The organism is Pseudofrankia coriaricola, from assembly GCF_032027725.1.
GTDB lineage: Bacteria > Actinomycetota > Actinomycetes > Frankiales > Frankiaceae > Pseudofrankia.
In genome coordinates, this window is the sequence record NZ_JASNFO010000005.1 from 57,672 (window position 1) to 115,342 (window position 57,671).

43 protein-coding genes (2 of these 43 cut by a window edge) are annotated in these 57,671 nt (G+C 70.9%); 17 read left to right on the plus strand and 26 right to left on the minus strand.

Annotated features, from left to right (window positions below):
* Together QOZ89_RS05610 and QOZ89_RS05615 are read right to left on the minus strand one after the other, a co-directional pair.
* A protein-coding gene (locus tag QOZ89_RS05610; RefSeq protein ID WP_071052433.1) for an acyl-CoA dehydrogenase family protein crosses the window boundary here: on the minus strand, positions 1–940 show its 5' portion. It extends 266 nt beyond the left edge of the window; 940 of the gene's 1,206 nt are visible here — the first part of the coding sequence; the start codon lies at positions 938–940; its stop codon lies off the left edge, out of view.
* Positions 941–1,137: 197 nt separating this feature from the next.
* On the minus strand, positions 1,138–2,169 hold the full coding sequence (locus QOZ89_RS05615; RefSeq protein ID WP_071052432.1) for a phosphotransferase family protein: 1,032 nt from the start codon (positions 2,167–2,169) through the stop codon (positions 1,138–1,140).
* Between the two features lie 358 nt (positions 2,170–2,527).
* Here QOZ89_RS05615 and QOZ89_RS05620 point away from each other — a divergent pair, with 358 nt between their 5' ends.
* On the plus strand, positions 2,528–3,781 hold the full coding sequence (locus QOZ89_RS05620; protein WP_241842201.1) for an NAD(P)H-dependent oxidoreductase: 1,254 nt from the start codon (positions 2,528–2,530) through the stop codon (positions 3,779–3,781).
* Between the two features lie 43 nt (positions 3,782–3,824).
* On the opposite strand, the gene QOZ89_RS05625 is transcribed toward QOZ89_RS05620, so the two are convergent.
* The gene (locus tag QOZ89_RS05625) at positions 3,825–6,404 is read right to left on the minus strand and encodes a hypothetical protein (protein WP_312623164.1); all 2,580 of its coding nucleotides are present in this window, start codon (positions 6,402–6,404) and stop codon (positions 3,825–3,827) included.
* A gap of 522 nt (positions 6,405–6,926) precedes the next feature.
* A complete protein-coding gene (locus QOZ89_RS05630; RefSeq protein ID WP_071052430.1) occupies positions 6,927–7,691 on the minus strand; it encodes a class I SAM-dependent methyltransferase in 765 nt (254 codons plus the stop codon).
* An 855-nt stretch (positions 7,692–8,546) separates the two neighbouring features.
* On the opposite strand from QOZ89_RS05630, the gene QOZ89_RS05635 reads away from it, so the two are divergent.
* Both QOZ89_RS05635 and QOZ89_RS05640 read left to right on the plus strand, forming a co-directional pair.
* Positions 8,547–9,350 carry a Clp protease N-terminal domain-containing protein gene (locus QOZ89_RS05635; protein WP_083419594.1) on the plus strand — a complete coding sequence of 268 codons (804 nt, stop codon included), beginning with the start codon at positions 8,547–8,549 and terminating at the stop codon, positions 9,348–9,350.
* 400 nt (positions 9,351–9,750) lie between these two features.
* Entirely contained in the window at positions 9,751–10,590 is an 840-nt protein-coding gene (locus QOZ89_RS05640; RefSeq protein WP_071052429.1) for an NUDIX hydrolase, read from the plus strand.
* A 182-nt stretch (positions 10,591–10,772) separates the two neighbouring features.
* On the opposite strand, the gene QOZ89_RS05645 is transcribed toward QOZ89_RS05640, so the two are convergent.
* The 5 genes from QOZ89_RS05645 to QOZ89_RS05665 all read right to left on the minus strand — a co-directional run bounded on the left by QOZ89_RS05645 (position 10,773) and on the right by QOZ89_RS05665 (position 14,097).
* Positions 10,773–11,306 (minus strand): flavoprotein, encoded by a 534-nt coding sequence (locus QOZ89_RS05645; RefSeq protein WP_071052428.1) that lies wholly within the window; start codon positions 11,304–11,306, stop codon positions 10,773–10,775.
* Positions 11,307–11,548: 242 nt separating this feature from the next.
* Positions 11,549–11,713: a hypothetical protein gene (locus QOZ89_RS05650; RefSeq protein WP_157910598.1), complete on the minus strand. Its 165-nt coding sequence runs from the start codon at positions 11,711–11,713 to the stop codon at positions 11,549–11,551.
* Positions 11,694–11,903: a hypothetical protein gene (locus QOZ89_RS05655; RefSeq protein WP_071052427.1), complete on the minus strand. Its 210-nt coding sequence runs from the start codon at positions 11,901–11,903 to the stop codon at positions 11,694–11,696. Before QOZ89_RS05655 ends, QOZ89_RS05650 begins: the two co-directional genes overlap by 20 nt.
* Positions 11,904–11,929: 26 nt before the next feature.
* Entirely contained in the window at positions 11,930–12,241 is a 312-nt protein-coding gene (locus QOZ89_RS05660; RefSeq protein ID WP_071052426.1) for a hypothetical protein, read from the minus strand.
* 272 nt (positions 12,242–12,513) lie between these two features.
* Positions 12,514–14,097: a DHA2 family efflux MFS transporter permease subunit gene (locus QOZ89_RS05665; protein WP_071052474.1), complete on the minus strand. Its 1,584-nt coding sequence runs from the start codon at positions 14,095–14,097 to the stop codon at positions 12,514–12,516.
* A 225-nt stretch (positions 14,098–14,322) separates the two neighbouring features.
* Between QOZ89_RS05665 and QOZ89_RS05670 the strand changes: the two genes are divergently transcribed.
* Positions 14,323–14,847 carry a MarR family winged helix-turn-helix transcriptional regulator gene (locus QOZ89_RS05670; protein ID WP_071052425.1) on the plus strand — a complete coding sequence of 175 codons (525 nt, stop codon included), beginning with the start codon at positions 14,323–14,325 and terminating at the stop codon, positions 14,845–14,847.
* Positions 14,848–15,180: 333 nt separating this feature from the next.
* Positions 15,181–16,248, plus strand: a complete 1,068-nt coding sequence (locus QOZ89_RS05675) for a type IV toxin-antitoxin system AbiEi family antitoxin (protein WP_241842200.1) — start codon at positions 15,181–15,183, stop codon at positions 16,246–16,248.
* Positions 16,249–16,734: 486 nt separating this feature from the next.
* Here the strand turns inward: QOZ89_RS05675 and QOZ89_RS05680 are convergent, their stop codons facing one another.
* The 11 genes from QOZ89_RS05680 to QOZ89_RS05730 form a co-directional block, all read right to left on the minus strand.
* Positions 16,735–17,622: an SDR family NAD(P)-dependent oxidoreductase gene (locus QOZ89_RS05680; RefSeq protein WP_071052423.1), complete on the minus strand. Its 888-nt coding sequence runs from the start codon at positions 17,620–17,622 to the stop codon at positions 16,735–16,737.
* Positions 17,623–17,627: 5 nt separating this feature from the next.
* A complete protein-coding gene (locus QOZ89_RS05685) occupies positions 17,628–18,692 on the minus strand; it encodes a phosphotransferase (protein WP_071052422.1) in 1,065 nt (354 codons plus the stop codon).
* A gap of 340 nt (positions 18,693–19,032) precedes the next feature.
* The gene (locus QOZ89_RS05690; protein ID WP_071052421.1) at positions 19,033–19,467 is read right to left on the minus strand and encodes a nitroreductase family deazaflavin-dependent oxidoreductase; all 435 of its coding nucleotides are present in this window, start codon (positions 19,465–19,467) and stop codon (positions 19,033–19,035) included.
* Positions 19,468–19,540: 73 nt separating this feature from the next.
* Positions 19,541–20,788, minus strand: coding sequence for a cytochrome P450 (locus tag QOZ89_RS05695; protein WP_071052420.1), 1,248 nt, complete (start codon positions 20,786–20,788; stop codon positions 19,541–19,543).
* 35 nt (positions 20,789–20,823) lie between these two features.
* A complete protein-coding gene (locus QOZ89_RS05700; protein ID WP_071052419.1) occupies positions 20,824–21,612 on the minus strand; it encodes an SDR family NAD(P)-dependent oxidoreductase in 789 nt (262 codons plus the stop codon).
* Positions 21,613–21,616: 4 nt separating this feature from the next.
* A complete protein-coding gene (locus QOZ89_RS05705) occupies positions 21,617–21,847 on the minus strand; it encodes a ferredoxin (RefSeq protein WP_071052418.1) in 231 nt (76 codons plus the stop codon).
* 3 nt (positions 21,848–21,850) lie between these two features.
* Positions 21,851–23,059 carry an amidohydrolase family protein gene (locus QOZ89_RS05710; protein WP_071052417.1) on the minus strand — a complete coding sequence of 403 codons (1,209 nt, stop codon included), beginning with the start codon at positions 23,057–23,059 and terminating at the stop codon, positions 21,851–21,853.
* Positions 23,060–23,182: 123 nt separating this feature from the next.
* Entirely contained in the window at positions 23,183–24,652 is a 1,470-nt protein-coding gene (locus QOZ89_RS05715; protein WP_071052416.1) for an aldehyde dehydrogenase family protein, read from the minus strand.
* A gap of 177 nt (positions 24,653–24,829) precedes the next feature.
* Complete coding sequence (locus QOZ89_RS05720; RefSeq protein WP_312623165.1) at positions 24,830–26,164, minus strand: thiolase family protein; 1,335 nt, start codon at positions 26,162–26,164, stop codon at positions 24,830–24,832.
* Positions 26,161–26,679: a Zn-ribbon domain-containing OB-fold protein gene (locus QOZ89_RS05725; protein ID WP_491723641.1), complete on the minus strand. Its 519-nt coding sequence runs from the start codon at positions 26,677–26,679 to the stop codon at positions 26,161–26,163. Before QOZ89_RS05725 ends, QOZ89_RS05720 begins: the two co-directional genes overlap by 4 nt.
* Positions 26,676–27,899 carry a CaiB/BaiF CoA transferase family protein gene (locus tag QOZ89_RS05730; RefSeq protein WP_071052471.1) on the minus strand — a complete coding sequence of 408 codons (1,224 nt, stop codon included), beginning with the start codon at positions 27,897–27,899 and terminating at the stop codon, positions 26,676–26,678. Before QOZ89_RS05730 ends, QOZ89_RS05725 begins: the two co-directional genes overlap by 4 nt.
* A gap of 490 nt (positions 27,900–28,389) precedes the next feature.
* On the opposite strand from QOZ89_RS05730, the gene QOZ89_RS05735 reads away from it, so the two are divergent.
* The 4 genes from QOZ89_RS05735 to QOZ89_RS05750 all read left to right on the plus strand — a co-directional run bounded on the left by QOZ89_RS05735 (position 28,390) and on the right by QOZ89_RS05750 (position 34,520).
* Positions 28,390–29,667, plus strand: coding sequence for an ABC transporter substrate-binding protein (locus QOZ89_RS05735; RefSeq protein ID WP_071052415.1), 1,278 nt, complete (start codon positions 28,390–28,392; stop codon positions 29,665–29,667).
* A gap of 196 nt (positions 29,668–29,863) precedes the next feature.
* Positions 29,864–31,363, plus strand: a complete 1,500-nt coding sequence (locus tag QOZ89_RS05740) for a class I adenylate-forming enzyme family protein (RefSeq protein WP_312623166.1) — start codon at positions 29,864–29,866, stop codon at positions 31,361–31,363.
* Positions 31,364–31,445: 82 nt separating this feature from the next.
* Entirely contained in the window at positions 31,446–32,411 is a 966-nt protein-coding gene (locus QOZ89_RS05745; RefSeq protein WP_241842198.1) for a TetR/AcrR family transcriptional regulator, read from the plus strand.
* 99 nt (positions 32,412–32,510) lie between these two features.
* Positions 32,511–34,520 (plus strand): alpha/beta hydrolase domain-containing protein, encoded by a 2,010-nt coding sequence (locus QOZ89_RS05750; RefSeq protein ID WP_312623167.1) that lies wholly within the window; start codon positions 32,511–32,513, stop codon positions 34,518–34,520.
* A gap of 362 nt (positions 34,521–34,882) precedes the next feature.
* Here the strand turns inward: QOZ89_RS05750 and QOZ89_RS05755 are convergent, their stop codons facing one another.
* Positions 34,883–35,518, minus strand: coding sequence for a Clp protease N-terminal domain-containing protein (locus tag QOZ89_RS05755; RefSeq protein WP_071052413.1), 636 nt, complete (start codon positions 35,516–35,518; stop codon positions 34,883–34,885).
* Positions 35,519–35,783: 265 nt separating this feature from the next.
* On the opposite strand from QOZ89_RS05755, the gene QOZ89_RS05760 reads away from it, so the two are divergent.
* A complete protein-coding gene (locus QOZ89_RS05760) occupies positions 35,784–36,302 on the plus strand; it encodes a TrmH family RNA methyltransferase (protein ID WP_071052412.1) in 519 nt (172 codons plus the stop codon).
* A 433-nt stretch (positions 36,303–36,735) separates the two neighbouring features.
* Here QOZ89_RS05760 and QOZ89_RS05765 read toward each other — a convergent pair whose 3' ends face one another.
* Positions 36,736–38,406 carry a toll/interleukin-1 receptor domain-containing protein gene (locus QOZ89_RS05765; RefSeq protein WP_312623169.1) on the minus strand — a complete coding sequence of 557 codons (1,671 nt, stop codon included), beginning with the start codon at positions 38,404–38,406 and terminating at the stop codon, positions 36,736–36,738.
* Between the two features lie 418 nt (positions 38,407–38,824).
* Here QOZ89_RS05765 and QOZ89_RS05770 point away from each other — a divergent pair, with 418 nt between their 5' ends.
* The 3 genes from QOZ89_RS05770 (at position 38,825) to QOZ89_RS05780 (ending at position 44,685) form a co-directional block, all read left to right on the plus strand.
* The gene (locus QOZ89_RS05770) at positions 38,825–39,472 is read left to right on the plus strand and encodes a recombinase family protein (protein ID WP_312623170.1); all 648 of its coding nucleotides are present in this window, start codon (positions 38,825–38,827) and stop codon (positions 39,470–39,472) included.
* Positions 39,469–39,954, plus strand: a complete 486-nt coding sequence (locus tag QOZ89_RS05775; protein ID WP_312623171.1) for a hypothetical protein — start codon at positions 39,469–39,471, stop codon at positions 39,952–39,954. The genes QOZ89_RS05770 and QOZ89_RS05775 overlap by 4 nt, the downstream gene beginning before the upstream one ends.
* Before the next feature lie 714 nt (positions 39,955–40,668).
* On the plus strand, positions 40,669–44,685 hold the full coding sequence (locus QOZ89_RS05780) for a TIR domain-containing protein (RefSeq protein ID WP_312623172.1): 4,017 nt from the start codon (positions 40,669–40,671) through the stop codon (positions 44,683–44,685).
* 373 nt (positions 44,686–45,058) lie between these two features.
* Here the strand turns inward: QOZ89_RS05780 and QOZ89_RS05785 are convergent, their stop codons facing one another.
* A complete protein-coding gene (locus QOZ89_RS05785; RefSeq protein ID WP_312623173.1) occupies positions 45,059–46,558 on the minus strand; it encodes an NsdA family TPR-like regulatory protein in 1,500 nt (499 codons plus the stop codon).
* Positions 46,559–47,127: 569 nt separating this feature from the next.
* Between QOZ89_RS05785 and QOZ89_RS05790 the strand changes: the two genes are divergently transcribed.
* Together QOZ89_RS05790 and QOZ89_RS05795 are read left to right on the plus strand one after the other, a co-directional pair.
* The gene (locus QOZ89_RS05790) at positions 47,128–47,397 is read left to right on the plus strand and encodes a hypothetical protein (RefSeq protein WP_312623174.1); all 270 of its coding nucleotides are present in this window, start codon (positions 47,128–47,130) and stop codon (positions 47,395–47,397) included.
* 487 nt (positions 47,398–47,884) lie between these two features.
* On the plus strand, positions 47,885–49,306 hold the full coding sequence (locus QOZ89_RS05795) for a replication initiator (protein ID WP_312623175.1): 1,422 nt from the start codon (positions 47,885–47,887) through the stop codon (positions 49,304–49,306).
* A gap of 398 nt (positions 49,307–49,704) precedes the next feature.
* On the opposite strand, the gene QOZ89_RS05800 is transcribed toward QOZ89_RS05795, so the two are convergent.
* Both QOZ89_RS05800 and QOZ89_RS05805 read right to left on the minus strand, forming a co-directional pair.
* A complete protein-coding gene (locus QOZ89_RS05800; RefSeq protein ID WP_312623176.1) occupies positions 49,705–51,294 on the minus strand; it encodes a recombinase family protein in 1,590 nt (529 codons plus the stop codon).
* A 138-nt stretch (positions 51,295–51,432) separates the two neighbouring features.
* Positions 51,433–52,503: an EamA family transporter gene (locus QOZ89_RS05805; protein WP_241842197.1), complete on the minus strand. Its 1,071-nt coding sequence runs from the start codon at positions 52,501–52,503 to the stop codon at positions 51,433–51,435.
* A gap of 56 nt (positions 52,504–52,559) precedes the next feature.
* On the opposite strand from QOZ89_RS05805, the gene QOZ89_RS05810 reads away from it, so the two are divergent.
* Positions 52,560–53,465 carry a LysR family transcriptional regulator gene (locus tag QOZ89_RS05810; RefSeq protein WP_312623177.1) on the plus strand — a complete coding sequence of 302 codons (906 nt, stop codon included), beginning with the start codon at positions 52,560–52,562 and terminating at the stop codon, positions 53,463–53,465.
* Positions 53,466–53,940: 475 nt separating this feature from the next.
* Here the strand turns inward: QOZ89_RS05810 and QOZ89_RS05815 are convergent, their stop codons facing one another.
* A complete protein-coding gene (locus QOZ89_RS05815; RefSeq protein WP_312623178.1) occupies positions 53,941–54,954 on the minus strand; it encodes a helix-turn-helix transcriptional regulator in 1,014 nt (337 codons plus the stop codon).
* Between the two features lie 946 nt (positions 54,955–55,900).
* Here QOZ89_RS05815 and QOZ89_RS05820 point away from each other — a divergent pair.
* A protein-coding gene (locus tag QOZ89_RS05820) for a sensor histidine kinase (protein ID WP_071052408.1) crosses the window boundary here: on the plus strand, positions 55,901–57,671 show its 5' portion. It continues 1,208 nt past the right edge of the window; 1,771 of the gene's 2,979 nt are visible here — the first part of the coding sequence; it begins with the start codon at positions 55,901–55,903; its stop codon lies off the right edge, out of view.

A 57,671-nucleotide genomic window follows, 5' to 3' on the forward strand; every position in this document is an offset into this window, starting at 1 on the left:
TGAGCACGTACAGCCGTACCTGGTCGATCTCGATCCGTGAACGAGCGATCAGGTCTCGCACCACGCCCTGATCGGAGAGCGGCCCGCCGAACGCCGTCCTGCTCTTCGCCCGCTCGACCATCAGGGCAAGCGCCCGTTCGGCCATCCCGATCGCCCGCATCGCGTGGTGGATCCGTCCGGGGCCGAGACGCGCCTGCGAGATCGCGAACCCCTCGCCCTCGCCCGACAGCAGGTTGGACGCCGGCACCCGGACATCCTCGAACACGATCTCGGAATGGCCGTGCTGGTCCTGGAAGCCGAACACCGGCAGGTGGCGCACGACCGTGACCCCCGGCGTGGCCAGTGGCACGAGGATCATCGACTGCCGGCGGTGCGGGTCCGCGTCCGGATTGGTCTGGCCCATCACGATGAGGATTTCGCACCGCTCGTCCGCGACACCGGTAATGAACCATTTCCGGCCGTCGATGACGTACTCGTCGCCGTTGCGGACGATCGACGTCCGGATATTCGTCGCGTCCGACGAGGCGACGGCGGGCTCGGTCATCGCGAATGCCGACCGGATGTGCCCGTCCTTCAGCGGCTCCAGCCAGCGGGCCCGCTGCTCGGAGGTGCCGAACAGCTCCAGCGTCTCCATGTTGCCGGTGTCGGGCGCCTGGCAGTTGATCGCCTCCGGGGCGATTACCGGCGACCACCCGGAGATCTCCGCCACCGACGCGTAGTCCACGTTCGACAGGCCCGACCAGGCCGGCAGGAAGAGGTTCCACAGGCCGCGTTTGCGGGCGGAGGCCTTCAGCTCCTCCATTACCGGTGGGTACGCGTGCTCGCCATGCTCACGCAGCCAGTCGCGCCATACCGGCTCAGCCGGGAACACCTCCTCCCGCATGAAGTCCCACATCCGCTCGCAGGTGTCGCGCGCCTTGGCCGACAGCTCAAAGTCCATGGCCGTCTCCCGTCCTTCTCAGCAGTTCGGGCTCCCCGCCGCCCGAGGCTTTCCCACTGTCGGAGTGTCCCGGCTGACCCGGCTGTCCCGGGCCTCCAGATGACCCGGCTGTCGCGGGCCTCCAGGTGACCCGGCTGTCGCGCTTCGCCTTCGCCGCCGACCGGTCCGGGCCCTCCCAGGATGATCGGTGCCCCGGCTCATCCCTTCCAGCGATCCAGGCCGTCGAGAGCGATCCGTTCGGGCGCGCCGGACAGGTCGCCGAAGTCCTGGCCGGCCATCACGCCGGCGGCCGCCCGGGCGGCGACACCCTGCGCGATCGCGGCGAACTTGAAGTGGGCGAAGGCGAGGTAGGCGCCGAGGTCCGCGAGGTCCGCGCCACTTCGCGACGCATAGCGCTCGACGAGGTAGACCCGGCCCGGGAAGCCGGGCTTGGCCATGACCGCCGGGATCAGCAGCGGCGACCGTTCGCCTGGCTCGGTCCAGTAGAAGAGGAGCATGCCCAGGTCGGCCAGCGGGTCGCCGAGCGTCGACAGCTCCCAGTCCAGCACCGCGCCGATCCGGCTCGGGCCCTCAGGGTGCATGAGCACGTTGTCGAGGCGGTAGTCGCCATGCACGACGGACGGGCGTGCGGGCTCGGCGAACGGGTGTGCCGCCAGCCGGCGCCCCAGCTCGTCCATCGCCGGCACGTCGCGTGTCTTCGCGGCCTCCCACTGGCGCGTCCAGGTCCGCACCTGCCTGGCCATGAACCCGGAGTGCCGCCCGTAGTCGCCCAGCCCGACCGCGACCGGGTCCACCGCGTGCAGCGTCGCGAGCGTGTCGACCAGCGCGTCCGCGATCGCCGCCCGGCTGGCGCCGTCCTCGGCGTAACCGGGCGGGAGCATGTCGCGGATCGCGTGCCCCGCCACCTTCTCCATCACGTAGAACGGCACGCCCAGCGGGCCGGACTCGTCGCGGACGAGCAGGATGCGCGCGACCGGGACGCCCGTGCCGGCGAGCGCCGCCTGGACCCGCGCCTCCCGGCCCATGTCGTGCGCGCCGCGCAGGATGTGCCCCGACGGCGGCCGCCGCAGCACGACCGACCCCGCCGGGCTTAGCAGCTCGAACGTCAGGTTCGACTTCCCGCCCGCGATCAGCCGCGGCTCGATCGTGCGCCACCCGTCGTCGCCCAACGTCTCGGCCAATAACGGGCCCACCAGCTCCGGACGGGTCAAACCGTCGAGTTCACCCACGTTGCCGCCTCTCCAAGCCAGGTGCCCGGTGCCGCCCGGAACCGGTCAGTCCCACGCCGATCCACCGCATGGCTTCCGAGCCATCACATGCGACCCGAGCCGCCACAGGCGTTCCGGGCCACCACAGGCGTTCCGGGCCACCACATGCCGCCCGAGTCGTCCCGTGCCATCCACCAGGTTGCCGTCGTAAAGATCCACTCGCGTCGTCGGCTCCGCCGCCACCGGGGTGGCGCCGGCGCCGAGGTGAGCTCCGCGACAGACGCCCCCGGGCAGAACGAGGCAATGGAATCCGATTGTTGTCGACCGTTGGCGGACGTGTACTCGTCAGTGTGACAACGATCCGGCCAAGGAGGCGACTATGGCTGCCCGCGGCGACGGCAAGATCGGGCGGGTTGTGTCCGGGCTCGTCGGGCGGGCCGTCGCCGTCGGGCGGGCCGGGCGGCTGCGGGCTCTCCTCGAGGCCGGCATCGTTCCCGATCTGTCGGGCGGGTCGTCGGCTGGAGCGGCGACGCCCCGAGCATCCCGCCGCGCCGCGCCGGCTGCCCCGATGCGGCCGCAGTCCCGGCACACGCTGGAGCTTCTCGCGATATGCGCCGCCAGCCTCGTTCCGTGGACGATCCTTCTCGCCGTGACGCTGCCGGAGAACCGCGAGGTCCACCAGTGGCGCGCCGCGTGGGTGGGCTTCGACTCGATACTGATCACGGCCATGGCGGCCACCGTCGTACTCGGCTGGCGACGTCACCGCGCCGTGTTCCTGACCGGACCGGCTACCGCCGTCCTGCTCATCTGCGACGCATGGTTCGACATTTCGTTTGATGTCGGTACATCCGATGTCTGGGTGTCGGCCGCGCTCGCCGGCTTCGCCGAGCTTCCGCTCGCCGCCTTCCTCATCCAACGCTGTTACCGGCTGCTCCCGTCACCGGTGCGCTCGGGACAACGTCCGATCCGGGCCGATCCCGAGATACCCCGGCAACCGGCTCGTCCGCGAATCCTCACCACCACCGCGAACGCGGCGACGGACCCGAGCGGAACGGGAGAACCCGCGCCGATCAGGATCGGCGTCATCCTCGGTTCAGAGCGGCCCCATCGAGGGGGCGAGCAGGTGGCCACGTGGGTCCGCGACGTGGCCTCGCGCCGCGGTGACGCCGAGTTCGAACTGGTCGCCCCACACGACTATTCGCCGCCTCCGCCGGACGTGCCGCTGTCGTCCCTGGCCAGCCATGACCGGCACGACCACGCGACTGAGTGGGCAGCCAGGATCGCTTCCTTGGACGGGTTTGTCATAGTCGCCTCGGACCGCGACCACGGTATTTCCCGGATGTTCGAGGGCGCGCTCCAGCGCCTGTACGCGGAATGGAACAACAAGGCTGTCGGGTTCGTGTCGTATGGCGTTGTCGGCGGCCAGGCGGTCGAGCGCCTGCGGCTGATCGCTGGTGAGCTGATGATGGCGGATGTCCGTGAACGGTTGGTTCTGTCGCCCATGGCCGATTCCGGGCCCTCCGCCGTCTTCGAGGCCGGCGACGAGGACCTGGCCGCGCTGCACACGATGCTCGACCAGGTCGTCAGCTGGAGCGCGGCGCTCGCTCCGCTCCGCTCTGTCGCCGCTGCCTGACGACCCATCGTCCGGGGTCGACCTTCCGGCGGGTGCGGCTCGTTCAGGGGCCGCCGGCTGATTCCAGCTGGTGCCGCAGGGACCAGTAGAGATTCTCCAGATCGCGGTCAGTCTCGCCGGTCCACGAGGGGTTTGCCTGTTCGGCAAAGAGATAGGCGCCGTACTCGCTGGTCATCGAGACGTGGTCGCCGGATGCCGCGTGGGCACGCATCCGCAGCGCGAACAGACCGGGATGCGCGGGGTGGACGACGAGGCCGCCCTGCGTGGCGGCCAGGGCGGCGTCGGGACTGCCGGACCGCAGGTGTTTCTCACCGAGCAGGAGAGCGGCCCGCAGGGCCTTGAAACGGCGGGCCGCATCGGCATCCGTCCCGAGGGCGGGTGGCGGTGGGGGAGGGTCAGCAGGCCGCAGTACTTCCACCGAGATTGGCCCGCTGTCCGAGGAGTCGCCGTCCGGGCCGGCGACCGAGATCGTGTCCGACTCGGACTCCTCACGGCGGCGGCGCCGGGAGGAGGAGACGGAGGCGACGGTCGCGGCCCCGAGCAGGCCGGCGGCGGTCACCCACGTCTCGGCCTGCCATTTCGGGACGTCATGCGCACCCCGGCTCGGCCCGATGTGTTCCGCCGTCCCATCGCTTCCCGAGCGGCCATCGGCCGTTCCGCCGGTCCCGGGCGTCTGGGGTCCGGTGCCGGTGCCGGGCGAGGGCGCTCCGGGACCGGTCGGCGAACCGCTCGCCGTCGTCCGGCCGGGAGACGCCGGGCCGGCGGCGGATGACGGCCCTGCCTCGGGTGTCGTCGTCGGTGACGCGCCCGGCGTGGCCAGCGTGCTGGCCGGCGGCGTCGGCCGTGGTGTCGGCGCGGGTGGTGGCTGCGCGCCGCCCGGCGACGCCGTGGGCGGCTGCGTCGACGTCCGCGGCGTTTCCCCTGCGGGCGCGCCCCCAGGTGATGCCGGAGTATCGCCGCCGCGTGGAGCAGGAGCCCCGCCCGGAGCAGGAGCCCCGCCCGGAGCCGGAGCACCGCCGGGAGCCGGGGCACTGCCGGGAGCCGGGGCACTGCCGGGAGCCGGAGCGCCGCCTCCAGGAGCCGGGGCGGCGCGCCCGGCCGCGTCCAGGACGGGCAGCGCGAGCCGCATACCCGGATTGATCAGGTCCGGGTCGGCGAGGCGGTGGCCGGAGGGATCGGCGGCGCCGCGGTTGGCGGCGAAGACGGTGTCGACCGCGGCGGGCATCTGGGCGGGAGCCGCCTCGGGGTAGCCGTCCTCGACAATCGACCAGAGAGACTCGCCCTGCTGGACGGTGTGGTTACCGGCCGTGGGGAGCAGCGCGACCGGCTGCCCGTCACCCCCGGCCGCGCCGGAGACATCCGGTCCGGCCGGACCGTTTGGGTCCTCCGCATCGACTCGACTGGTCGGGTCCCCGGAACTAGGACCGGAGCCGTCGAAGCCGAAGCCGAAGCCGAAGCCGAAGCCGGAGTCGGAGTCGGAGTCGAAGCCGGGATCGGCGGAGGCGACTGGACTGACTGGGTCGACCGGACCGGTCGACGAGGCAGGCCCAGCCGGAGTGTCGACGCTGTGGTTCATCGGGCTGGCTGTGTCGGCCGGGCCCGGACTCGCGGTCGCGGTCGCGACGGTGGCCGGGCGCTGGTCCTGCTCCGTGGTTGCGAGCGCGGCGCGGCTGGACATCAGGGCCGCCACGACGACGCCCGCGGTGGTGACCAGGCGGGCGGCGCCCCGCCGGACGAACGGTGGTGCCGGCGCCGCGTGCCGGCGCCTGCCCCGCGCCTCGTCGGCGGCTCGCGCGGCCGGGCCGGACGGGGCCGCCTCACCGCTCGGCCTGCCGCCTCGACCGCGACGCGTGCCGCTCGGCCTGCTGCCCGGCGCGCCGGGCTCGAACCGTCCGCTGCTTCTGGCTGCCCCGCTGGTCCCTCCCGGCCGGGCGGCCCGGTCCCGGCCGGTCGCCCGTGCCCGCTGGGCGGCGATCTCGAAGCCGACGCAGACGACGAGCCATGCCCACAGCAGCCAGCTCACCGCGGCGACGACATCCCACCCGGCATACGGCTGGCCCGCCATGGGCAGCGGGTTGGCTCGCCAGGCCCACAGCACGACGGGGACGACGACCAGGAGCGCGACGAGCGACGCGAGCGCGGCCAGCCCACGGAGGATCTCGGCCACACCTGGCCAGCCGGCCAGCGCGCCGTCACCGGCCCATGCGCGGCCGCTTCGCCCACCGCCGCTCCACGTCGGGGCCGGCCGACCCCGGGAGGCCAGCGAGCCCCGGCGGGGCGGCGACGTCCAGCGGGGCGACGAGCCGACACCATGCGGCCAGCCGCCGTCGCCTGCCGGGCCGCCGTCCGTCAGGCCGTCGTCCGCCGAGCCACCGCCCGTCGGGCCACCGCCCGACAGGTCGCTGACTGCCCGGCCGGTGCCTGCCGGGCCGAGGCCGGCGGCTGCGTCCTCACCGGTGCCGGTGCCGGTGCCGCTGCCGCGGCCCGCCCGGGCGTCCCAGCGACCGCGGTCGCTCACGCCCCGCCCGGCGCGCGACGACCCGCGTGCGCCGCCCCGGCCGGTCACCAGCTCGGCGGGATCGGGCCGGCCGCGTGGCGCGGTGCGTGGCGTGGTCGCCGTCATCGGGCGGCTCACGCGGCCGGGCGACGGGGGCGGCGGTGAAAGCCGGGACGCATGGGCCCTCCCAGTAAGGCATGGCATGGGGACGCCTTCGCGCTGGGGCGCGGCATCCCACCAGAACCAGTGGCGAGCGCGATGCGCTGACAACTCAGCCCGGATGGCTCGTCTCGGCCCGGATGGCTCGTCGCGAACGGCGGAACGACGCGGCCGCGCGACCGACACAGGTGCCGATCGCCCCTTGAGTATTGGCTGTCTGGCAGAAATTGCGGCGCCGGACCGTCCGGACAGTCCGGCGTATTCGTTGACAAAGAGGTGCTACCACACAAAGCGTTGCCTGCGTAGTCACGTCCGGCAACCTGTGGATAACTGCTCGCCTCGGTTGCGTCAACGTTCGGTAGTGGAAGTCGTTCGGCTGGCCGCCCGCGAGGATCCGCCGCGGGTCGCCGGTCTTCCTGGGCTCGGTGGACCCGGTCGGGCTGGCGATCTGGCCACCAGCCGCGGCACGGCAGGACCGACGCGCGCCCGTCAGGCACGGGCCCTGCCGTAGAAGGCTTCGGTCACGTAGGGGAGGAGGACTCGGCCGTCCTTCTCGTGCTTGGCGCACAGCGCGCGGACCTGACGGAGGAACAACGGGCCGGCGGCGGCGATGGCGCGCTGGCCCTGAGTCGACGACGAGCCCATGGCGACGAACTCGTTGATCGTGAGTGGCTGCCGCCACTCCGTCGCGCGGCGTTCCACCTCGTCGAAGTGGGCCGACAACTCCGTCTCGACATCGATGGGCTGGAAGGCGCGGCTACGGCTGTGGAAGGGCGAGATCTCCTCGAGAAGGTTCTCGTACTCTGCGGCGAGGCCCCCTACCTGGAAGTCGCGGCTGTTCTGGACGACCATGCACACCCCGCCTGGCCGCAGTGCTCGGGCGGCGGCAGCCAGGAAAGCTGGCCGGTCCATCCATTGGTACGACTGGGCGGACACGACGAAGTCGATGCCTGTGAACCGCCCGAGGAACTCCTCGGCCTTGCCCTGTTCCCACGCCACCTGCGGGAACTTCTCCTTACCGAGGGTGATCATTTCCCCGGACACGTCGACCGCATGCACCTCCGCGTCGGCGGGAAGCTGCGGGAGCAGCGCCTCCAGAGCGATCCCGGTGCCCGCGCCCACGTCCACGACCGTCGGCCGGGCGTCCGCCGGCAGCAGGGTGACGGCGTGGGCGAACAGCTCGACCGGGTACCGGGGCCGGGTTCGTTCGTAGCTGTCGGCGGGCCCGTCGAGCTTCGTCGGGGGAGTAGCCATTCTCCGATGATCCCCGCGCCCGCGGCCGGTCTCCGAGGCGGGGCTGCCAGTGTCCTCCACGCGGTGACCTGTCGTAGATGCGTGGTCGCCGTCTGAGAGCGACCGCCGTATCACGCCCGCGCCCGCCCGGCCGGGCTCACCTGCCCACATGCGCTCGCGCCGTGCCGGATCGGGGCGCTTGCATCGCTGGTACCGACGATGACGGGCGAACGACCATGCCGCGGGTATCGACACTTCCCTTGTCTTGCGGCACTATCGAGTGAATGCCGGCCGGGCCGGCGCGGATCCCCCCGTACCGCGCCGACCGACCGGCATCCTCTATGCATCTCGGCTCCCGCCGAGCCGCGCGGTGCCGCTCGCGCCGCCCCGCCGGCTGTCCGCTCGCACGCGTCTCCACCGCCGGCCAGAGACTGGCGGTGCCGTGCTTGCGCGCCGGCCGCCGCGGGTCCCTCTCCCTCTTCCGGTCCCGCTCTCGGTCCCGCTCCTGCTCTCTGTCCCAGTCTCGCTCCCAGTCCGGCGTCGGCGCCTTGCTCGCAGGTCTCGCGGGGATGGGTGTCGGTGGGGCGCCGGACGCCGGTTCTCATCCACTGTCAGCGATCATCGGTGTTCGGCCGGCGGGGCTCGGTTGTGATCCCCGGGCGGGTATGCGGACTGGCGTCGCATGGCCCGATTTGTCTCGTCTGGCGCATACCCGGCTCGTGATCAGTGCGGCCCACCGCCTCCCGGGCATGCCAAAGATCGCTGGCCGGGTATGTGGACCGGCGTCCACGCCTGGTCAACGAAGATCGGCGACGGATGGCCCGGTGTCGTCAACCATAGGTTGACGACGATCTCTCGTCAACCTATGGTTGACGCATGGTGGAACCAGTGCTGATGACGGCACCCGTGCGGCTCGACGACCTGATCGACGCAATCAAGACGGTGCACTCGAACCCCCTCGACCAACTCGCCGATGCGGTCATCGCGGCCGATCACCTCGGCGACGTTGCTGACCACCTGATCGGGCACTTCGTCGACCAGGCGCGCCGTTCGGGCGCCTCGTGGACGGAGATCGGCCGGAACATGGGCGTCACCAAGCAGGCCGCGCAGAAGCGCTTCGTGCCGAAGGACCCCGGCGAGCCGTCGGACCTCGATCCGAACCAGGGCTTCGCCCGCTACACCCCGCGGGCCCGCAACGTCGTGATGTCATCCCAGAACGAGGCGATCGCGGCAGGCAACGACCAGATCACCCCCGCACACCTCGTGCTCGGCCTGCTGGCCGAACCTGAGGCCATCGCGGCGAAGGTGATCGTCGCGTCCGGCGTCTCGCTGGACGTGGTCCGCGCCGCCGCCACGGAGGCGCTGCCGCCGCGCGTCGAGACGAGCTCGGCCGGGGGAGCGGGATCCGCGGCGAAGCTCGTCCCGTTCGACGGCCGGGCCAAGAAGGCGCTGATGCTGACCTTCCGCGAGGCGCTGCGCCTCGGCCACAACTACATCGGCACCGAACACATCCTGCTCGCCCTGCTCGAGTTGGAGAACCTGGAGGAAGGCAGGCCACTGCTCGGTGACCTGGGCATCACAAAGGGCACCTCCGAGGGACACATCGCCGGTCTTATCGCCCAAGTGGTCGCCGCGGCCCAGGCCGCCGCCCGTCCGGACAGTGAGGCTGGCGGTGCCTAGTGCCGCCCCCCACCAACGTTCGCCCGCCAGCACGCGACTGGTAGATCACCACCACCGTGTCGCCGTAGTCGTGAATCGGGCCAAATCGCGACCGCGGCGACATGCCCGTGGCGATCATGAACAGTCGCGGACGGGGCGGACCTTTGCCGGCGCGGCACCAGAACGAGGTGCCATGAACGCGTCGCTCTGGGGCATCGGCGCCGCGAAGGCGCGCACCCGGCCACGGCCTCACCATGCCGGACGTGACCCGTGCGGTCACCGCGGCGCACGCCGGCGCCGGCCAGCCGATCTCATGGAATGACACGGAAGCCACCGGCCGGACCGGCCGGTGGCTTCGGTCGGAGGAACGTGGTGCCTTCCGGTGCGGAGCGCGTTGCATCGGCTGTGCGAGTCTGATCCGGTGACGGACTGGCTGGCTCCGCCGGACGAGCTCATGGTTCTGACGACCGAGCGGCTCCGGCTGGTGGAGGTCGAGGCGCCGCGGCTGTCGGCCGAGGAGCAGAACCTCACCAACCGCGCATGGGACGACGCCCTCCTGGCCCAGCCGAGCATGTTCGACGGGTCGGTGGCCGCGTCCGGCGGGCTGGCGCGGGAAGGCCCTGACGGCTTGGTGCTCGCCTGGATCCGGACGACATACCGGCGCTACGTGCTGCGTAAGGTTCCCGGTGCCACCTGCTGGCTTCCGCACCTTTTCGTCAGCATTCTGCAACCGACGGACGACGAGCGGCTGCTGGTCGGGCGGATGGCGTCGTGGACGGCCGCTCCCGGCCGCTGGCAATTGCCCAGCGGGACAGGCGAGCCACCGAAGGCCGAGGGCGAGCCCTTGGATGTTGACGGGCTTCGCGCGCTCGCGGCCCGGGAGTTGCGAGAAGAGACCGGAACCGAGGCGGCGCCCGAGGACCTCGGCCTCCAGTGCCTCGTGCTCAGCACTCAGGGCGATGTCGGTGTCCTGTTCCATGCCCCGCCCAGGCCCGTCACGTCGCTGCGCGACCAGTACGCGTCCCTGCTCGAGGCCGAGAAGGCGCGCGGCCACGACCCGGAACTCGACCAGATCGCGTTCGTCTCGGCGCCCGGCGACCTGGCGGCCCTTGACGGCCCCACTGCCGACTACCTGGCCCTCGTCCTCGATCGGCACGGCCAGCACGGCCAGCACGGCCAGCAAGGGCTTGGCCGGGCGGGCCGGGAGACGGGCCCAGGCACCCCCACTGGCCCTCGCGCCGAGACCGCGGGATCAGGGTAAGAGAGACAGGATGGGTGGGTGAGCGATCCGAGGCGTTGACGGGGCGCTGGCCCGGGCCGGGCTTCGCGAGGTCGACGCCTCGGCGCGGCGCCGGGCCGAGTACTCGTCGGATGCGTCGAACTACCGGGTCGTGCCGGCGGCGGTGGTGTTCCCGCACGATGGCGACGAGGTCGCGGCGGTGGCTAGACCTTGACGTCGAGGGCCTGAACGGCGAGATCCCAAGGAAAAGTGTCGATCGTTCCGCCGCGCGGCGGGTGCGGCTCGAAGGCGCCTGGGCCGTAGAGGACCGTCACCCCGCTGGCTCGCAGCTCGTCGACGCTGCGCGTGAAGACGCGGTTGGCGGCGAACGCCGAGTTGACATAGGGCAGAACGATGATCGGCACACCGGCACCTGTCAGCTCGGCCAGCAGGGTGAGTGGGTAGGTGTCGGCGATGCCCGCGGCCCACTTGTTGATGGTGTTGTAGGTCGCCGGCGCCACGATGACGGCGTCGGCGCCGGGCAGGCGGCCAGGCTCGCCGGTCGTCCGGAAACGCCCGCGCAGCGGGTGGCCGGTGAGCTCCTCGAGCGCTGGCACATCGAGGAAGTGCTGCCGCGCCGTGTCCGTGGGAACAAGATAGGTATCCCAGCCGGCCTGCCGGGCGCGCGTCACCAGCCGCCCGACGTCCCCGGCGGGCCCCGCTCCGCACACGATCACGTAGACGATGCGCCGGCTCACCAGGCACCCCTCCCTCGCACCGGCCTCACCAGCCAGACCAGCACCATTCGGCGCCAGTCCGACATCAACATCACGAGAATGCCACCCGCTCGCTACCCGCAGCGCGGCGGGTAGCGGCGGTAGCGGCCTGGCAGGCCGCCCCGGCCTCCGGCGGCGGACACGCCGCCCACCCTCGTCAGGCGCCGCGGCCCTTTCCGCCGCCCGCCCCCCAGCCCGTGTCGAGGCCGGTCGGCCTTCGGCGTTCAGGTCGTCGGCGAGGGAGCTACGCCCAGACAGGCGACTACCCTGTCGAGGTCAGGAGCCAGGAAGATCTGGGAGTAGAAGCCACCCGCGGGGCGGGCGTCGACATGCCCGACTACCAGCTCCGGCCCGGGGAAGGCAGCGAGATCAGCGACGGCCTCGGGCATTCCCGATCGACGGCTGACCGACTCGCGCCACCGTCCCCGTCCGACGTCCGCAGAGCCGGTACCAGTGCTCCGCGGACTCCACGTCGTCGTCCCAGACCTCGAACGTCGCACCGGCCGCCAAGGCGTCGCCACAGAGCCGGGCGACCGCGCCGCCAGCCGAGAGCAGATCGGCGAGGCGTGCTCTGTCCATGGGCCGCGCCGGTCGTCGGCCGGTCGTCAGGAGGATCTGTCGGTGGCGGCTATGCCCACGAGGCCGCCGATGACGGTGCCGATGACGACCGGGAAGCCGTCGGGCACCTCCTTGTCCATCAGGACCATCGCGATCCAGCCGCCGAGCGAGCCCAGCATGGCGACGCCGAGAAGGCACAGGACGAGATAGCGAGGCGCGCCGAACCACCGTTGGGAACCCATGGGCGTCACCAGGCCGGGTCGGGAGCCGGTAGTAGCCATCGGCTTGGAACGGGAGCCGGTGGCCGCCACCGGGCTGGGGCGGGAGCCGGGTGTTGTCTCGGTCTCATCTGTCGACATTTGGGTCCTCCTCGCGGCAGGCCACTTGTGGACCGGCGCGCCAGCCGCGGCCCAGAGACAATCCGTGCTCTATACACCTACCCCCGCCGAGATCGGGAAAAGCGTAACCGGTCGGGCGTAGCCGTCGGTGCGGGGGACAACGAGAAATCCCCAGCCGACGACGCCGGCTGGGGATTCTCCTGGTGCTGTGCTGCTGTGCTGTGCTGCTGTGCTGCTGTGCTGTGCGGAGCCGTGCGGCCCGAGGCGGGGCCCTCGCGCGGCAACCGCGCTGCCTACTCGACCGCGACGACCTGGCGGGCGGGCACGCTGGGCCCGACGGCCTCGGCCTCGGCCGCGGCCGAGGCGTGGGCGGACCCCGCGGGGTGGCGCGGCAGGAGGAGGCTGGCGACGAGGCCGATGGCGGACAGGCCGATGATCCACCAGAAGGTCGCGCCGAAGGCCGCGCCCACCTTGTCGGCGATCGCCGCGGGCAGCTTCTGCGCGGACGACGCGGCGAGCGCCCCCTCCCCGCCGCCGGCGAGGCCCGGCAGCCGGCTCGCGATCCCGCGCTGCAGCTCGACGGCGACCAGCGCGGTCGCGAGCGAACCTCCGACCCGCTGCAGGATGTTCAGCGTCGTGGACGCCTTTGGCACATCCGTCGGCGCGAGCGTCTGGTACGCGGCGCCCATCGCCGGCATCATCGCCGCGCCGAAACCGAGGCCGCGCACGAACAAGGACAGCGCCAGCACGACCTCGTTGGTGTGCGCGTCGACCTGGGTGAACACCAGGGTGCCGAGCAGCGTCACCGCCATGCCGACGGGGACGACGTAGCCGGGGCCGCGGCGGTCGGAGATCTTCCCGGCGAGCGGCATGGCGATCATCGCGCCGAGGCCCTGGGGCGCGAGCAACAGGCCGGCGGCCATCGCGCTCTGCCCACGGGCGACCTGGTAGTACAGCGGCAGCAGGAACATCGCGCCGAACAGCATGGCGCCGATGACGAAGGTGGCGATGCTCGCGACGCTGAACGACCGGTTGCGGAACATCTTCATGTCGAGCAGTGGATCGGCCCGGCGCACGGCGTGCACGACGAACCCGACCAGCAGGACGACGCCGAGCGGGATCGCGACCTGCACCTTCGTCGCGCCGAAGCCGCCGCTGTTGCCAGCCTCGGACAGGCCGTAGACGAGTGCGGCGAGCCCAGGTGAGATCAAGGCGAGCCCGAAGACGTCGAGCCGGTGGTGCGATGCCCCGTGGTCGCTACGCTCCAGCACCCGCCAGGACAGGAACAGCGCGAGAATGCCGATCGGCAGGTTGACGTAGAAGATCCAGCGCCAGCTCAGGTTGTCGACGATCAGACCGCCGATGACCGGGCCGAGTACCGGGGCGAGCAGCGTCGGGACGCCGATGATGCTCATCACCCGGCCCATGCGCTGCGGGCCGGCCGCCTGGGCGAGCAGCGTCATACAGATCGGCATGATCATGCCGCCGCCGAGGCCCTGCAGCACCCGGAAGAGGACCAGCACCGGCGCCGACCAGGCCAGGCCGCACAGCGCGCTGCCGATCACGAACAGGGCCAGCGAGATGTTCCACATTCTGAAGGCGCCGAACCGTTCGACCGCCCAGCCGGCCAGCGGGATGACCACCGCCAGCGCGAGCAGATAGCCCGTGGTGACCCAGGAGATCGTGGATAGCGACGTGTCGAACTCGCTACCAAGGTCGTGGATGGCCACCGAGACGATCGTGGTGTCCAGGATCACCATGATCGCGCCGAGCATGACGGTGCCGGCGAGGCGAAGCAGGGCCGGGTCGAGCTTGTCGGTGACCGGTCCTGGCGCGGCGCTGGCCGGCGGTGGGGCCTCGGTGGGTTGGTCGGGCACGATGATCTCCCGGGGAGAGGGCGGTAGACGCGGGGAGGTCGGTCGCGCCGCCGACCATTCCGGGTCGGCTACGCCGACCTGGAGGGCCCGGACGCGGCCCCTCCGGCGAGCGGACGGGACGAGAACGATGCTGTCGTCGCCCAGCATGCGGGCGATCGTTGAGTGGTGTCAAACATATTGTTGCAACAATGACCGCACCGTGACGTCAGCCGCTACCATCAAGGCATGATCGAGGCCGCTGGGCAGGTTGGCGGGGAGGCGGCGCTCACCCAGGAGGCGACGCTCGCCCGGGAGACCTGGCGCGCGATGCTGGCGCTGACCATGGGCGGCGAGGCGCATACCCGGATGCATGACGTCTGCCAGGCGGTGGACCTTACTCCGGCCGCCATGAAGATCCTCATGGTGCTCGCGTCCGGGCCGCGCCCCATGCGCGAGCTGATCGAGACGTTCCGGCACGACCCGTCATACCTGACCAGCGTGGTGGACATCCTGGAGCGCCGCGGCGTCGCCCGCCGCGAGCCGCACCCGACCGACCGACGGGCCAAGACGGTCGCGATGACGGAGGAGGGCCAGCAGGTCCTGGCCCAGGCCCTGGAGATACTCACCGTCCCGCCGCGCTCGCTCGGCGTGCTCTCGCCGGCCGAGCAGGAGCAGCTACTGGCGCTCCTCATGCGCGTCCTCGCCGCCGAGCCCGCAGTCCCAGAGGCGATGCGCCCTTGCGTCCCCGCCAGCTTCGCCCGGCCCGTCTGAGGCCGCGCCACGTGGGGTGGTCATATGGCGGGCGCTCCGCGCCCGCTACCGTGCACCGCTTGTCGGGCGCTGAGCGCCCCACCGTCGCGCCGCCAGGATTCCCCGATCGAGGGCTCGCTGGCCGCGTCCAGCACTTACGGTGATTGACTGCACACGGCTGAAGCGGCCGCTGACGGCCCATCGTGGCCGGCCGGTGTGATTGCCTGGGGCGCGCCCCAGGCAATCTGGAGTGCCGTTCGGCCGGAGCCTCGTTCCGAACTGGAATCGTGGCATTTGGGCAAGCCTATTGGCAGGCTGAGCTGACACACTTCACGGCACCGCGATCGATGTGTGTTGGATGAGCAAGCCTATTGGCTGGGTGAGCTGACACGCTTCGTGTCAAGTTGCGCCCTGCGAGCGCGGATGGAGCCGGAGCCGGTACTGGGGCAAGGTCGGCGCATGCAGATCGACCTTCGGGACTGGGAGAACGCCCGGTGGGGCGCCCTCATCCGCGCACAGGCGGCGGCGTTCACCGTCGAGCAGGCGAAACGACACGGTATACCTGACTATCGTGTGTGGGCGCAGGTGGCCGCTCAACGGTGGCAGCGGGTGCACCCGAGAGTCTATGCCGCCTATAACGGGCCGTTGACGGCCGACACCCGGCTGTGGGCCGCGGTTCTCTATGCCGGGCCCGAGGCAGTTCTCTGCCGGGAGACCGCGGCGCACAGCTGGGGTCTCCTGGACGAGCCGCCTCCGGTCATCCATGTGCTCGTTACCGGGCCGATGAAGCTCACCTCGGCTGAGGGAGTCCAAATCCACCGCACTCGCCGGTCGTTGACGGCTATGGATATTTGCCGCTCGGACGCTCCGCCGCGTACGTCGCCCGAGCGCACAGTCCTCGACCTCGCCGAGCAGCTCGACGACTTGGAGGCACTCTGTGAACTGGTCGCGAAGGCAGTGCGTAGCCGTATTACGACGGGCACGCGGCTGAATCAGGCACTGGAACACCGCAGCCATGTCCGGCACCGCAAGTTGCTGGAAGAGTGCTGTTTGCTCGCGGCCGATGGTGCGCACTCGTTGCTGGAGATGCGACACGCGCTGCTGTGCCGGCGGCACGGTCTGCCGGAACCGGCTCGGCAGGTCCGTTTCCAGGGGCAGGGCGGCTGGTACACCTTCGACGGCTTCTACGAGCGTGAACGGCTCGTCGTCGAGCTGGACGGATGGAAATACCACGGGCATCACGAGGCGTGGTTAAAGGGCCAGCTGCGCGATTTTGACATCAAGGTCGACCATCTTGAGATCCTCCACCTGCCAGGCTCGTTGGTACTCGCCAACCCCTGCGAGGCCGCCCGCCGACAGGCCACCGCGCTCCACCTGCGTGGCTGGACCGGCAGCCTCCGCCCATGCCGAAGCTGCGCGTGAAGCAACGTGCCTGGAGGTCGTTTCTTGCGAGCCGTCGAAGGCCCACGGTGTCGCCGCGGCCAGCGTGAACGGACCGCGCGTCGGCTCCGACCGGCGGGAGCTCACGCCCGCGCAGGCTGACGTTCGCCACGCGCCCAGCGCGGCCCTCGTTGTGCCTGCTCCGTCCGTCCCCAACGTGCCTTGTCGCTCTCGCCGCCGGCCTGCCGAAGAATGCCGGTCTGACACGCGGGCCGGGCGTAATGCCCTGTCCGCGGGCCGGGCGTTACGCCCGGCAAGCCGGACGGCCGCGTCAGGCGTACCGACCGACCCACTGAGCCGTCGACCCACCGGCTGACCGATCGGTCGTCCGGCTGCCGGACGGCCGTGCCAGGCGTACCCACCCACCGGCCCGTCGACCCACCGACTACCGACTGACCGATCGGTCGTCCAGCGCTCCTGCTGCCCCTCGGCCGCCCCCAGGGCCGGCCAGGAAGCACCTTCACATCTTCAGGAACTACCAGGTGTACCGGGCCAGCCGGGCAGGAGGCCGAGGTCACGGCATACCAGCTGGGCCTCGATGTTGCGGCCGTCCTTGGTGGAGCGCATGGGAGGCGACGAGTCCTCCATGACCGCGTCGGCGGCGTCGGGGTTGGCCACCAGCCAGGCGACCACCGCGCCGACCACGTCGGGCGGGGCGGCGCCGGACGCGTCGAAGCCGAAGCCGCCCATGTCCTGCGCCATCCGCTCGGTGGCGATAAAACCGGGCTGGACGTTGTAGGCGCGGACCCCGCGACCCGCCACCTCAAGGTGGAGGACGCCGGCCACACGGTGCAGGGCCGCCTTGCTGAGGCCATAGCCAAGGCCCCAGCCTCCCTCGCCGGCGGCTGCCGGCGGGTCGTGGAAGCCCGCGCCGGACGTGATGTTCACGATGCATCCGGACCCGCGCTCGAGCATGCCGGGCAGCACTTTCTTGATGAGCGCCAGGGGAGCCAGGACGTTGGCCTCGAGGTGCAGTTCCAGCAGTTCCAGTGGGGTTTCCTCCAGGTAGTCCATGTGACCGGGGCCGACGTAGCGGCCGTTGTTCACCAGCACGTCGACCTGCCCCCAGGCCGCCAGCACAGCGTCGGCGGCGGCGACCACCGAGGCGCGATCGGTCAGGTCGGCGGGGACGGTGAGCGATCGCGCGCCTTCCGCCTCCACGAGCAGGGCCGTCGACGAGAGCGACCCGGGGAGGGGACTGGTGTCGGAACGGCGCAGGGTCGAGGAATGCTCGCGCTCCTCCCCGTCCTTGACGGTGCGGGCGGTGATCGCGACGTCAAAGCCGGCCCTGGCGAGGTGCACGGCGATCGCCTTGCCGATGCCGCGGCTGGCGCCGGTGACTATGGCCGTCGGCATCGCGGTCAGCCCTCGTCGACGAGGACGGCGGTCAGGGAGTCGTGGTCGGCGACGGCGGTCCCGATCCGGGTGAGCAGCACGTTGGTGATCTCCGGCTTGACCTTGAGGGTGATCCCCCAGAGGTAGAAGCCCTCGATGATGCCCCGGCGGAACCCGGTCCAGGCGTCGTCGAGCGGCGGGGCGTCGACGCCGCCGGCGCGCAGCTCGTCGAGGTAGTGGCGCAGCAGGTCGCGTTCGTGGCCGCGGCGGTCCTCGACGGTCAGCGCGGACGCGATGTGGTAGCCGACGTCAACCCACCACGGGCCGCGCTGCGCGAGCTGCCAGTCGACGAACGACGGCCGGCCCTCGGGGTCGAGGTAGACGTTCCCGACGTGCGGGTCGCCGTGCACGACGCACCAGGGGGACGCGGCGGCGACCATGGCGGCGAAGCGCCGGTAGGCGTCGACGAGCCGCTGGGCGTCGCGGACCTCGGCTGGCACGCCGGCGCCGATCGGGCCGGTGAAGTTGCCGTTGATCTCCTTGAAGCCGCGGTGCTTCAGATGGCCGTCCAGCCGGGGCGCGAGCCAGCCGACGTCCGCGAGCGCGGGTACGCCCCAGGTCGAGGCGTGCAGCCGGGCGAGCTGGGAGAGGCTCACCGCGGCCTGGTCCGGGGTGTACGGGGCGAGGGCGTCGAGGAAGACCGAGCCCTCGGCGACGATGTCCCGAGTGATGACCAATCCGGCGCCGTGCTCGGGGTGGACGTCGGCATAGACGGCGCTCAGCGTGCGTACTCCGGTGGAGTCGGCCAGATCCCGGTAGAAGTACGCCTCATGCTCTCCCGTGCCCGGTACAAGAGTGCCAGACTCGGTGAAGAACCCCTTGACGCACAAGGCCAATGGCGCCTTGTCCTCGCCCAGGCCATCACAGTCGACCTCGAAGCGGGCGTTCGTCGCGACCCGGGCGATGACGGGACCCCGGGTGACCCCGTTGACCCGGATGCCGGGGTACTGCTTGCTGAGGATCCCGGCCAGCCAGACCGGGGAGAGCATCTCGTCGAGGGTGTCGGGCACCCGGGGCGCGACCGTGCTCATAAGGCGGCCCCGACGGCGGCGCTGTCGCTGGAGGTTGGGACCGCGGCGCGCGGCGCGGGCGCGGTCTCCGTCGGGACTCGGGGGAGCATCTCTTCTCCTTGGTCGCGGTGGTTGGCACGAGGCCATGAAAACGGAACGGCGGCAATCCTGACACCGTGGGCGGCGAGTTCTCCCTGGTGGTCATGCTGTCGGCGGGCTTGCTCACGAACGCCGGACGACTCACGAACGCCGGGCGACTCACGAACGCCGGGCGACTCACGAACGGCCGGACGGCTCACACCCGGCCCGGCGGGACGGCTCGCATACGGTCCCGGCGGGACGCTCACAACAGCGGTGGTGCTCACGAACGGCTGAGCACCACCAGCGGAATGACCCTTTCGGTGCGCGTCTGGTAGACGTCGTAGTTCGGCCAGGCGGCCGTCACGATCTTCCAGAGGCGTGGTTTCTCCTCGGGGGAGGCTGCCCGGGCGACGACCGGGATGTGCTCGGCCTTCACCTGGATCTCGGCGGCCGGGTCGGCCTGGAGGTTCAGGTACCAGGCGGGGTGCTTGGGCGCCCCGCCGGTGGAGGCGACGACGAGGTAGTCGTCGCCGTCGCGGGCGAAGATGAGCGCCGACGTGCGTGCCTGGCCCGTGCGGCGGCCGGTCGTGGTCAGCAGCAGGATCGGGACGCCGTTCCACAGGTAGCCGACCTCGCCGTCGGTCTCCCGGTAGGCCCGGATGTGGTCCTCTCCCAGCAGGGTGAGTTCGGGCCGGACGTAGGTTGGTTCGCTCACGGAGTTCTCCGGATGTCGGATGGCGTGGCGGGCCTGGACCCCCGGTGGTGGGCTGGCGGTCCGGGCCCGGTCATCAGTCGAACAGGACGGGGATGGCGGTCGCGCCGCGCTCGTACATGCCGATGTAGCGCGGGGGCTCGGCGCCGGGGTCGAGGCGCAGGTTCGGCAACCGGTCGAGCAACGCGTTGATCCCGACGCGTATCTCGGCCCGGGCGACGTGCATGCCGAGGCAGATGTGCGGGCCGCCGCCGAACGCCAGCGACGGCCTCAGCTGCCGGGACGGGTCGAACTCGTCGGGCCGGTCCCAGCGCAGCGGGTCCCGGTTCCCCGCGCCCACGCAGATATGCAGCACCGACCCCTTCGGCAGCCTGGTCCCGTAGAAGTCGACGTCGCGGGTGACATGCCGGGAGAACATCGGGTCGGTCGGCATCCAGCGCAGCGACTCCTCGATCGCCGGGCGCAGCAGCGACGGGTCGCCGCGGACCGTGCGCAGCACGTCCGGGCGCTGCAGCAGCGCGGTGAGCGTGATGCCCATCTGTTTCCAGGTGGTGCCCGACCCGGCGGTGAGCAGCAGCAGCGAGAACGAGTAGATCTCGGCGTCGGAGAGCCGGTGCCGGCGGCCCTCCTCATCGGTGATCTCGGCCTCGGCCAGGACGCTGATCAGGTCATCCGTGGGCGACGCGCGGCGGGCCGCGACGATCGGTCGCAGCATCTCGATGACCCTCGGAGGGTCATTGAGCGCGGCGCGCAGGTCGAGCGCCCGCTCGACCGGCACCCCGAAGCTGCCGGTGATCGTCAGCACCGGGATCGCCGCGCAGAAGTCGACGTTGAGCTCGGCCCGGCCGTCGCCCGCGAAGCTGTCGACGAGCAGGTGGACGGTCTGCTCGATCCAGTTGCGGATCCACCACTCGGCCCGCTTCGGGACGAACGACGGCTGAACGAGCGCCCGGTAGCGGCGGTGCTCGCCGCCGTCCATCGACAGCATGCTGTTTGTCGCGCTGGCCGGGCCGGTCTGGATGTTCACCGGCTCGGGGGAGGCGGCGAACGTCTCGGCGTCCCGGTAGACGGCGTCGCAGGCGGCGTAGCCGAACACGGAGAAGTGCGGCCGGTCGTCGAAGGGCAGGCCCTGGAACATCAGTGGCTCATTGACGCCGGTGAGCTCGTGGACGGTGCCGGCGTGCACCGGCCCGGTCTCCCGCAGCCGGTGCCAGACCGGGTAGGGGTCCTGTTCGAATCCGCCGCCGGAACGGGCGTTGTACGAGCCGCGCAGGTCGAAGAGTTCCTGGATGCGTGCTCGGTCGAGGGTGGCGATCTCGGTCATGGAAATGTCCGCCGTTTTCGGTTGGGGCGTCGCGGCTAGCGCGCGACGTAGCCGCCGTCGACCGGCAGCAGGACGCCGGTGACGTTCGCGGCCCGGTCGCTGACCAGGTAGATGGCTGCCTCGGCGCAGTCCTCGGCGGTGATGGGCCGGCCGAGCGGGTGGTTGGCCCCGGTCGTCTCGGCGACGCGGCGCAGCGTCTCCTCGTCGGTCGCCGCCATGCCGCCGGCCGCCATGAACCCGGTGAACGGCATCCCGGCCGGGCAGATCGCGTTGGCCCGGATGCCGAACGGCGCGCCTTCTATCGCGGCGGCCTTGGTGAGCTGATGCACCGCGCCCTTGGTGGCGCCGTACACGGAGCCGCCCCAGCTGACCAGGCCGGCGACCGACCCGGTGTTGAGGATGACCCCGCCACCGCCCTGCTCCTTGAACCGAAGGATCGCGTGCTTGGTGCCGAAGAACACGCCGGCGAAGTTCACGCCGACCAGGCGCGCGAAGTCCTCGGCCGTGTGGTCCTCGAGCTTGCTGCCGAGCCGCGGCGTCGGGATGCCGACGTTGTTGAACAGGATGTCGAGCCGGCCGAACGCCTCGGCGGCGGCGGAGATCATCGCGGCGACGTCGTCCTCGTTCGACACGTCGCAGCCGACGGCGATCGCCGTCCCGCCGGCCGCCTCGATCTGGCTCACCGTCTCCTTGACCGGTTCCAGCCGGATGTCGGCGCAGACGACCCGGGCGCCCTCCTCGGCGAACCGTAAGGCGGAGGCCCGGCCGACGCCGGAGCCGGCGCCGGTGACAATGGCACTCTTCCCGTCCAGCAGGTTTCCCATCAGGTCACGCTTCCTTCTTGTCGCCGGCCAGCAGCGCGAGCGCGCTGGTCGGGCAGGCTTCCACCGCGGTGCGGACCGCCGCCTGGTCGGCGCCGTCCGCCTCGCCGACGACCATCGCCTTGGCCTCGTCGTCGTGGGTGAAGAAATCCGGGGCGTAGACGACGCAGATCCCGCTGCCGATGCACTGCTCCCGGTCGACGGCGACCGACCAGCCAACGGGGGCGGACGCGGCCATGGCTCAGGCTCCGGCGAGGACGGGCGGCTCGGCCGGGGTGAACCGGTAGAGGCGCTCGGCGTTGCCGCGCAGCAGCTTGTACTGGGTCTCGGCGGGCAGGTGGCCGATGACGCTCTTCACCGTCTGGATGCAGTTCGGCCAGGTCGAGTCCGAGTGCGGGTAGTCGGTCTCGCACATGATGTTGTCCTCGCCGATCTCGGCGAGGCTGGCGATGCCGTGGTGGTCCTCGATGAAGCAACCGTAGATGTGGTCGCGGAACGTGGCGCGGACGTCGAGGGTGTCGAGGTCGACGCCGGTGGAGCCGCCGTGGTCCATGAACTTCGCGCCCCGCTGGACCCAGTAGCGCTGCTTGTCGAGGACCTGCTCGGCGCGCTCCAGGTAGTACGGCATCCAGCCGATCTCGCCCTCGGACAGGGCGATCTTCAGCTTGGGGTAGCGCTGGAACATGCCGGAGAACAGCCAGGAGAGCATGGCGCCCGAGGTGCGCATCGCGCCCCAGGTGAGGTTGGCCAGGAACGGCGTGTTGGAGGCGATCTTCGGCACCTGCGACGAGGAGCCGACGTGCATGGAGGCGACCATCTCCAGCTCGTTGGCGGCGGCCATGACCGGGTCCCAGTAGCGGTCCGGATCGTGAATGGTGGGCAGGCCGAGCGGCTCGGGGTTCTCGGAGAAGGCGAACGTCGTGGCGCCCTTCGCGGCGCAGCGCTCCAGCTCCGCCGCGGCGAGCTTCGGGTCCCACAGGGGTATGAGCGCGAGCGGGATGTAGCGGCCGGGGGCGGCGGCGCACCACTCCTCGATCATCCAGTCGTTGTAGGCCTTCAGGCAGACGAGGCCGAACTCGCGGTCACTCGCCTCCATGAACAGCTGCCCGCAGAACCGGGTGATCGTCGGGAAGCACAGTGAGGCGAGGATGCCGGCGCGGTCCATGTCCTTGACCCGCTCCACCGGGTCGTAGCAGCCGGGCCGCATCTCGCTGTAGGGCAGCGGCTCGGGGCTGAACTCCTCTTTCGTCTTGCCGGCGACGGCGGACAGGCCGGAGCTGGGGTAGCGCTTGCCGTCGTACACCCAGTAGTCCATGCCGCCTTCGTTGACCATGTGGGGGGCGCGGTCGCGGTCCTTGCTCGCGACCCGGTCGATCCACACGTGCGGCGGCTCGAGGATGTGGTCGTCAACCGAGATCAGCCAGTTCAGCCTGGGGTCGTCAGATGACATGGGGTACTCCTTGTGCTGAGGCTTGTGCTGGGGCGTGCCAAGACATGCTGGGACGGGAGGCGGGTGCGAGCCGGGTCCGGAACCGGTTCCGGGACTGGGACTGGGACGGGATCCGGGATCGGGTCAGCGCAGCTCGCCGATGGACAGGTGCTTGACCTCCTGGAAGGCGCGGATGCCGTCGGGGCCGCGCTCGCGGTCGAGACCGCTCTGCTTGTAGCCGCCGCTGGGGGCGTAGGCGCTGAACACAGAGGTGTTGACGTTGACCGCGCCGGTGCGCAGCCGGCGGGCGACGGCGGTGGCCGTGGCGACGTCCTTGCCGTACACCTGGCCGGACAGGCCGTAGACGCTGTCGTTCGCGATCCGCACGGCGTCGTCGAGGTCGCGGTAGCCGATCACCGACAGCACCGGGCCGAAGATCTCCTCCTGGGCCGCCGGGTTGGCGTTGTCGGGCACGTCGAGGACGGTGGGCTCGAAGTAGTAGCCGCGATCGAGGCCGGCGGGCCGGCCACCACCTGTGGTGACCTTGCCGCCGTGCTGCTCGGCCAGCGCCACGTACCGCTCGCAGCGCGCCCGCGCCGCGTCGTTGATGACCGGGCCCATCATCATGCCCGGGTCCGACGGCGGACCGACCTTCAACGACCCGTAGGCGCGGCTGACCGCCTCGACCACCTCTTCCTTGCGGTCCGCGGGCACGAGCATCCGGGTGGCGGCGACGCAGGCCTGGCCGGCGGTGGTGGCCACGACCATGATCGCCCCGGTCGCCACACGGTCGACGGCGTCGGGCAGGTAGATCTGCGCGGACTTCCCGCCGAGCTCCAGCGAGACCCTTTTCACCGTCGGCGCCGCCTGGGCGAGGATCCGCTTCCCGACGGCGGTCGAACCGGTGAACGACACCATGTCGACGGCCGGATGCGTCGTCAGCAGCTCGGCGCCGGCGGCGCCCTCCTCCACGACGACGGACAGGACTCCCGGCGGCAGGCCGACCGCCTCCGCCGCGGCGCCGAACACCAGCGAGGAGATCGGCGTCAGCGGGCTGGGCCGCAGGACGACCGAGTTGCCTGCCATCAACGCCGGGATGACCTTCTGGAATGCCATGATGATCGCGCCGTTGTACGGCGTGATCGCCGCGACCACGCCGATCGGCTCGTGCCGCCGGACACTGAGCGCCACCCGGCCGAGCACCAGCTCGTTGACGGGGACGGGGCTTGCTTCCTCGTGCCGCATCGACTGGTAGAGGTCGATCGTCGCGCGCCCGAGTGCCAGGCCGGAGGCGAACTGCGCCCGTTCCGCGTACGCGACCGGCTGGCCGGCTTCGGCGATCATCGTGGCGACGAGCGCGTCGTGCGAGGCCTCGATGTGGTCGAGGAACGCCAGGAGCACCTTCGCGCGTTCGGCCGCGGGCTTGTCGGCCCACACTCCCTCGTCGAAGCTGCGCCGTGCCTCGGTGATGGCCCGCTCGATCTCGGCGAGCGGTGTCACGCCGATCTCGGCGACCGTCGACTCGTCGGCCGGGTTCTCCACGGCGAACGAACCGTCGCCATCCACCCATCGCCCGGCGACGTACGAACGCCGTTCCTCGATGATTGCCGGCACCCCGGCCTCCCAACTGGACTACTGGATTCGCGTACCTGGGTTCGCGCCCCCCGCGGACCGCGCGCGCCGGGTCCTGGCGCTGGGTTCGGAACGGGGCTGCGTTGTCGTTCTCGTTGTCGATGTCGGAGCGATCCGCGCTCTCGGCGCGGACCGCGCGTTAGAACGGGTCAGAACGGGTCAGAACGGGACGGCGCTGTAGACGACGGCGCCGCCGTAGTGCGGCGACGAGTGGCAGGCGACGCCGATGGTTGCCTTGTCGCGCTGGCGTTCGCCCGCGCGACCGGACAGCTGCAGATAGCACTCGAGCATCTGGGGGACGCCGTGCATGCGGCCGTTCCCGAGCGCGCCGCCGCCGGACAGCGCCGGCAGCCCGTCTGGGCGGTCGGCGTCGATGCCACCGGCCTGGACGAAGCGGTGCGCCTCGCCGACCGGGCATAGGCCGAGAACCTCCAGCCAGAAGTACACGAACGGCGAGAACCCGTCGTACACCTGCGGAAGGTCGATCTCGGCCGGCCCGACCCCGGAGCGCTCCCACAGCCGGCTGGCCAGGCCGAAGCCGGCGTCCATGATGTCGTCGAGCGGCCAGTGCTGCGCCAGCCGGCGCCGCGGCGGCAGGCCGGACGCGTAGCCGGCGATGTAAACCGGCTTGTTCGGCAGGTCCGCGGCCCGCTCGGCGGAGGTCAGGACGAACGTGGCGACACCGTCGACCGGGATGTCGCAGTCGTACCGGCAGATCGGGTCCACCAGCGTCTGCGCGGCCAGGTACTCCTCGGCGGTGAGCGGCTTGCCGTGCCAGTACGACCAGGGGATGCGTGCGCCGTTCTTGCGTGCCTCCACCAGCACCGCCGCCATCGCCTCCCGGCTCGCGCCATAGCGCGCCAGGTACTCGTTGTACGGAAGGGCGATCATCTGCAGCGGGCCGAAGAAGCCCTGCGGAACGGTCCACTGCTGCCAGCCGACCGCCGCCTTCATCGGGTTGGCGTGATAGCTGCCCACCGGGTTGTGCAGGGCCCGGTGCAGCAGTACATAGTCGGCAGTGCCGCTCGCGACCGCGTTCACCCCGAGCGCCAGCGACCCGGTCAGCGCACCCACGCCGTCGAAGCCGGCGGTGTAACGCGCGTCGGCGCCGAGATGCGCGGCCATCCACTGCGACGACACGATGCTCGTCCCGTCCTCGACCGCGTGCGCCCCGGCCGTCGGGAACATGGAAGCGCTGACGAACCCGTCGACGTCGGCGACCTCGAGGCCCGCGTCGGCGATCGCCCGGCGGGCCGTGTCGACGGCGAGGACACCCAACGGTTCGGGCGCGTGCCGGCGGACGAGGCTGTGGGCGTAGCCGACGACGGCCACCTCGTTGCTCGGCCGGCCGCGTCGTTGCTGGCCGCTTCGAGCCCAGCTGCGCCGCTGCCGGTCGCTGGTCGCCCCACTGGCGCTGCCGCCGCTGTGCTGCTGGTCGCCCCGCGCCCGGTCGCCCCGCGCCTGGTCGTCGCGCGCCGCGTCGTTCTCGCTCATGCCTCACCCGCCAGCTCGAAGGCGGGAATGGCGACCTCTGGCGCCACGTCCTCGAACGCGACGGTGACCGGGGTGCCGACGCGGAGCGGCGCGTCGGGCCCGTCGAGGAGCCGGCCGATCAGGCGCAGCTCGGACTGTTCGGCGAGCTCGACGTCGACGAGGACGAAGGGCACGTCGAAGCCCGGGAGGAATGACTGGCGGACCACTGTCCACGACCTGACGGTCCCGCGGCCGCCGACCGGCTGAAAGGTGAAGCCCGGGTCGGTGCTGCCGCAGTGCGGGCAGATGATGTCGGGTGGGTGGGTGAAGGCGCCGCAGCGGGCACAGCGAGCGATCATCAGCTCGTGGCGGGCGACCGCGGCCCAGAACGGCGCGGACTGCTCGTCCGGCACTGGCAGCGGCCGACGAGTGGGCGTGGCGGCGGGTGACGCCGTGGACGCGTCGGTCGGCGCCGTGGAGGTGTTGGCCGGCGTGGAAGTGTCAGCCGGCGTGGTCGCGGGTGCCGGGGCGGTCACGGGATGACCTTCGCTTCGTTCAGCTCGCCGATCTGCTCCCAGGTACGGCCGAGCTCCAGCAGGATTTCCTCGGTGTGCTCGCCATGCTCAGGGGCACGCCGCAGCGGCGGCGGGCGCTCGTCGAACTGCACCGGAACGGTCGGCAGCCGGTAGGTCGACCCGTCCTCGACGTGGACCTCGCCCAGGTAGTCGTTCGCCAGCACCTGCGGATCGGTGAGCAGCTCCTCCACCGCCTGGACCGGCGCCCAGGGCGCGTCGATCCCGGACAGCAGATCCTTCCACTCCTCGAAGGTGCGGCTGGCGAACTCGGCGTCCAGCTCGGCGACGCAGGCATCCCGGTTCGCGCCGCGCGTCCGCAGGTCCGCGAACCGCGGGTCGGCGGCCAGGTCGTCGCGTCCGAGCAGCTGGCAGAAGTCCGCCCAGTAGCGGTCAGCCTCGAGGAACACCAGCTGGATGTGGCGCCCGTCCTTCGTCCGGTAGGTGCCGACCAGCGGGTTCGGGCCGCCGGTGCGGCCGGGCATGGCTCGCGGCTGAGTGCCGGACAGCGCCGAGAGCACGTCAGACGACAGCGTCCACATCGCCGTCGCGAGCAGCGAGACGTCGACGACCGAGCCGGAGCCCGTCCGTTCCCTGCGCAGCAGGGCCGCCGTCACGCCGAACGCCAGCGCCATCGCGCCGTTGCGGTCGCCCATCGCGCCGCGCTGGCTGATGGGGTAGTCCCGCTCCGGCGGGGTCAGCACGTGCGCGAGGCCGCCACGCGCGAAGAACGCCGACGAGTCGTAGCCCGGCCGGTCGGCGTCCGGCCCGCGGGCGCCGAAGCCGTGGCCCCGGGCGTAGACCAGCCGCGGGAAGCGCTGGCGCAGGGTGTCGGCGTCCAGGCCAAGACGGGAGAGCGCCCCGGGCCGGAAGTTCGTCAGGAACACATCCGCGGTCGCGAGTAGCTCGTCCAGCAGGGCTCGTCCCTGCTCACGGCGCAGGTCGAGCGCGATCGAGCGTTTGCCTCGGTTGGCCAGGGCGACGGACAGGTTGACCCCGCCGCTGTCGGTTCCAATGCCCTGGGTGGCCAGGCCCCGGTATGGGTCGCCTTCGAGGCGTTCGATCCGGATGACATCCGCGCCCCAGTCGGCCAGCAGCGCGCCGGCGACCGGGACGAACACCCATTGCGCCAGCTCCACGACGCGGACGCCGTCCAATGCGCCTGGAGCCTCGGGTGGGTCCAGCGGGTCTACCGGGCCTGCTTGGCCTGACGTGTCTAACTCGGCGTCGTCCACTCGACGGACCTCCCCTCGCGTCGTGCCGCACCCCTCGGCCGTGCCGCAGGATGTCACGACGCCTCGCACTGTAGAACGGGACTCTCGTTGCTGAGAAGCCCTCAATTCACTTCTAGGTAGAGCTTGACGTCCCCGTTGAATGTTGCGAGCATGCGTGCACTCCCGGTGCGCGGACGGCTCGAGCCGGCGCCGAGGTCTCGTTCGGCGGCCATGTCCGGCTGCTCACACACCTGCGGCGGGTCCCCGATCCCGAGGCGCGCCGCTGAACGCTTCGATTGACGGCTGCGGCGTGCCCTGGGCGTGGTTGCCCGCCTGCTCGTCGTCCCGACTGATCATTCCCAAGCCGTCGCCGCTGGGCGGGGCTTCGACCACGAGGTGAGGGCAAGTGGCACACACGAGGGGCCTGCTGGGCAGGCCGAATCGCCGACGTTCACGGCGGATGACCGGCCGGTTATCCGGCTTATCCCGGTCTGCCGGGTTATCCGGGCTGGTCTTAGCACTCGCCGCGACCGTTGGCCTCGCGGCCTGCGGGAGTGACGACGGCGGTGGTGGCGGCACTCCGGCCGCCTCGACAAGCGCGGCGACGTCGTTGCTCGGCCCGTCCGCGCCGGCAAAGGGTGCGCCCGTCAAGATCGGGATCGTTACCGAGGGCAAGTCGCAGGTCTCGGACATGTCGGCCCAGAACACCGTCGCCGACGGTACCGCGAAGTGGCTCAACGAGCACCGCGCCGGCATCGCCGGCCGGCCGATCGAGCTGGTCAAGTGTGACGCTCTGGGCGACCCCGGCAAGGCGACCGACTGCGGGAACAAGTTGATCGAGGCCGGGGTCGTCGCGGCCGTGTTCGGTGAGTCCGCCGTCATGCAGGACGCCTGGAAGCCGCTGCACGACGCCGGCATCCCGGTGATGCTCTACGCCACCAGTGAGCGGGCGCTGCTCGCGGACAAGGACTCGACCTTCATCCTGTCCGACCCGTCGGCCGGGCCTATCGCCGTGCCGATCCAGGTGGCCAAGGACAAGGGCTACAAGAAGGTGACGTCGATCGTCATCGACGTTCCGGCCGCGCTCGGCCTGGAGACGACGGTGGCGCCCGGCAAGTACAAGGACGCGGGCCTGGAGCACGAGCTCATCCGGATCCCACCGGGCACCGCCGACATGACGCCGCAGCTCGGACCCGTCGTCGCGGGCGACCCCGGCATGGTGTTCGTGCTCGGCAACGACTCGTTCTGCATCAGCGCCTTCAACGGCCTGCGCGCGGTCGGGTACACCGGCCAGATCACCAGCATCGCCCAGTGCATCACCGACGCCACCCGCAAGGCGGTGCCGGGTGACCTGCTCAAGGGCATTGAGATCACGGCGTCGGCGCCGATCGGGACCGACAACCCCTCCACCCAGCTCTACAAGGCCGTGGTCAGCGCGTACGCCAAGGGTGTGGACACCAGCCAGATCGGCGGGATGAGCATGTTCAGCGCGCTCGCCGGCTTCCAGATCGCGACCTCCAAGATCAGCGGCGACGTCACGCCCGCGAGCATCCTCAGCGCGGTCCGGGCGATGCCGGAGGCGGAGCTGCCCGGCGCCGGCGGGCTGAAGTTCAAGTGCGACGGCAAGGCCACCCCGCTGTCGAGCGCCGTGTGCACCCGCGGCTCGCTGGCCGCAACCCTCGATGCCAAGGGGAATCCGAGCAGCTACGAGTTGGTCGGCACCTCCGCTGCCGGCTGAGCCGGCTCGCGACCCCGGGGCCGGGAACCATCCCGGCCCCGGGCCTGCGCGGTTCGCGCCTGCCGATCGGCGACGTTTCCACCAGGTGCCGGCGAATCCGCCACGTTCCGCGGAACAGCCCGGCCCGCGGTAGGCAGCCCCACAGGACAACGACTCCGAACGTGAAACTTTGGACGGGACGTGGAAGGGACGGGCCGTGGAAGCCGCCTTGGACACCGAAACCAGCAAAGTCGAGGCCGGCGAGGGTGAGGTCAGCATCTCCCGCCGGATTCGGCAGCTCGTCGAGGAGAACCCGACCGACGTGGTGTTCCGCCACATCGGGCTGGACGGCTCCGAGCCGGCATACACCTGGCCGATGCTGGACCGACGTGCCAGCCAGCTCGCCGCCGCTCTCGCGGACCGCGGTCTGCGAGCCGGCGACCGGCTCGGGATCGGGCTGCGCAACTCGCCGCAGTTCGTGCTCTCCGTGCTCGCGACCTGGAAGCTCGGCGCCGTGCCGGTGCCGGTCCGCTGGGATGTGCCCGACTGGGAGCTCGAACGACTGCGCCAGGTGATCGACCCGCGGATCTACCTGGGCCCGCAGGACCTCGCCTGGATTGACGAAACCGAGCGGCTCACGGTCCCGGACCTGCCCGACGTCGTCTCTCCGCACGTCAACGGCATCTGCAGCAGCGGCTCGACCGGGACCCCGAAGATCATCCTTTCCGAGCGGCGAAGCATCCACGACCCGCGTTATGCCGGGAGGCTGCTCGAGAACTGGCGCCCGGTGCGCGAGCCGCAGACCATCCTCGTGCTCGCGCCGATGTACCACACGAACGGTTTCTCCACGCTGTTCAGCCTGCTGATGGGCGACCGGCTGGTGGTGATGGAGAAGTTCGACGCCGCCCGGGTCGTCGACGTCATCGAACGGCACCGGGTCACCACGTTCACCGCGACCCCGACAATGCTGCAGCGGATCGCCGACCTTCCCGGCATCGACGGCCGCGACCTGTCGAGCATCGACTGGTTCATTCAGGGCGCGGCTCCCATGCCACGGTCGCTCGTCCACCGGTGGGCCGGGCTCGTCGGCCCCGAACGCATCGTCATGGCCTACGGCATGACCGAAGGGCTCGGTCTCACGGCGATCCGTGGCGACGAGTGGCTCACCCACCAGGGCAGCGTCGGCCGCGGCATCGGCGGCACCGAGCTGCGCATCCTGGACGCCGACGGCGCCGAGTCACCACTCGGCGAGATCGGCGAGATCTACCTGCGTTCCCCGTCCTATGGCGGATACCGGTACCTGGGCGACGCCCCGCGGCTGCGCGGCACCGACGAAGGCTTCCACACCGCCGGCGACATGGGCTACCTGGACGCCGACGGCTACCTGTACCTCGTCGACCGCAGGGTCGACCTGATCGTCACCGGCGGGGCCAACGTGTTCCCCGCCGAGGTCGAGTCCGCGCTCATCGACCACCCCGCCATCGCCGACGTGGTCGTCGTGGGCCTGCGCGACCCCGAATGGGGCCGCCGGGTGCACGCCGTCGTCGAACCGGCCGACCCCGCGAACCCTCCGTCCGCGGATGACGTCATTGCCTACGCCAAGAACCGGCTCGCCCACTACAAGGCGCCCAAGACCGTCGAGTTCGTCGCGGCGATTCCGCGCAGCGAGGCGACAAAGGTCAACCGCGGCGCCCTCGTCGCCGCTCGTGGCGGCTGATCCGGGTAATCGCGGCCACAGTCCGGGCGACCCGCCCGGACTGCGCGCCGCGTCCGCCCCGACGAAAGGTAGCGTCGAGCCTGTGTCCTGGGCAGAACGCGCCGCCGACCGATCGCCGTCGGTCCGCCGCTCACGCCTGCGCACCATCCAACAGGCAAAAGTGATCGTCCAGGCGGCCCGGCGGCTGGTCGACGAGAAGGGCGACCAGTTCACCACCCAGGAACTGGCCCGCGAGGCCGGCGTCGCACTGCAGACGTTCTATCGGCATTTTCCCGGCAAGGACCAGCTGCTGGTCGCCGTCATCGAAGACATGATCGCCGAAAACGCGGAGCTCTATGCCGCCGCCGCGAGCCACCTCCCCGACCCGGTGACCCGCCTGCGCTTCTACATCACCGAGATCCTCTCAGGCCTGACCGTGGCCGACGGCGCGGGTGACGGCGGCCTCGCCGCTGTGGCCGACGGCGCCGCCGGCGAAAACGCCCCTGGCACTGACGGCGTCCCTCCTGGCACTGACGGCGTCCCTCCTGGCACTGACGGCGTGCCAGGTATTGGCGGCGTCCCTGTGGGCGACGTTCCCGGCGTTGGCATTGGTGGCGTCGGCTCGGCCGGTGGTGGCGCGGTCGGCGAGGCCTCCGTCGGCGCCGGGCGGCGCGGCGGACCGGGCGACGCCGACGCGGTGGATGGCACAGCACGTGCCGGCACCGGGCCGCGTTTCATCACCGCCCAGCACTGGCGGCTGCACCAGCGTTTCCCGGAGGACATGGCACACGCTATCCAGCCGATCACCGATTTAATCGCCCGCGAGCTGCACGAGGCCCAGGCCGCCGGCCTGCTGCACCCGACCGACCCGGACCGGGACGCCGCCCTCATCACGAAGCTGGTCATGACCGTCTACCACCACTACGCCTTCGCCCCGCCGGGCGAGGCGACCACGGCCGTCACCGAACACCTCTGGTCCTTCTGCCTCACCGGTCTCGGCGGCCCCGCACCCGCCGCGCGTCCAGCGGCGACGGCGACCCGCGCGTCCACCAACGGAGAGCGCGTCTAGTCGGGCTTTGTCTGAAGCGGCTCTCGCGTTTCCGCGGCGCGTGGCGCGGGGTGATCGGATGCGTGGCGGCTGGTCCGCCGATGTGTGACGATCCGGGGCGTGGCGTTGGTCGGCCTGCGGGACGAGAGCGTGTCGGCATTCGCGGACGGGCGAGAATGGGGGACAGCCGGCGCCTACGAGGCAGTCTCCGCGGTGGCTGGGTTCGCCGTCGACCCGGGCGCCGCGGCCAACCGGGGGATCGTCGATCTCGAGCGCGTCGCCGGCGCGGACGGCCTGGCGCGTTTCGAGGCCGACCTTCGGGTGCTGCGCCCGCGCGCCGGCGGCAACGGCTGGCTGGTCTTCGTCGTCCCGAACCGGGGGCTGCTCGGCGGCATCCCGTTCTCCGCGGGCGCGCCGATACAGCTCGCCGACCTGGACACGCTCGACGCGGGCGACGGCTTTCTGCTCGCCCGCGGCTGGACGGTCGCCTGGTGCGGCTGGCAGTGGGACGTGGCGCGCGGCGAAGCGAGCGTTGGTCTCACCGCGCCGACCGTCGACGTCGGGCCAGGATGGCTACGGATCGAGTTCCGTCCGGACACGGACCAGCCGGACCATCCGCTTTCCGACTCGTCGCCGTTCTTCGCCTTCACCGACTTCCCGACCGTCGGCGTCGACGACCCGGACGCGTTCCTCACCGAGCGGCTGACCCCCGACGGGGCTCCCCGGCCGGTTCCTCGCGACCGGTGGCGGTTCGTCGACGCGACGACGGTGGCGCTCGACGGCGGGTTCCGTGCGTTCCACTGGTACACGCTGACCTACCGGACGTCGCTGTGCCCGGTGGTGGGAACCGGGCTGCTCGCGGTTCGGGACGCGGCCTCATGGCTGCGCCGGACTGGAGGCCTGACGCATGCGTTCGCCTTCGGCGTCTCCCAGTCGGGCCGGTTCCTGCGACAGTTCCTGTATGAAGGCCGCAACGTCGACGAGGCAGGCGCCGTCGTCTTCGACGGCGTTTTCGCCCATATCGCGGGTGCCCGGCGCGGTGAGTTCAACCACCGATACGCCCAGCCCTCGCTCACCCACCCGCTCGGCCTCACAAACCTGCCTCCGTACGACACGGCCGGCCTCCTCGCCCCGCCCCGCGCGGCTGCGGCGAGCAGCGGGGCAGTGAGCAGCGGGGCGGCGAACAGCGGGGCGGCGAATAATGAGGCGGGGGACCACGAGGCGGAGGTCCCCAGCGCGGTGCCGAAGCTGTTCCTGACCAACAGCTCCTGGGAGTACTGGCGCGGCGACGGCGCGCTGGTACACATCCATCCGGAGACCGGCGAGGACCTGCCTGACGACCCGGACGCGCGCGTCTACCTGCTGCGCGGCACCGACCATTTCGGCGCACTAACCCTCAAAGAGTTCATGCCGGGGGCGAACCCGACCCACGCGCATGACGTCGGCCCGATCCTGCGCGCCCTGTTCGTCGCGCTGGTGGAATGGGTCTGCATGGGCGACGACCCGCCACCGAGCAAGGTTCCCCGCTGGAAGGACGGAACGGCGTCGACGCGCGAGGCCGTCCTGAAACAGTTCGCCACCACGATCGACGCCGCCACCACCACGGCCGCCGTCGCCATCGCCACCGACGCCACCGACGCCACCGACGCCACCGGCGGCGCGTGGCTCCCGGATCTCGACGCGCTGAACGTCACCCGGGACATGGATCTCGGACCCGGCGCGGAAACCGGCACCGGCCGCTGGCCGCCGGTGTTCGGTGCGGCGAAACCAGCTGTCGTCGCCGCGGTCGACGCCGATGGCAACGAGACCGCCGGCGTCGCGCTGCCCGTCGTCGCCGTCCCGGTCGCGGCGTACACCGGTTGGAACCCGCGTCGCCCCGTCGCCGGGCTGCCGAACCCGCTGTACGAGTTCCTCGGCAGCATGTTGCCGCTGCTCACCGACCCCGGATTCCCAGCCCGCGACGCCTACGAGTCGGCGGTCCGTGCCGCCGCCGCGGGTCTCGTCGAGTCCCGTTTCCTGATTGCCGAGGACGTCGAGTCCACCGTTCGCGAGGCGCTCACCGTCTATGACCGCGCGGCTGTTCCCGGACGGTCGCCCGGCGGCCAACCGGGCGCCACACCAGCGGGCTGACGCCGGCCTGGCCCGCGCCGCGCGAGGGAGGCCGGCCCGCCGATGCGACCTGGGCTGGCTGGCCCGGTGCCGGGAGCTCAGTGCGGGGGAAGTTCAGTGCGGGGGAAGTGAGGAGCCGGGGAGCGGGCCCGGCCCTGGGACCAACCCGGCCCGTGCCGCTGGTGCAGCCGATGCGGCTGGTGCGGCCGAGGGATCGTCGGACGTGCACCGGCCCGGCATACGCGGAACGGGGGGAGCCGCGCGTGCCGGGCCGGCAGGGCACAAACTACACCAAAACCATGGGCGAGGTTGATCCGCGACCGCATCCGTCTTCGGCGACGGACCTCCCCGGTCCTCGGCGACGGTCGGGCCGTCTCCGAGGATCAGGCGGTGGCACGGGCGCGCTGCGCGAGCAGGGTTCGCTCACTTTGGCGAACCTCGACCGCCAGGGCGAAGTCGCGGTTGTCGAGGGCCTCGTCCTTCGCCTCGCGCAGGGCCGCGATCTGGGCGTCGAGGTCGCCCGACACCGAGTCGAGCAGGGTTGGGCCCGGATAGGGCAGGACGCCCAGTGCGACCAGCGTCCGCCGGCGGGCCTCCTCCCGGTTGAGCCGCAGCCGGTCGAGGATCTTGGCGCCTTCGCCCCCGTCCTCGCGCAGCAGGCTGAGCAGGATGTGCTCCGGGCCGACGTGGGCGTGGTCGGCCGTCTTCGCCTCGAGCCGGGCGCGTTCCAGGATCCATTCCGCCCGCTGAGTGAAGGACGGGCGACGGTCTCGCCGGGCCTTTCCTCGCATCGTGGCTGGCCTGGCGAGGCCGCGGCCCACGACGGCCTCTACCGCGGAGCGGGCGTGTTCCAGCGTGACGCCGAGCGACGCCAGCACCCGGGCTCCGGCGCCAGTCCGCCGGTTCAGCAGGGCGAGCAGCAGGTGTTCGGTGCCGATCTGTTCGTGGCCGAGGTCGAGGGCCTCTTCCTGAGCGACGGTGAGCAGACGGCGGGCAGGGTCATTGAACAGGTCATGCATCGGTGAGCTCCCCGGCGCGGCGTCCCCCCGACCGCCCGATGAAGTTGATCGTTTGTTGTTATTCCATTCTCGTGGACGGCGGGGCCCCATGTGGCCGTTAAGGCTGAAATGCCCGTCGCGCGCGGTGCGGAGGCCGTGGCCCCGCAGTCCCGCGGAGACGTTCGGCGGGAGGGCGCCTCGCCGGGGGCCACCGAGCGCCGGCGCGCGGTACCTTTGATCGCATGACGTCACCCATGTGCAAGGGGGCCGCGCTCCTCGTCACCGCATGAGCGGTGCATCCGTGCGCACGCCGGCCGAGCTGCGTCGGCTTCGCCGCCAGCGGCCACATCGTTGCTGGAACCATCTGCTGGCCGCGCCATTGTGGCCGAAGCACGGCGTCAATCTGGGCACGTTGCTGCGAACCTGCGACGCCGTCGGGGCCTGTCTCGCCGTGCCGCGCGGGCCGCACTGGATCTCCGAGGCACTCGCTCAGGGAAACACCCTGCGTCACCGATCGTGTGTCCACCGCGTGGCCGACCCGCTCGACTGGCTGGCCTCCCACCGCGCCGCCGGAACCGCGATCGTCGGAGTGGAACTCGCGGAGGGCTCGGTCCGCCTCGGCGACCTGCCGGCGGCGCGCGGTCGCACTGTGATGGTGCTCGGCCACGAAGGCACCGGGATCCCCGACGAGGCTGTGCCCCTGCTGGATACCGTCGTCGAGATCCCCATGGTGGGCACCGGGCATTCGCTGAACGTCGCCGTCGCCGGCTCGCTCGTCCTCTACCGGCTCGCAGGTCTCCTCTGATGCTGACGCCCCAGCCAGCCGTGGCCTCCGCCCGCCACGATCATGGCGGTGTGCGCCGCAACGCGCCTGGCGGCTACCGTCTCGCCCAACGGCTACATCATGTAGTCGTGCATGTACGGCTCAGGTGGTCGCTGGCGGGCGATCGCGGGTGGCCAGGGTGATTGCCCAGGCCCGCCGCGGGTGCCCTCCCGACCCGGCTCCGTCCCGACAGCGATTCGTGTCAGATAGGCCAGCCCATAGACAGGCTGAGCTGACACGCTTCGGGGCACCACTGTCGATGTGTGTCAGATAGGCCAGCCCATGGCTGCTTTTCCCTTGGGACACATATGACCTGCGTCACTGATGGTGGTGGCACGCTGCTTCTGGTCCGTCGACGCCTCCGCAAATGGTGGATAGCAGCAACGGAGGCCGTCTCGGCCGTGAGGTCTGCTGGTTAGTTCATTTGCCAGAGCCACACTGTCCCGTCGTCGCTGCCGGTGGCGAGGGTGCGTCCGTCGGCCGAGAACGCGACTGAGCGCACGGCGTCGGTGTGGCCGGTGAGGGGTTCGCCGATTGGGTGAGGGTCGGTGGGGCGGGAGAGGTCCCACAGCCGCACCGTCTGGTCGGTGCTGCCGGTGGCGAGCGTGCATCCGTCGGCCGAGAACGCGACTGAGCGCACGGCGTCGGTGTGGCCGGTGAGGGGTTCGCCGATTGGGTGAGGGTCGGTGGGGCGGGAGAGGTCCCACAGCCGCACCGTCTGGTCGGTGCTGCCGGTGGCGAGCGTGCATCCGTCGGCCGAGAACGCGACTGAGCGCACGGCGTCGGTGTGGCCGGTGAGGGGTTCGCCGATTGGGTGAGGGTCGGTGGGGCGGGAGAGGTCCCACAGCCGCACCGTCTGGTCGGTGCTGCCGGTGGCGAGCGTGCATCCGTCGGCCGAGAACGCGACTGAGCGCACGGCGTCGGTGTGGCCGGTGAGGGGCTGGCCGACTGGGTGAGGGTCGGTGCGGCCAGAGAGGTCCCACAGCCATACCGTCCGGTCGCGGCCACTGGTAGCGAGGGCGCGTCCGTCGGCCGAGAACGCCACCGACAACACGGCGCCGGTGTGGCCGGTGAGGGGTTGGCCGAGCGGGCGAGGGTTGACGGGGTAGTCGAGGTCCCACAGCCACACGCTCCCCCCGTACCGGCTGCCGGCGGCGAGGGTGCGTCCGTCGGCTGTGAACGCCATCGACAACACGGAGTCTGTGTAGCCGGTCAGAGGTGGGTCGATCCGGTGAGAGTTGGCCGGTTCGGAGAGGTCCCACAGCAGCACGCTCCCGTCGCGGCTGCCGGTAGCGAGAGTGCCTCCGTCGGCTGTGAACGCCACCGACAACACGGAGTCTGTGTAGCCGGTCAGAGGTGGGTCGATCCGGTGAGAGTTGGCCGGTTCGGAGAGGTCCCACAGCAGCACGCTCCCGTCGCGGCTGCCGGTAGCGAGAGTGCCTCCGTCGGCTGCGAACACCACCGACAACACGGAGCTGGTGTGGCCGGTGAGGGGCTCGCCGAGCGGGCGGCCGCCGGTAAGCACCGACGGTGCCGATGCCGGTGCAAGTGGCGGTGCCGGTGCAGGTGGCGGTGGGTAGGCGGGTTTACTGATCGGCGGCGCGGGGCGCGGGGGTATGGGGTAGGCGGGGGCGTTGGTCGGTTTGGCGCGGCCAGTGAGGGCGTGGCCGATCCGGTCGAGCAGATGTCCGCGGGCGTCGTCCTGGGCGAGGGGGAACAGGTCGATGGAGACCACGGCGGAGAGTAGGCCGGGGCGGTCGCAGTCGTCGACGCGAACCGGTAGCAGCTTGCGGGCGAAGCCGTGGGGGTCGGCTGCGTGGGCGGCTTGCCATTCGGCTTGGCCGTAGACGGAGGTGAGGTAAGCGCCGGACAGGATTGCGATGGTCCGGGTGGCGCGGCGGACGCCGTCGTTCATCTTGATCTGCCAGTTCGATCCGGGGACGAAGTCCCATGCCTGGATCAGTACCTGGTAGCCCGCGTCTTCCAACTGCCAGGCCACCCACTCGGCCCACCGCCGGTCCGCGGCGGTGTACGAGACGAAAAAGTCCCAGCCGCCCGTGTGTGATGAAGCCCCCGAAGCCGTCACGTCTCCGATCTTCCCACCACACGCCAACCACCCGTCACGCGGCGGCGAGGGACCCACGACCGTACGCTCTAGAACGTCGTCGCCTACGCGAGCAGTGCGTCGTAGCAACGTCCGACCTGCGCTAACTGGAGCAAGCATCTCGGGAGCGGCCTTCGGGCTCGCTCCCGTTGTCGTGTCGGCGGGTGCGGGCGTCCGGCCGGTCAGTCGCGGTCGCGGTGGGCGTAGTCCTGGTGGGCATTGCCCTCGGGTCGCGGCCCGGCCGTGTCCGCCGGGTGGCTGGGCTAACCCCTGAGCTCCGATGATCGTTTAGCCCGGTATGGGAATGTAGGCGTAAAGTCGATGTTGCCCACGGACATTTCAGGGGCCTTTACGGGCAATTCTTTTGATCTTGCCGTGAATGGCTGCGGCAGGGATTCCCGTGTTCGGCTGCATTTGCCGGCGGGGCCGTTTACAATGGGAGGTGAAAGAAAAACTCAATAAGGCGGCCCGGGACGGTGCGTCAACACCAATCCCGGGCCTAGATCCCAAACCTTGCCTGAACAAGGAGTGGAACCTGATGGCGATTCTGCCACATGGGACGATCGGCCACGCTTCGCCGTCGTCGTTGTCTTTGCTCGACAAGATCGCGCTTGTTGCGCGGAACCTGCCCACGGCGGCGGACTACGCCGCGTTGGGGATGCGGGCGGTGAACTTCACCCGTCAGGCGCCCGGCTCGGCGCGGGAGTTGCCGGTTCAGCATGCGGTGTTCACGGCGGCGTGTGTGGCGCGGGGCTGGACGGCGGGCGGCTCGGTCGGCCAGATCGGTGACGGGCTGCGTGCCTGGTCGGCGGTGATCCGGCTCGTGCAGAACGGCACCTATGACGTGGTCGTGGTCGACACGTGGGATCGGCTGGCGGCGACTGAGGCCGGGCGGATGCGGGTCCTGGGCATGCTGCGCGACGCGGGGGTACGGCTCCTGATCGCCCGCGACGGGATCGACACCGGCGACTGGATCGGCGCTGGGCTGGTCGACTCCCTGATCGGCCCGCCCGTGGTGGGCAAGGCCCGTGCGGCGGCGTCCCGGTGAGCGGCGGGAACGGCTGGCCGTTGGTCCGGGCGCTGACGCTGCCAGAGCGCGGCTACGGCCTGGAAGTACAGGCGGGCGCGACTCCGGCGGAGATCGGCACGGTCGTGGCGGGGCTTCCCCCGGCGTCGTTCGTCGATCACATGCCCGCGCGGCAGGCGGGGGTGGTGCTGCTGTTTCGCAGGTTCCCCGACGGCGTCCCCGACCCGGCGGCGCCGTCCGGTGGGTTCGGCGGTGGGCGGGAGGCGGTGACGCTGCCTGGCGGCTGGGTGCCGGACGTGGCGGCGGTGCCGGACCGTGGCCTGACTCCGTACCAGGTCGCGGCCTATGAACTGATCTCGGCGGCGGCGGACTCGGCGATCGGGGCCCGTGTCTTCGACCTGGTCAGGCGGGAAGCTCCCGAAACGGTCGTCGCACTGGCGGGCCTGCTACGCGACGGAACGCGGGGCCGGTGCGGCTGCCGATCGGATCGACACCACTCGTAGTCCAGGTGGACGGCGGCGGCCGACGATCCTGCACAGGGTTGCCGGCCGTCGCCATGTCCGGGGCCTCGGGGCTCTGCCCCGTCATACCCCCGGCTGAGCGGGGCTTCTCCGGTGGGCAGGCAAGCTCTGCTTTGCCGCAGGGTTCTCGGCCGTGCAAGATCCGCCCGGCGTTCCCTGCGCTCATCGGGTCGGGTGGCGGTCTTGCGCGGTCGGGGTTCCTGTGGCAACCCTCTGGGTGCCTGCTCACCGGAGGAGACACGCGGACTCCTGCCCTGCCCTGCCCCCTCTCCGGAGGCGGCCGGGGGTTCGGGGGCTGGCCCCCGAGCACTAGACCGGACTCGCCCGGCTCGCTGTCATGCCCGCGGTATCGCGCTGCCTACTGACGGAATCCGCGGTGGCCTTCACCGTCCTGGTGGTGGGGTGCGACGGGCCGACGCTCCGACGCGCGGGGGTGGGTGGCAGACCCGACGTGCCCGGGGTGCCGAGCGAAGCGAGGCGGGGCCCCGGCGGCGCGGCGGGGCTGACGGGCCCCGCCCCCGCGCGGCGCGTGCGGCGGCACGGCGCAGCCCGCCACGGCGGCCGAAGGCCGCCCTTGAAACCGTAGAGAAACTCTGCGATGGCGATCATCGGCGAAAGTGCCCTCCGGGCGGACTGCCCGTGCAGTGCGCTGGTCCCCTGGCGGCGTGGGATGCTGATCGTGTGGTCGGTGGGGGCATGGTCGACGGGGCGCAGCGCTTCTTTGTGTCGTACTCGGGCGTAGATGTCGGGTGGGCGGAGTGGATTGCCTGGACATTGGAGGCTGAGGGGTACGAGGCGCTGATTCAGGCGTGGGATTTCGGGGCTGGGTCGCATTTTGTTGGTGAGATGCATCGAGCAGTAGCTGGTGGCAGACGGACAGTGGCTGTGCTGTCGGATGCCTATTTGAAGTCGGCGTTCGCGACGGAGGAGTGGCAGGCCGTGTGGGCGGCTGATCCGGCGGGTGCAAATCGACTGTTGCTGGTCGTCCGAATCGAGGACTGCGACAGACCTGGGCTCCTGCGTCAGGTCGTGTCGGTGGACCTGTTCGGCATCGAACGAGATGTGGCCCGTCAACGGTTGCTAAACGCGATCGCTGGGCGCCGGGGAAAGCCGAAATGTGAGCCCGTGTTCCCTGTGGCGGCTGCGTCGGACACGATAACACAGCTCCCGCCCCTGAACCTGGCGGCCCGTGCTCCGGCGGCCGGATCGGCTTACTTGGAGCAGGTGCGCCAGATCGCTCCGCCGTGCCTGGTCGGCCGAGAAGCAGAACTCGCACGCTTGGCCGAGTTCTGCACCGCCGCAGACGATGCCACGGACCCTGCGTATGTATGGTGGCGAGCGGCGGCGTGGACAGGAAAGTCCGCGTTGATGTCCAGCTTCGTGCTGGATCCTCCAGCAGGGGTGCGGGTAGTGTCGTTCTTCATTACCGCCCGGTATGCCGGTAACAGCGACCGACTCGCGTTCGTCGAGATCGTCACCGAACAACTCGCCGACATCCTCGGAGAGTCGGTGCCACCGTTCCAGGATCCGGGCCGCCGGGAACGGCTGTGGTTCAAATTTTTCGCGGACGCCGCTGCCTCATGTCAGGAACAGGGGCAACGGCTGATATTGGCCGTGGACGGACTGGACGAGGACCGGGGGGTGATCGGGCCGGGTGCGCGCAGCATCGCCGGGCTACTCCCCGCCAGCCCACCGCATGGAGCGCGGGTGGTGGTCGCGAGCCGCCCGGACCCGCCAATCCCTGGCGACGTGCCCGTCGGCCACCCGTTGCGTGACCCGGGCGTCATCCGAACGTTGAGCCGGTCGGCCTATGCTGCGGCAATCAGGGCGGACATGCAGGCTGATTTGCACCGACTCCGAACCGGTGGTCCGCTGGAGCGGGAACTGCTGGGGTTGGTGACTGCTGCCGGTGGCGGTCTGTCGGGCCGTGATCTGGAGGAGCTCTCGACCGATACCGAGGTGACTGAATGGGATATCGAACAACTGCTGTCCACTGTCGCCGGTCGCAGTTTCGCCAGCCGGCCACCAAACTGGAGCTCGAACGGCGCGATGGTCTACCTGCTCGGCCATGAAGAACTCCAACAGGACGCCGTCCGCGCCTATGGGCCCCGAAATCTCGCCGCCTACCGGGACCGGCTCCACATCTGGGCGCGCGAATATCGGCAGCGGCAGTGGCCGCAAGACACTCCGGAATACCTGCTTCGCGGCTACTACCGGCTGCTGCTGGCAACCGGCGACCTAACCCGCGCCGTCGAGTGCGCCACCGACCAGCAACGCCACGACCGGATGCTCGACCTGACCGGCGGAGACGCCGCCGCCCTAGCCGAGATCGCCGACGCCCAGAACACGATCCGCGCTCAGGAGTCGTCCGACCTGCCGCTAATGGCCCGGCTGGCCGTTCACAGGCAACGGCTCGCGGAGCGTAACAGCAACATCCCTACTCACCTGCCCGCTGTCTGGGCCCGACTCGGCCATGCGACCCGCGCGGAGCAACTCGCCTGCGGCATAACCGATCCGAGTTCGCGGGCCCGGGCACTGATGGAGGTGGCCGGTTCTCTTGCTCAGGTCGGTGAGGAGGCTCGCGCTGTACAGGTGATCACCGACGCTGAGCAAGTTGCTCGCAGCATCGCCGATCCGAGTTCGCGGGCCCGGGCACTGATGGAGCTGGCCGGTTCTCTTGCTCAGGTCGGTGAGGAGGCTCGCGCTGTACAGGTGATCACCGACGCTGAGCAAGTTGCTCGCAGCATCGCCGATCCGAGTTCGCGGGCCCGGGCACTGATGGAGCTGGCCGGTTCTCTTGCTCAGGTCGGTGAGGAGGCTCGCGCTGTACAGGTGATCACCGACGCTGAGCAAGTTGCTCGCAGCATTGCCAATCCGGAAGATCAAGTCTCGCGGCTCGCGAATGTAGCCGTCACTTTCGTCCAGGCTGGTGAGCTGGCCCGCGCTGTGCAAGTCGCTTCCGACGCCGAGCAAGTCGGCCGCGACATCACCAACCAGCAGGATCACGGCTGGGCACTGGCGTATGTGGCCGACGCCCTTGCTCAGGCCGGTGAATACGTCCGCGCCGAGCAGCTCGCCCGCGACATCACCGACCCGCACTCTAAAGCTCAGGCCCAGGCGAACGTGGCCGACGCCCTTGCCCAGGCCGGTGAGCTGGCCCGCGCTGCGCAAGTCGCAGCCGACGCCGAGCAGACAGTTCGCGACGTAACGTCCATCTGGGACCACGCCTGGGAGCTAGCGAGCGTTGCCGGCGCCCTTGCTCAGGCCGGTGAATATGTCCGCGCCGAGCAACTCGCCCGCGACATCACCAGTCCAGGCAACCAAGCCGGGGCGCTGGCGAAGGTCTCCGGCGCCCTTGCTCAGGCCGGTGAATACGTCCGCGCCGAGCAACTCGCCCGCGACATCATCGAGCCGCACTCCCAAGCCAGGGCGCTGGCGAAGGTCTCCGGCGCCCTTGCTCAGGCCGGTGAATACGTCCGCGCCGAGCAACTCGCCCGCGACATCATCGAGCCGCACTCCCAAGCCGGGGCGCTGGCGGACGTAGCCGGCGCCCTTGCCCGGGCCGGCGAGCGGGTTCGCGCCGAGCAGGTCGCCACCGATGCTGAGCAAGTCGCCCGCGACATCGCCAACTCACGGGGCCAGGTCCAAGCGCTGGTGGCCGTAGCCGGCGCCCTCGCCCGAATCGGCGAGCGGGTTCGCGCCGAGCAGGTCGCCACCGATGCTGAGCGAGTCGCCCGCGACATCACCAACCCGGAGCAACTAATTCAACTGCTGACATACGTGGTCGGCGCCCTTGCCCGGGCCGGCGAGCGGGCTCGCGCCGAGCAGGTCGCCACCGATGCTGAGCAAGTCGCCCGCGACATCACCAACTCACGGGGCCAGGTCCAAGCGCTGGTGGCCGTAGCCGGCGCCCTCGCCCAAATCGGCGAGCAGGCTCGCGCCGAGCAGGTCGCCACCGATGCTGAGCAAGTCGCCCGCGACATCACCAACCCGGTCGACCAGGGTTGGGCGCTGGTAGGCGTGGCTATCGCTCTCGCTGAGGCCGGCGAAGGCGTCCGCGCCGAGTGGATGGCCCGCGACATCACTGACCCAGACGCCCAGGTCTGGGCGCTGGCGGACGTGGCGGGTGCCCTGGCTCAGGCCGGTGAATACGTCCGCGCCGAGCAGCTCGCCCGCGAAATCGCCAGTCCGCATGCCCAGGCGCGCGCGCTGGCGTTGGCGGCCGTGGCGGGCGCCCTCGCCCAGGTCGGCGAGCGGGCCCGCGCCTTGCAGATCATCACCGACGCCGAGCAAGCTGCGCGCAACGTCGCCAGTCCGCAACCCCAGGCGCTGGCGCTGGCGGATGTGGCGAACGCCCTGGCTCAGGCCGGTGAACACGTCCGCGCCGAGCAGCTTGCTCGCGACATCACCGACCCACACTCTCGGCCCCAAGCGCTGGCGGATGTGGCGAACGCCCTGGCTCAGGCCGGTGAACACGTCCGCGCCGAGCAGCTTGCTCGCGACATCACCGACCCACACTTCCAGGCCCGAGCGCTGGCGGACGTGGCCGGTGCCCTTGCCCAAGCCGGTAACCGCGCCTTGGCTACTCGTCTGCTCGGGGAAGCTCTCGGTATTGGCAACTGGACCGGTCTGCCGCTCTCAGTAGTCGCTGAGGTGAGCCCGGATGCGATACGGACGATTGCCGACGCGACTGTTGGCAATCGGGAAGGCTGATCGCGCCAGGTGCAGTCAGTTGGCGGTGAGGCGTGCATGCACGATGTGCGGCGCTGCGCTGGGATGTCGGCTCGGCACTCGATCCCCGGAACGAACAACTCGGCACTCGCGGCGGGCCCGCACGGCGGTCCGCATCTTGCGCCCTCCTGCACCCTCCATCGATGATCATCGGTTGTTCGTTATTTCATCGGCGATCCTGCCTGTCAGGGAGGCCGCCGGGGTCTCGCGCGACCAACGCTATAGATCGCTGGTCAATCGTCACCTGAGGCAGAACCCGTCAAGCGTCAGCTGCGACTCGACATTGCGTTGGCGTTGGCGCCTCGGGATGCCGGCATGTCGGTGTTCTGCGCGGTCTGTCAGCGTTGCCTTCGCGTCACATGTCTTTGTTGCCGGGTATCGATCGGGCGTGCTCGGCGAGGTCTTCGGCTTCGGGGTGGCCTGCGGCGTCGAGGGCTTGGCATAGTTCCGCGAGGCGGGTGCTCACGATGGCGGATGGTACGGCGGCCGTGGTGATGGCTTCGCGTGCGATGGCGACTGCTTGGTCAGGGTCGCCGGCCTCGGTGTAGGCGGTGGCGAGTCTGACGCGTACTTCCAGCAGTTCGCGCGGCATGTCGTCCCCGGTCTGCTCGACCGACGATCGCAGGTGCGGGATGGCGGCGTGGGGCTGGTCAGCGTAGAGCAGTGATGATCCGGCGGCGAAAGCGATTTCAGAGGGGGCGGCCCAGTAGATGTACGGGGGGTCCTCGGCGGGGTTCGCTGTCTGGATCGCCTGGTAGGCCGCATCGATGGCCTTCTTGGCCTGGTACTGGTCATGGGCGCGGCCGTGGGAACGCGCGAGACCGGCGAAGAGGACAGCCTGTTCGGTGGCGGTCAGCCGTCCGCGTGCTCCTGCCCGCGCTGAGCGGAGTAGGTCCACGGCGCTGCGGGGGTCGCCGGTCGTGCGGGCTTGGTCGGCCATGCAGCGCAGGATGTTGGCGGCGATGCCGGGGGCGTCGGCTTCGTGGGCGGCACGGAGGCCGACGAGGTAGTAGCGCTGGGCGGTGCCGTGGTGTCCGGCGTCGTAGCTGGTCCAGCCGGCAAGGCGGGCGAGTTCGGCGGCGATGCCGTAGAGGCTCCGGCCGTCTGCCTCGGTGTAGCTGGTGTGGCGGAGCAGCCGGACGACGAGGCGAAGCTGTTCGGTGACCATGCCATGGACGGCCTGGCCACCGAGCTTGTCGTCCAGGCGGCGAAGCGCGTCCAGCGTGATCGTCAGATCGGTCACGACTCCCGCGTCAACGCGTTTCCCGGCCAGTGAGGCGACGATGCGGGCCGGGTCGGCGAGGAGCCATTCCTGCGCCGCAGTGGCCAGCGCCACGCCGGACAGGGCGAGGAACTGGCGGCGCTCCCACGATGAGCCAGTCATCGGCGCCACCTCCTCAAACGCGGCAGCGAGCCCGCTGGAAGTCCACAACTGCTCTATTCCGGCGTCGGCCGGTAGTTCCCGCTCGTGTCTGAGTGTACGAGCCTGCCGTCGCGGCGTTCTGCGCTCCGTTCCAGTCGGAAGCGCGGCCGGTCTCGGGCCTGTCCCGGGCGGGATGAGGTTCGTGGTGGCGGCGGTCGGCCGGCGGTGGGGGCGGAATCCGAGTTCGGCGTCCGTCGCCGCGTGCAGGATGAGGCGTAAGGCCGCGCGGTAGTCGGCATGGGGCCAACGCACGGTGCCGCGTTCGAGTTTGCCGATGTAGTGGGCGTCTACCGCGCAGATGCGCTCGGTGGCCTGGTAGACGGCGATGTTGAGCAGCTCGGCCAGTTCCTGACGCGACAGCGGCTGTCCGGGCAGGTGCGGGGAGGCGGTCCGTTCCCGTGCCTGCCGCAGCTGTCTGTTGGGCTCGCGCACGGCGTTTCCCCTTTCCGGCGCTGTCACTCCTGATCGTCGCACAGCGAGATTAGACAACTACACCGGTGGATTCGCTCTGGCCGTGCGAAAAGAAGCATGGCCGTCGTAACTGCCCCTGTTCTGCCCCCCAATCTGCCCCGTGGACTGGGCTTGCCTGCCACCCAGGCGGTGGTGTCGCCGTCGGTCGCCCGTGCAGGTCGCTGGTCGTGCCCCCTCTCGTGCCCTCGGATTGCTCGGAAGATCGCCGGATCGTACGGAGTGTCGGTTCCGGTCGGGCTGGCGTCGATCCCCCGGCCGGGGCCGGCCTGACAGCCGGCTGCCTGGCGTGGGCGCTCGGCCTGACGTGGGGAGGCGCGGTGACGACGGCGGTCATTCTTGAGTGGAGTGGGGGTGTGGGTGGTCCGGTGGTTCTGCCGGTGCTCGCGCCGTTGGGGCAGGACGGGGTGGCGTTGTCGCGGCAGCTCGGGTGTGGGTTGGGGCCGTCGCGGCCGGGGGTGATTTTGGCGCCTCGGCGGAGTCTGGTCCGGTGGGCGTTCGAGGTCGCGTCGGGGCATCCGGAGGTGGGTCCGGTGGCGGTCTGGCCGGTGGAGGTGTCGGCTGGGCGGACGGCGGTGGCGCTCGCGGTCGGTGGGTTGATCGCGGCGGGCCGTGCGGCGGGGTCGGTGCCGCCGGTGGTGTGTGCGGGGAAGCCTCCGATGCGCAGGTCGCGTCCGACGGTCTGTCATGAGGTGCGGGCTGAGGTCGCAGGTCGGCGGGTGGCGTTGGTGGTGTGGGAGTTGCTGCCACTCCCGCGTCTGTCCGCGTCCGGGCTGGCGGAGACGAGCAAGGCGGCGGCCTGACGGCCGGCTGTGCGCGTGGCTGTTGCCCGGGCCTGGTGACTGTGGCCGGGCTGGGTGGTGGCCGGTGCGGGTCTCGGTCGAACCCTCTGTCCTGCGCTGGCACGCGCCGCGGGTCGGATCTGTTTGTTTCCGTGTGTTTGGCTGTGTTGGTGCGGTATTCTGGAGTCCGGTCATCGGGTAGACCCTTTAGAGCCCGTTGGGGCTAGGTCAAGATTCCCAGACCTGGATTAAGTACGGGTGACGCCAGATAGCGGACTGCCAATGATGCGGGCAGGGGTGTCACCACTCTGCGCTTGGTGTGACCTCCGCGTGCAACAGCGGTGGGTATCCCGGGCGCACCCCGCCTTCGGGCGGGGCGGCCTGCGGGTCGCGACCACGTGCTTCGCTCTCCGTTCCTCACGATCGGGCTGCTTTTCGGCGCCTGGTGTCGTGATCAGCGCGGTGTGGTGCGTGGTCGGGCCTGCTTCCCGGGGTGGAGGCATCGGTCATGGCGGCCGGCACACTCGATGGCACCGCAACGACAGAGCCCGGCGGGGGCTGTAGCCGGCCTATCCGGCTGGCTGGCCGGTTCGACCACGTGGACCTGGCGACCGGCGAGATCCGGCGGGCATCCGCCCCGCCGACGGTGCATGTGCGGTGCAACAACCGGCGGGCCTCGGCCTGCCCGGACTGTTCCAAGCTCTACCAGCGCGACGCGCGGCGCATCGTCGTACGCGGCCTCGACACCGGCACCGACGGGGCGGTGGCTGCGGTCGCAGGTGGGCCTGCCTGGTTCGTGACGCTGACCGCCCCCTCGTTCGGCCCGGTGCACTCCCGCCGTGCCAGCAAGGGCGCGGACAGTCAGGTTTGTCGGCAGCGGCGCGGGACCTGCGAACACGGCCGTGCCCAGTCCTGTCACCTCCGCCACAGCGCTGACGACCGGCGGCTCGGGGAGCCGTTGTGCCCGCGCTGCTTCGGCTACAACCGCGCCGTCGTCTGGAACGCGATGGTGCCCGCGCTGTGGAAGGCCACCCGCGACAGGCTCGAATTCGCGGTGGCCTCGGCCGTCGGGCTCACGGTCAGCGGGCTGCGCCGCGTGGTGCGGGTGTCGTTCGTGAAGGTCGCGGAGATGCAACGCCGGGGCCTGGTCCACCTGCACGTCGTGGTCCGGGTCGATGGCCGGGACCCGTCCGGCGAACCGACCCCTCCACCTGACTGGGCATACGGGGATCTGATCACGGACTGCCTACGGGCGGTCGTCGGCTCGGTGTCGGTGGCGGCGCCGGACCCGGCGGCGGTCGCGCTGTTCGACAGCTCCGGGGCACTGCCGGTCGCGGCGTCGACGGACGGGTGGGCGGTGCGCTGGGGCGGTCAGGTCGACATCCGCCGTATCCGCCTCGGCTCCGACGTCGACGCAGTCAAGGTCGGCAACTACCTGGCCAAGTACCTCACCAAGTCGGTCACCGAATCGGGGGCACTCGACGGCCCCGTGCGGTCGCTGCGCCACCTTGCCCGCCTCGGCCTGCGCGAGCACACCCGACGGCTGGTGGAAACGTGCTGGCGCCTCGGTACCGATCGTCCGTTCGCGGAAGCGCTCGACGCTGCAGCGGGACGGCCCGCAGGCCGAGTGTCCGGGCTCATCCGCTGGTCCCACTCGTTCGGCTTCGGCGGTCACTGGCTGACCAAGTCGCGGAAGTATTCGACGACGTTTCGGCAGTTGCGTGGGGTGCGGCGGCGCTGGTCGCGGCTGCTCGCGGCGGCACTGTCCGGCCGCCCCCTCGGCTTGGACGGCGACGGATCGCCGGTCGTCCTCGACGAATTCGGCCGCCCCGACGGGGACCCCCAAACAGAGGTCATCGGCCAATGGCGCTACGCCGGACGCGGCCGTGATCCTTCCGCGTCGGAGAACGCACCCAGGGGCGGGCCGTGAACCGGCGGCGCGGGGCGGGGCTGCTGGCCGGACAGATCGCGTTGCCCTTCGACGACCCCGAAGACGTGGCCGGCGTGGCGGAGCCTGTGGGGCACGTGGCCGCCGAAACGGTGAGTACCGAAGGTTCCGCTGCTGTCTCGGTGCCTGGTCCGGGCTCGGCGCGTCCCGTGGGGGTGGGGGGGTGGGACCCGTCCCCGTCCGAAGCTGCCGTCGATGATCCGGCAGGCGACTCGGCGGGGGCGGCCGCGTCGCGGCCTACTCGGGGTCGTGGTCCTGGTGGGCGTCGTGTCTCGGTCGGGGTGGATGGAGTGTCGGAGGAACTGGCCGCTCAGATCGTGGCGGCGGCGCGGGCGCGGGTGGTGGCGCTGGCGGCTGAACCGTTCGACCGCGAGACGGTGCTAGCGGTCCGTGACCTGGTCGGCCCGGTCCGCCCCCTGCCCCGGACCAACAGCGAGGGCTGACGGGCTGCGGCGTTTGATCTGGACGGTGTCGGTGTTGAACGCGGTCCGTCCCCGTCCGGTGGGCAGGATTGTCACGGTCACCATCGCCCGGATGATCGCCCGGCGGCGTGGCAACGACAACGACTCCCAATGCGCGGCGATGTCCTCGACGTCCAACAGGCCGTCAAAGGCACCCGACTGGGTCATCTGGGCCTGGCGGGCACGAGCCTCGGCAAGATCGGCCCGGATCTTCGCGGCCTGCGACCTGCGGAGGATCTTCGTAACCTCGTCGCGCGGGTCGTCGTCGGCCATCTGCTCGCCCAACGCGGTCGCTCGGGCCTGCGCGGCTTCGATGTCGGCGGCTACCTTGATCGCTTCCATCGGGTCGGCGGCGTCTTCGCGGACAAGTTCGGCCAGGATGCCCGGCTGGGACAGCAACCCTACGACGGTCGTCTCTACGTAGAGATCGACCGGGGCGGCCTGGCGGCGGACCCCCCGGCAGCCGCCCCGTTCGGCGGGCGGGCATATATAGCTGGCCTTGGTCCGGCCCTGCGGCCCTCGGTACAGCATCCCCGCCCCGCACCGGCCACAGGTCGCGATCCCGGGCAGCAGATGGCGGGTGCGGTTCGACCACCCCGGCGGCATCGTGTGCCGCGAGAGGCGCGCGACCAGGCGGGCATGGGTTTCCGGGCTGATGATCGGTTCCCACTGGCCGGTGGCGACCACCTTCCGGTGATAGGTCCGCAACCCGGCCAACTCCGGGTTACGCAACAGCTCCCGCAACGTGCTCGTCTGCCACCGGGCATCGCCGGTCTGCGTCGGCACCCCGGCGTCGTTCATCTCGGCCACCAACGACGTGATCGACCGGTCCTGACGCGGGTCCAGGATCTTCTCCACACACGTCCGGATGATCGTGGCCTGGTCGGCGATGATCTGCCGATCGGTCGTGTAGCCATACAGCCGGGTACCGGCGGGCAGACCGTGGCGGGCGCGCTGCTCTATCTCGTCGCGGATCCGGACCGCGTTCTGTTCCACCTCGTGGCTGTCGACCTCGCCCAAAATCCCGGCGACCATCCGCCCCGACGGGGTCGACAGGTCCAGGTCACTGCCCTGCGTCGCGGCCAGCAACACACCCCACTGCGCCAGCGGCTCCATCGCCTCGGCGCGCTGCTTGCGGTTCCGCCACAGGCGCGAGGACATGTAGAGCACGATCACCCGTAGTTCGCCGCGTCCGACGGCGGCCATGATCCGGTTGTACTCCGGGCGTGGTTTGCCCTTCGCCCCCTTGGTCGCGGACAGGTCGTTGTCCACGAACGGCGGAAACGCCAACCGCCACCCCGGCTCACGGGCGATCCGCGCGACAGCCTGATCGATGTGGCGGGCCACCCCGCGCGCGTCGTGCCCCTTGTCCTTCGAGATCCGGGCGTAGATCCCCACCGCAACCGGGAACCGCTCCGCCTCCCGTCCAAGCAGCTCCGCGAGCAACCGGCGCGTCTCGGGCTGGATCACCTCCCGCCACGACGACGGCGCCTTGTCGACCGGATCCACCCCATGAGACACATCAATAGACATAGAACTATTGTGTCCCTAAAGGGGCGCGTCTATAGACGGGTCCACATGCCACGGTTCGGCGCTCGGTGGGCTCCTCGGGCGTGGGCCGACCACTATTTCCCTGTGGGCGGGCGGTCAGAGCGGGCGGCCACGGGCGTTGGTCCCGACCACCGCGGGGGATCGCGGCCTGTCCGGCCGGCCCGTTGCCGCGGCAGCGGCGATCGGACCAGCCGGAGTGGGCGGACGAGGCAGAGTGGTCGGGCTGGTCGTAGTGGTCGGGCCGCGGCTCCCGCGGCGCAGGGGGAGCCGGAGCGTTCGGGCCATCGAGCCGGACAGGACGCCGCCCACCACCAGGGCGGCGCCGACGATTTCCAGCGCGGTGACGCGCTCGCCCAGAAGGACGGCTGAGGTGGAAAGGCCGACGACCGGGACGAGCATCGAGAACGGTGCGACGAGCCCGGCGGCATGCCGGGCCATCAGCCAGCTCCAGATGCCCGAACCGAGCAGGGTGCCGATCAATACCGTGTAGGCGAGCCCGGTGAGCGCGCCAGGCAGGTGGTCAGTCGTCGAGAATGCCGCGCCGATCCGGTGCGGGCCTTCGACCAGCAGCGACAGAGCGAACATTGGGACCGGCGGCACCACCGACATCCACAGGGTCAGGTGAAACGGGTTGGGCGCCTTCGCCCGGGCGTTGCAGATGTTCCCGATCGCCCAGCCGAAGCCGCCGGCCAGTACCAGCAGGAACGGCCCGATCGCCGCCGTGTGCGACCTCTCCCAGCCGACGACCGCGAGACCGAGCACCGCGACCGCCAGGCCCGCCAACCGGCGCGGCGTGACCGTGTCGCCGAACAGCGTCGCCCCCAGCAGCACCGTGAAGGGCGCCGACGACTGCAGGACCAGAGAGGCGACTCCCGGCTGGATCCCCGCATGCATGGCCCAGTACAGGAAGAGGAACTGCAACGTCCCGAAGCCGAGCCCGTAGCCGAACAGCCACCGCGCTGGCACCGGCGGCCGGGGCACCAGCAGCAGCGTCGGTACCGCGATGATGGCGAATCGCACCGCGGCCAGCAGGAACGGCGGGAAATGCTCGAGCGAGGCGTCGATGGCGAGGAAGTTCACGCCCCAGGCCACCGCGACGATCATGGCGAGGAGACGGTGACGAGCGGGCATGCGGTGACTGTCGCGGACGCCAAGCTGTAAGGACAAGTGAAACTTATCTGTGGATTCCTGTAGGCCACCTACAGGGTCTGTAGCCTGGCGGCGTGGACGTCCGCCACCTGGACCTGCTGCGCGAGCTCGCCGCGCGCGGCAGCGTTACCGCGGTCGCCGCGGCCACCCATCGCACGCCGTCCGCCGTCTCCCAGCAGCTGCGCACCGCGCAGCGCGAGTTCGGCGTCCGCCTCGTCGAACCGCACGGCCGGGGGATCCGGCTCACCGAGGCGGGCCGCCTGCTGGCCGACGCCGGCCGCGACGTCGCCCGGGTGCTCGCCGAGGTGCAGGCGCGGTTCGACGAATTTCGCGGCGAGCCCGCCGGCGTCGTCCGGGTGGCCGCCCTTCCGAGCGCCGCGACGCTGCTGCTCCCCGGGGTGCTGAACGAGCTCGAGACGACGGCGGTCCGGCTGGAATGCGACGATGTGGACCTCGCCGAACACGAGTACGCCGCCCTGGTGGCCGACTACGACATCGTCATCGGCCACAGCCTCGGCAAGGGACCGCCACCGGGCGCCGACGACCTCGTCAGCGTGCTGCTGGCCCGTGAGCCGCTCGATATCGCGATGCGTGCCGACCATCCGCTTGCCGTCCTGGAGCGGGTCGCGGCCGATGATCTCGTCGAGGTCGAGTGGTACGGCGTCCCGGTCGGCTACCCGTTCGACACCGTCCGCCTGGCCGTCGAGGAGGCGACCGGACGAAGCGTGTCCGTCGTCCAGCGGCTGCGCGACAACCGGCTGGTCGAGGCTCTTGTCGCCCGCGGCGACCGGGTCGCCGTTCTGCCACGCTTCACCACGCCGACCGGCGGCGCGATCACCCTGCGCGAGGTCGCCGGCATCGAGACCGGCCGCTACCTGATCGCGCTGCTACGCCCCGATCGCGCCGAGCGTCTCGCCGTCCGCCGCGCCCTCGCCAGCTTCCGCCACCACGCCACCACCATCGCGACCCGCCCTACCTAGGCGGTCCCGCCACCCACATGCAAGCGGCGACATGGGTGTAGACGCATACCGGCAATCCATCCACGCAACTCAGCCATCGCTAGTGACGGCGCATCAGCGCGGTACCAACCCAGCCACCTCGTCAGCCCGGACCCAGCTCTACCACCGCCATATGCCAGGGCCCGGCACCACGCAGGGAGCAGGGTCACTGCGGGATCGGCGAAGCCGATCTGGGAGGTCAGGTTCAGCGCCTGACAGACATTCCATGGGCCCGGATGTGCAGCCGCGGCAGACCGCGACGCCGTTCCAGCCACCAGTAGGCGAAACTCGGCCACAACTGGTGACGGCGCATCGGCGCAGTGCCAGCCCAGCCATGTCGTCAGCCCGGTCCGGGCCCTGCCACCGCCATATGCCAGGGCCCGGCACCACGCGGGGAGGGCGCCCAGCGCCCGACACGGGGCGAGCGCGCCCAGCGCCTCGCCCCGACGGGAGCGCCTCAGGTCTCGATCGGGGGGAGGAGGCCGAGGCTGGCCGTGACGGCGCCGAGCTCGAAGCGGCTGGTGACGTTGTGAGCCTCGTAGAGGTCGGCGACGTCCCGGCGGACGGTGCGGATGGTGACGCCCAGCTCGGCGGCGATCACGTGGTCGGTATGGCCCTGCGCCAGCAGCGCGAGCACCGCGTTCTGGCGGCGTTGCACGGCGGGGTCGGCGGCGGGCGGGGGGGCCGCCAGCGGCTGCGCGTCGCGGTGAATGCGTTCGATCATGTCGGTGATGATGACGAGCAGGCTGGGGGCCTCGATGACGAGCGCCCCCCGGTCCAGGTTGTTCGGGTCGACCGGGAGGATGGCCGCGCGGGTGTCGGCCACGACGGCGCGCATCGGCACATTGGAGCTCTGGCGGACCCATCCCAGCGGCGGCAGCCGCCGCGTACCGCTGGCCGCGCGGGCCGCGGCGACATATTCGGGCGCCCACACGGACGCGACCCGTACCCCGCGCTCCACGGCGCGCGCCATCCCCCACACCAGGTCCTGGATGTACTGGACCTGCCCCGGGCCCGCCGGGCTTTGCCCGCCGAGCAGGAAGTGCACCTGGGACTCGGCGCTGTCGACCAGCTCGGCGATCTTCAGCAGAATCTGGTGGTGGTCGAGGATCGTGACGACCCGGTCGTGGGGGCCGGGGCGGCGCCGGCCGGCCAGGTAGTCCGCGAACAGCCCGCTTCGGTATAACGCCGCGCGCTGCTCGACCATGACCGAGCGGCTGGCCTCCAGTTCGACGCGTTCGGACGCGTGTTCCGCCTCGAGCACCAGCGCCGGGTCCTGGGCCTCCCACGTGTCACCGACGAGGCGCAGCAGGCCGCGCTGCATCTGCCGGTGCACCTCGGCCTGGACCTGCGGCACCGGCCTGCCGACCCATTCGGCCAGCGACTCGATGTCGGAGTACCGGTGCCCGGCGGCCGCGCGGTAGACGGCGACGCCGAACTCGTCGAGGCCGAACAGCTTCTCCAGCAGCACCGGGGCGTCTCCCTCTGTAGGCGGCGCGGCGTGGGGAGGAGGGTGGCCCCGCGCCGCGCCGCCGCGCTCCGGGCTAGGGGAGCGGTGTGGTTGGACGTGTGGTCGGACGTGATCAGACGCCCGTGGGACGTCCATCGGGACATGGCCAGCGGCGATCGACGCCCGCCGGGCCTCGGTCGCCGTCGGGTTGGACGCGCTCGGACGCCCGTTGGATGTCCGGGTGGCGCCCTCCTGCCGTCTCCGGGAGGCGGCAGGAGGCAAGCGGGGCAGTAGGTAAGCAGTGGGTAAAGACGCCAGCGGACGTCCACCGGAGGTCCGTTGGACGTGGGGACGGGTGGGCGGGTGGACCGTCTGAGCGGTCGGCGATCGGCGTAGCTGCGCCGCTACGCCTGGTCGAAGGGTGTGCCGGGCACGCTACACCACGACACGAGCACGGACTATCCACATGGGCGCCTCTATGACCCCTATAGGACGCGTGTCCCACATAGGACCGTTCATCCTGACCCCTATAGGACGCGTGTCCCACATAGGACCGTTCGGTGACCTATCCGCGCGGTCCGTGGCGGGTTAGCTTCTGCTGCACCGCCGGGGCTCGGGACGGCACCCGCAATCAATGGCGAGAAAGGGGTGCCGCCTCGCCGCAGCCACGTCCCCCTCCGTTCCTGTCGGCGCCGTCGGTGCACCCCCCTCCTGTGCCGGCGCGGCCCCGGCGGCTCTTGGCTCTCAAGTCCGTAACGCTCCTGCCCCTTCGCGTTTTTGTTACCTACATCCACCTCTATCACGTCATGGCCCCATGTTTTGGCCCCGCCGCGTATCTGCTCCACACCCGCGGCGGGAGCCCGTGTCCCGCGGCCGTTCCCACGGCCTTCCGTGTCCCGCCCCTGCTCCTCCGCCCTCTGCCCCAGGGCCCCAATGTCGTCGTTGCGCTTCTGCCGATGGGAGCGAGATGGAGAACTGGCCGGTTCGGTACCGGTTGGCGGTCGCACTGGTCGTGCCGCTGCTGGCGCTCGCTGGGCTCGCCACGCTGCTCGTGACCGGGCAGGCGGGCGCGGCGCACGCGGCCAGCCGCAGCGAGGCCGCCGCCCAGCTGACGATCAAGGTGAATGCGCTGGTCCGGGCGTTGTCGCAGGAGCGCTACGCGTCGTCGTCCTACATTGGCTCGGCCTACCACGCCCTGGAGGCGGAGACCAGGGCCTCCCGCGCCCCGGTGGACCGGGCGTACGCGGAGGTCAAGAGCGTCGCCGGTTCACTGCCGGACGACCCGCGCCTGGTCGCCGCCGTCAACGCCGCCGAGACCCAGACCGACAAACTGCCCGGCCTGCGCCGCCAGATCGACACGCACGCGCTCAAGCCCGGAACGGGCACGGATGTCTTCAACGGCATCGTGCGCGCCTGGCTCGGCGTCACCCCGGCCCAGGCCGGCGTCGGCACGACCGACCCCGAGGTGGTCCGCACCGTCGCCGCCCTGACGGCGATCAGCAACGTCGCCGAGCAGTCCGCCCAGCAGCGCGGCTATGTCAGCATCCTGCTGATCCTGAAGCGCCTGGACCCCGACAACTTCGGCCTCATCCGGGCCGCGAGCGGCGCCGAGGCGGCCTGGGTCAGCCAGTTCGACGTCTACGCCGACCAGGGCCAGCGCCAGCTCTACGACCAGGCCGTCGGCCCGACGCTGGGCCCGGTGACCGCCCTGCAGGACCGGGCGCTGCGCGCCGCGCAGACCGGCGGAACCGTCGACGTCACCGGCACCGACTGGCTGGCCGCCGCCAACGCGAAGATCGACCAGCTGCGCAACGTCGAGGCACAGATCACCCTGGACCTCGCCGATCGCAGCAGCACTCTCGCCTCGTCGGCCAGGACCCGGGCGTGGCTCGCTGGTCTGCTCGCCGGCATCGTGATGGTGATGACGGTGGCCGTCTCGGTCATGATCGCGCGCCGGCTCGCCCGGCAGCTGCGGGCCCTGCGCGAGGACGCCCTCGACATGGCCGAGCAGCGGCTGCCCGCGGTGACGGCCGCGATCCGCGACCGCCGCCCCGTCGACGCCGACGTCGGGGCGGACAACGCGGCGCGCGGACCCGCCGACGAGATCGGGGACGTCGCCCGCTCGCTGCGCGAGGTCTACTCGGCGGCCGTCCAGTCGGCGACGGAGGTCGCCGCGCAGCACTCGCTGTCCGCCTCGATGCGCAACCTGGCGCGGCGCAGCCAGACGCTGATCCACCGCCAGCTGAAGCTGATCACCGACCTGGAGCGCGACCAGCAGGACCCGGACATGCTCGACCGGCTGTTCAAGCTCGACCACCTGGCGACCCGCATGCGCCGCGAGGTCGAAGGCCAGATCGCGCTGTCGGGCGGCCGGCCGAGCCGGGTGTTCCGCTCGCCGGTGAAGCTGGTCGACGCGATGCGCGCCGCCGTCGCCGAGGTGGAGGCCTACACCCGGGTCGAGGTGAGCTCCGCCATCGACATCCGCATCGTCGGCCCGGTCGTCGGCGACGTCATCCACCTGCTCGCCGAGCTGGTGGAGAACGCCACCCAGATGTCGCCGGAGAACACCATGGTCACGGTGTCCGGCAGCCCGGTCGGCACCGGGGTCGCGGTCGAGATCTCCGACCGCGGCATCGGGATCGTCACCGAGACGATGACCGAGCTCAACGCGCGCCTGGCCGATCCGCCGCCGTTCAACCCGGAGCAGCAGGGCGACAAGCTCGGCCTGTGGGTCGTCG

What these genes read in the sequence shown, in the direction of transcription:
- QOZ89_RS05620 (WP_241842201.1), top strand. Translation starts at nt 2,528, where the DNA reads ATGGCTGCCCGCGGCGACGGCAAGATCGGGCGGGTTGTGTCCGGGCTC.
- QOZ89_RS05625 (WP_312623164.1), bottom strand. Translation starts at nt 6,404, where the DNA reads ATGACGGCGACCACGCCACGCACCGCGCCACGCGGCCGGCCCGATCCC.
- QOZ89_RS05630 (WP_071052430.1), bottom strand. Translation starts at nt 7,691, where the DNA reads ATGGCTACTCCCCCGACGAAGCTCGACGGGCCCGCCGACAGCTACGAA.
- QOZ89_RS05635 (WP_083419594.1), top strand. Translation starts at nt 8,547, where the DNA reads ATGGTGGAACCAGTGCTGATGACGGCACCCGTGCGGCTCGACGACCTG.
- QOZ89_RS05650 (WP_157910598.1), bottom strand. Translation starts at nt 11,713, where the DNA reads ATGCCCGAGGCCGTCGCTGATCTCGCTGCCTTCCCCGGGCCGGAGCTG.
- QOZ89_RS05655 (WP_071052427.1), bottom strand. Translation starts at nt 11,903, where the DNA reads ATGGACAGAGCACGCCTCGCCGATCTGCTCTCGGCTGGCGGCGCGGTC.
- QOZ89_RS05660 (WP_071052426.1), bottom strand. Translation starts at nt 12,241, where the DNA reads ATGTCGACAGATGAGACCGAGACAACACCCGGCTCCCGCCCCAGCCCG.
- QOZ89_RS05670 (WP_071052425.1), top strand. Translation starts at nt 14,323, where the DNA reads ATGATCGAGGCCGCTGGGCAGGTTGGCGGGGAGGCGGCGCTCACCCAG.
- QOZ89_RS05680 (WP_071052423.1), bottom strand. Translation starts at nt 17,622, where the DNA reads ATGCCGACGGCCATAGTCACCGGCGCCAGCCGCGGCATCGGCAAGGCG.
- QOZ89_RS05685 (WP_071052422.1), bottom strand. Translation starts at nt 18,692, where the DNA reads ATGAGCACGGTCGCGCCCCGGGTGCCCGACACCCTCGACGAGATGCTC.
- QOZ89_RS05695 (WP_071052420.1), bottom strand. Translation starts at nt 20,788, where the DNA reads ATGACCGAGATCGCCACCCTCGACCGAGCACGCATCCAGGAACTCTTC.
- QOZ89_RS05700 (WP_071052419.1), bottom strand. Translation starts at nt 21,612, where the DNA reads ATGGGAAACCTGCTGGACGGGAAGAGTGCCATTGTCACCGGCGCCGGC.
- QOZ89_RS05705 (WP_071052418.1), bottom strand. Translation starts at nt 21,847, where the DNA reads ATGGCCGCGTCCGCCCCCGTTGGCTGGTCGGTCGCCGTCGACCGGGAG.
- QOZ89_RS05710 (WP_071052417.1), bottom strand. Translation starts at nt 23,059, where the DNA reads ATGTCATCTGACGACCCCAGGCTGAACTGGCTGATCTCGGTTGACGAC.
- QOZ89_RS05720 (WP_312623165.1), bottom strand. Translation starts at nt 26,164, where the DNA reads ATGAGCGAGAACGACGCGGCGCGCGACGACCAGGCGCGGGGCGACCGG.
- QOZ89_RS05735 (WP_071052415.1), top strand. Translation starts at nt 28,390, where the DNA reads ATGACCGGCCGGTTATCCGGCTTATCCCGGTCTGCCGGGTTATCCGGG.
- QOZ89_RS05755 (WP_071052413.1), bottom strand. Translation starts at nt 35,518, where the DNA reads ATGCATGACCTGTTCAATGACCCTGCCCGCCGTCTGCTCACCGTCGCT.
- QOZ89_RS05760 (WP_071052412.1), top strand. Translation starts at nt 35,784, where the DNA reads ATGAGCGGTGCATCCGTGCGCACGCCGGCCGAGCTGCGTCGGCTTCGC.
- QOZ89_RS05780 (WP_312623172.1), top strand. Translation starts at nt 40,669, where the DNA reads ATGGTCGACGGGGCGCAGCGCTTCTTTGTGTCGTACTCGGGCGTAGAT.
- QOZ89_RS05795 (WP_312623175.1), top strand. Translation starts at nt 47,885, where the DNA reads ATGGCGGCCGGCACACTCGATGGCACCGCAACGACAGAGCCCGGCGGG.